At 42.6% G+C, this 56,230-nt stretch carries 54 protein-coding genes, 8 tRNA genes, 1 rRNA gene, 1 pseudogene and 1 other annotated feature; of the genes and pseudogenes, 49 read left to right on the plus strand and 15 right to left on the minus strand.

The window, feature by feature from the left end:
• Positions 1-104 (plus strand): 23S ribosomal RNA (locus ACYQ5K_RS10650); the annotation flags it as partial.
• An 88-nt stretch (positions 105-192) separates the two neighbouring features.
• Positions 193-264, plus strand: a tRNA-Asn gene (locus ACYQ5K_RS10655).
• Between the two features lie 109 nt (positions 265-373).
• Here the strand turns inward: ACYQ5K_RS10655 and ACYQ5K_RS10660 are convergent.
• On the minus strand, positions 374-1,156 hold the full coding sequence (locus ACYQ5K_RS10660; protein ID WP_173689173.1) for an aminotransferase class I/II-fold pyridoxal phosphate-dependent enzyme: 783 nt from the start codon (positions 1,154-1,156) through the stop codon (positions 374-376).
• A 12-nt stretch (positions 1,157-1,168) separates the two neighbouring features.
• On the opposite strand from ACYQ5K_RS10660, the pseudogene ACYQ5K_RS10665 reads away from it, so the two are divergent.
• From ACYQ5K_RS10665 to ACYQ5K_RS10675, 3 genes and pseudogenes are all read left to right on the plus strand, one after another.
• Positions 1,169-1,552 (plus strand): annotated as a pseudogene (locus ACYQ5K_RS10665) (beta/alpha barrel domain-containing protein); the annotation flags it as partial.
• Entirely contained in the window at positions 1,552-2,124 is a 573-nt protein-coding gene (gene pdxT / locus ACYQ5K_RS10670; RefSeq protein WP_195231503.1) for a pyridoxal 5'-phosphate synthase glutaminase subunit PdxT, read from the plus strand. The pseudogene ACYQ5K_RS10665 and the gene pdxT, both read left to right, overlap by 1 nt.
• A gap of 114 nt (positions 2,125-2,238) precedes the next feature.
• Positions 2,239-3,123: a DMT family transporter gene (locus tag ACYQ5K_RS10675; RefSeq protein ID WP_459777549.1), complete on the plus strand. Its 885-nt coding sequence runs from the start codon at positions 2,239-2,241 to the stop codon at positions 3,121-3,123.
• 77 nt (positions 3,124-3,200) lie between these two features.
• Here ACYQ5K_RS10675 and ACYQ5K_RS10680 read toward each other — a convergent pair whose 3' ends face one another.
• The 3 genes from ACYQ5K_RS10680 to ACYQ5K_RS10690 form a co-directional block, all read right to left on the minus strand.
• A complete protein-coding gene (locus ACYQ5K_RS10680) occupies positions 3,201-3,344 on the minus strand; it encodes a hypothetical protein (RefSeq protein ID WP_173689167.1) in 144 nt (47 codons plus the stop codon).
• A gap of 164 nt (positions 3,345-3,508) precedes the next feature.
• Positions 3,509-4,213 (minus strand): response regulator, encoded by a 705-nt coding sequence (locus ACYQ5K_RS10685; protein ID WP_459777550.1) that lies wholly within the window; start codon positions 4,211-4,213, stop codon positions 3,509-3,511.
• On the minus strand, positions 4,198-5,286 hold the full coding sequence (locus ACYQ5K_RS10690; RefSeq protein WP_459777551.1) for a sensor histidine kinase: 1,089 nt from the start codon (positions 5,284-5,286) through the stop codon (positions 4,198-4,200). The genes ACYQ5K_RS10685 and ACYQ5K_RS10690 overlap by 16 nt, the downstream gene beginning before the upstream one ends.
• A gap of 195 nt (positions 5,287-5,481) precedes the next feature.
• Here ACYQ5K_RS10690 and ACYQ5K_RS10695 point away from each other — a divergent pair, with 195 nt between their 5' ends.
• The 12 genes from ACYQ5K_RS10695 to ACYQ5K_RS10750 all read left to right on the plus strand — a co-directional run bounded on the left by ACYQ5K_RS10695 (position 5,482) and on the right by ACYQ5K_RS10750 (position 16,661).
• A complete protein-coding gene (locus ACYQ5K_RS10695) occupies positions 5,482-5,940 on the plus strand; it encodes an RrF2 family transcriptional regulator (protein WP_195231507.1) in 459 nt (152 codons plus the stop codon).
• Positions 5,931-6,239, plus strand: a complete 309-nt coding sequence (gene trxA, locus ACYQ5K_RS10700; protein ID WP_195231508.1) for a thioredoxin — start codon at positions 5,931-5,933, stop codon at positions 6,237-6,239. The genes ACYQ5K_RS10695 and trxA overlap by 10 nt, the downstream gene beginning before the upstream one ends.
• 294 nt (positions 6,240-6,533) lie before the next feature.
• Positions 6,534-7,658, plus strand: coding sequence for a sugar ABC transporter substrate-binding protein (locus ACYQ5K_RS10705; RefSeq protein ID WP_195231509.1), 1,125 nt, complete (start codon positions 6,534-6,536; stop codon positions 7,656-7,658).
• Positions 7,659-7,752: 94 nt separating this feature from the next.
• Positions 7,753-9,279 (plus strand): sugar ABC transporter ATP-binding protein, encoded by a 1,527-nt coding sequence (locus ACYQ5K_RS10710; RefSeq protein ID WP_195251159.1) that lies wholly within the window; start codon positions 7,753-7,755, stop codon positions 9,277-9,279.
• Positions 9,263-10,216 carry an ABC transporter permease gene (locus ACYQ5K_RS10715; RefSeq protein WP_243259275.1) on the plus strand — a complete coding sequence of 318 codons (954 nt, stop codon included), beginning with the start codon at positions 9,263-9,265 and terminating at the stop codon, positions 10,214-10,216. The genes ACYQ5K_RS10710 and ACYQ5K_RS10715 overlap by 17 nt, the downstream gene beginning before the upstream one ends.
• An 11-nt stretch (positions 10,217-10,227) precedes the next feature.
• Positions 10,228-11,187, plus strand: a complete 960-nt coding sequence (locus tag ACYQ5K_RS10720; protein ID WP_195231510.1) for an ABC transporter permease — start codon at positions 10,228-10,230, stop codon at positions 11,185-11,187.
• Between the two features lie 83 nt (positions 11,188-11,270).
• Positions 11,271-12,275: an N-acyl homoserine lactonase family protein gene (locus ACYQ5K_RS10725; protein WP_195231512.1), complete on the plus strand. Its 1,005-nt coding sequence runs from the start codon at positions 11,271-11,273 to the stop codon at positions 12,273-12,275.
• An 84-nt stretch (positions 12,276-12,359) separates the two neighbouring features.
• The gene (locus ACYQ5K_RS10730; protein WP_195231514.1) at positions 12,360-13,613 is read left to right on the plus strand and encodes a Tm-1-like ATP-binding domain-containing protein; all 1,254 of its coding nucleotides are present in this window, start codon (positions 12,360-12,362) and stop codon (positions 13,611-13,613) included.
• A 20-nt stretch (positions 13,614-13,633) separates the two neighbouring features.
• Positions 13,634-14,239, plus strand: a complete 606-nt coding sequence (locus ACYQ5K_RS10735) for a class II aldolase/adducin family protein (protein ID WP_195231516.1) — start codon at positions 13,634-13,636, stop codon at positions 14,237-14,239.
• A gap of 23 nt (positions 14,240-14,262) precedes the next feature.
• Positions 14,263-14,988: a GntR family transcriptional regulator gene (locus ACYQ5K_RS10740; RefSeq protein ID WP_195231518.1), complete on the plus strand. Its 726-nt coding sequence runs from the start codon at positions 14,263-14,265 to the stop codon at positions 14,986-14,988.
• Positions 14,989-15,064: 76 nt separating this feature from the next.
• Positions 15,065-16,342 (plus strand): RuBisCO large subunit C-terminal-like domain-containing protein, encoded by a 1,278-nt coding sequence (locus ACYQ5K_RS10745; protein WP_195231520.1) that lies wholly within the window; start codon positions 15,065-15,067, stop codon positions 16,340-16,342.
• A gap of 94 nt (positions 16,343-16,436) precedes the next feature.
• Positions 16,437-16,661: an HPr family phosphocarrier protein gene (locus tag ACYQ5K_RS10750; RefSeq protein WP_117559445.1), complete on the plus strand. Its 225-nt coding sequence runs from the start codon at positions 16,437-16,439 to the stop codon at positions 16,659-16,661.
• Positions 16,662-16,771: 110 nt separating this feature from the next.
• Here ACYQ5K_RS10750 and ACYQ5K_RS10755 read toward each other — a convergent pair.
• The 6 genes from ACYQ5K_RS10755 to ACYQ5K_RS10780 form a co-directional block, all read right to left on the minus strand.
• A tRNA-Leu gene (locus ACYQ5K_RS10755) sits at positions 16,772-16,857 on the minus strand.
• 26 nt (positions 16,858-16,883) lie between these two features.
• Positions 16,884-16,956: transfer RNA gene (locus ACYQ5K_RS10760), tRNA-Val, on the minus strand.
• A gap of 22 nt (positions 16,957-16,978) precedes the next feature.
• A tRNA-Asp gene (locus ACYQ5K_RS10765) sits at positions 16,979-17,052 on the minus strand.
• A gap of 20 nt (positions 17,053-17,072) precedes the next feature.
• Positions 17,073-17,146, minus strand: a tRNA-Ile gene (locus tag ACYQ5K_RS10770).
• Between the two features lie 28 nt (positions 17,147-17,174).
• Positions 17,175-17,247: transfer RNA gene (locus ACYQ5K_RS10775), tRNA-Thr, on the minus strand.
• 35 nt (positions 17,248-17,282) lie between these two features.
• Positions 17,283-17,354 (minus strand) — tRNA-Glu (locus ACYQ5K_RS10780).
• Positions 17,355-17,490: 136 nt separating this feature from the next.
• Between ACYQ5K_RS10780 and ACYQ5K_RS10785 the strand changes: the two genes are divergently transcribed.
• From ACYQ5K_RS10785 to ACYQ5K_RS10810, 6 genes are all read left to right on the plus strand, one after another.
• The gene (locus ACYQ5K_RS10785; RefSeq protein WP_173689162.1) at positions 17,491-17,739 is read left to right on the plus strand and encodes a hypothetical protein; all 249 of its coding nucleotides are present in this window, start codon (positions 17,491-17,493) and stop codon (positions 17,737-17,739) included.
• Positions 17,740-17,926: 187 nt separating this feature from the next.
• On the plus strand, positions 17,927-18,268 hold the full coding sequence (locus ACYQ5K_RS10790) for a PadR family transcriptional regulator (RefSeq protein ID WP_173689161.1): 342 nt from the start codon (positions 17,927-17,929) through the stop codon (positions 18,266-18,268).
• Positions 18,255-19,601, plus strand: coding sequence for an FtsW/RodA/SpoVE family cell cycle protein (locus ACYQ5K_RS10795; RefSeq protein WP_173689160.1), 1,347 nt, complete (start codon positions 18,255-18,257; stop codon positions 19,599-19,601). The genes ACYQ5K_RS10790 and ACYQ5K_RS10795 overlap by 14 nt, the downstream gene beginning before the upstream one ends.
• Before the next feature lie 27 nt (positions 19,602-19,628).
• Positions 19,629-19,802, plus strand: coding sequence for a chorismate--pyruvate lyase (locus tag ACYQ5K_RS10800; protein ID WP_173689159.1), 174 nt, complete (start codon positions 19,629-19,631; stop codon positions 19,800-19,802).
• Positions 19,803-19,961: 159 nt separating this feature from the next.
• A complete protein-coding gene (locus ACYQ5K_RS10805; protein ID WP_173689158.1) occupies positions 19,962-20,918 on the plus strand; it encodes a glycosyltransferase family 2 protein in 957 nt (318 codons plus the stop codon).
• A complete protein-coding gene (locus ACYQ5K_RS10810) occupies positions 20,905-23,487 on the plus strand; it encodes a YfhO family protein (RefSeq protein WP_173689157.1) in 2,583 nt (860 codons plus the stop codon). Before ACYQ5K_RS10805 ends, ACYQ5K_RS10810 begins: the two co-directional genes overlap by 14 nt.
• A 112-nt stretch (positions 23,488-23,599) precedes the next feature.
• Here the strand turns inward: ACYQ5K_RS10810 and ACYQ5K_RS10815 are convergent, their stop codons facing one another.
• A complete protein-coding gene (locus tag ACYQ5K_RS10815) occupies positions 23,600-24,694 on the minus strand; it encodes a DUF4352 domain-containing protein (protein WP_173689156.1) in 1,095 nt (364 codons plus the stop codon).
• A 329-nt stretch (positions 24,695-25,023) separates the two neighbouring features.
• Between ACYQ5K_RS10815 and ACYQ5K_RS10820 the strand changes: the two genes are divergently transcribed.
• The 5 genes from ACYQ5K_RS10820 to ACYQ5K_RS10840 all read left to right on the plus strand — a co-directional run bounded on the left by ACYQ5K_RS10820 (position 25,024) and on the right by ACYQ5K_RS10840 (position 28,933).
• Positions 25,024-26,049 (plus strand): alpha-hydroxy-acid oxidizing protein, encoded by a 1,026-nt coding sequence (locus tag ACYQ5K_RS10820; RefSeq protein ID WP_173689155.1) that lies wholly within the window; start codon positions 25,024-25,026, stop codon positions 26,047-26,049.
• Positions 26,050-26,075: 26 nt separating this feature from the next.
• The gene (locus ACYQ5K_RS10825; RefSeq protein ID WP_173689154.1) at positions 26,076-27,107 is read left to right on the plus strand and encodes a 3-deoxy-7-phosphoheptulonate synthase; all 1,032 of its coding nucleotides are present in this window, start codon (positions 26,076-26,078) and stop codon (positions 27,105-27,107) included.
• A 252-nt stretch (positions 27,108-27,359) separates the two neighbouring features.
• Positions 27,360-27,959: a DUF3793 family protein gene (locus ACYQ5K_RS10830; protein ID WP_173689153.1), complete on the plus strand. Its 600-nt coding sequence runs from the start codon at positions 27,360-27,362 to the stop codon at positions 27,957-27,959.
• A gap of 53 nt (positions 27,960-28,012) precedes the next feature.
• Positions 28,013-28,444, plus strand: coding sequence for a flavodoxin (locus ACYQ5K_RS10835; protein ID WP_173689152.1), 432 nt, complete (start codon positions 28,013-28,015; stop codon positions 28,442-28,444).
• A gap of 198 nt (positions 28,445-28,642) precedes the next feature.
• Positions 28,643-28,933 carry a DUF2325 domain-containing protein gene (locus ACYQ5K_RS10840; protein ID WP_173689151.1) on the plus strand — a complete coding sequence of 97 codons (291 nt, stop codon included), beginning with the start codon at positions 28,643-28,645 and terminating at the stop codon, positions 28,931-28,933.
• 452 nt (positions 28,934-29,385) lie between these two features.
• Here the strand turns inward: ACYQ5K_RS10840 and ACYQ5K_RS10845 are convergent.
• Positions 29,386-29,459, minus strand: a tRNA-Arg gene (locus tag ACYQ5K_RS10845).
• Positions 29,460-29,619: 160 nt separating this feature from the next.
• A complete protein-coding gene (locus tag ACYQ5K_RS10850) occupies positions 29,620-30,120 on the minus strand; it encodes a DNA-deoxyinosine glycosylase (protein WP_173689150.1) in 501 nt (166 codons plus the stop codon).
• A 462-nt stretch (positions 30,121-30,582) separates the two neighbouring features.
• Here ACYQ5K_RS10850 and ACYQ5K_RS10855 point away from each other — a divergent pair, with 462 nt between their 5' ends.
• On the plus strand, positions 30,583-32,118 hold the full coding sequence (locus ACYQ5K_RS10855; protein WP_459777552.1) for a hypothetical protein: 1,536 nt from the start codon (positions 30,583-30,585) through the stop codon (positions 32,116-32,118).
• A 243-nt stretch (positions 32,119-32,361) separates the two neighbouring features.
• On the opposite strand, the gene ACYQ5K_RS10860 is transcribed toward ACYQ5K_RS10855, so the two are convergent.
• The gene (locus tag ACYQ5K_RS10860; RefSeq protein ID WP_178025736.1) at positions 32,362-33,582 is read right to left on the minus strand and encodes a 6-phosphofructokinase; all 1,221 of its coding nucleotides are present in this window, start codon (positions 33,580-33,582) and stop codon (positions 32,362-32,364) included.
• A 143-nt stretch (positions 33,583-33,725) separates the two neighbouring features.
• Between ACYQ5K_RS10860 and ACYQ5K_RS10865 the strand changes: the two genes are divergently transcribed.
• The 12 genes from ACYQ5K_RS10865 (at position 33,726) to ACYQ5K_RS10920 (ending at position 48,539) form a co-directional block, all read left to right on the plus strand.
• Positions 33,726-34,742, plus strand: coding sequence for a glycosyltransferase family 2 protein (locus ACYQ5K_RS10865; RefSeq protein ID WP_173689147.1), 1,017 nt, complete (start codon positions 33,726-33,728; stop codon positions 34,740-34,742).
• Positions 34,743-34,804: 62 nt separating this feature from the next.
• Positions 34,805-35,049: a binding site (T-box leader), on the plus strand.
• Between the two features lie 165 nt (positions 35,050-35,214).
• On the plus strand, positions 35,215-36,249 hold the full coding sequence (locus ACYQ5K_RS10870; RefSeq protein WP_173689146.1) for a bile acid:sodium symporter family protein: 1,035 nt from the start codon (positions 35,215-35,217) through the stop codon (positions 36,247-36,249).
• Positions 36,250-36,316: 67 nt separating this feature from the next.
• Positions 36,317-38,074, plus strand: coding sequence for a S8 family peptidase (locus ACYQ5K_RS10875; RefSeq protein WP_178025737.1), 1,758 nt, complete (start codon positions 36,317-36,319; stop codon positions 38,072-38,074).
• 223 nt (positions 38,075-38,297) lie between these two features.
• Complete coding sequence (rsmH, locus tag ACYQ5K_RS10880) at positions 38,298-39,407, plus strand: 16S rRNA (cytosine(1402)-N(4))-methyltransferase RsmH (protein ID WP_178025738.1); 1,110 nt, start codon at positions 38,298-38,300, stop codon at positions 39,405-39,407.
• Between the two features lie 207 nt (positions 39,408-39,614).
• Positions 39,615-40,490, plus strand: coding sequence for a YitT family protein (locus ACYQ5K_RS10885; RefSeq protein ID WP_178025739.1), 876 nt, complete (start codon positions 39,615-39,617; stop codon positions 40,488-40,490).
• Positions 40,491-40,503: 13 nt separating this feature from the next.
• Complete coding sequence (locus ACYQ5K_RS10890; protein WP_173689143.1) at positions 40,504-41,175, plus strand: response regulator transcription factor; 672 nt, start codon at positions 40,504-40,506, stop codon at positions 41,173-41,175.
• Positions 41,172-42,194, plus strand: coding sequence for a sensor histidine kinase (locus tag ACYQ5K_RS10895; protein WP_173689142.1), 1,023 nt, complete (start codon positions 41,172-41,174; stop codon positions 42,192-42,194). Before ACYQ5K_RS10890 ends, ACYQ5K_RS10895 begins: the two co-directional genes overlap by 4 nt.
• Before the next feature lie 304 nt (positions 42,195-42,498).
• Positions 42,499-43,266 carry an ABC transporter ATP-binding protein gene (locus ACYQ5K_RS10900; RefSeq protein ID WP_173689141.1) on the plus strand — a complete coding sequence of 256 codons (768 nt, stop codon included), beginning with the start codon at positions 42,499-42,501 and terminating at the stop codon, positions 43,264-43,266.
• Positions 43,259-45,223, plus strand: coding sequence for an ABC transporter permease (locus ACYQ5K_RS10905; protein WP_178025740.1), 1,965 nt, complete (start codon positions 43,259-43,261; stop codon positions 45,221-45,223). The genes ACYQ5K_RS10900 and ACYQ5K_RS10905 overlap by 8 nt, the downstream gene beginning before the upstream one ends.
• A 219-nt stretch (positions 45,224-45,442) precedes the next feature.
• The gene (locus ACYQ5K_RS10910) at positions 45,443-45,994 is read left to right on the plus strand and encodes a nucleotidyl transferase family protein (protein ID WP_173689139.1); all 552 of its coding nucleotides are present in this window, start codon (positions 45,443-45,445) and stop codon (positions 45,992-45,994) included.
• 13 nt (positions 45,995-46,007) lie between these two features.
• Positions 46,008-47,384, plus strand: a complete 1,377-nt coding sequence (locus ACYQ5K_RS10915; protein ID WP_243259135.1) for a 5-bromo-4-chloroindolyl phosphate hydrolysis family protein — start codon at positions 46,008-46,010, stop codon at positions 47,382-47,384.
• 21 nt (positions 47,385-47,405) lie between these two features.
• Positions 47,406-48,539, plus strand: coding sequence for a toxic anion resistance protein (locus tag ACYQ5K_RS10920; RefSeq protein WP_459777553.1), 1,134 nt, complete (start codon positions 47,406-47,408; stop codon positions 48,537-48,539).
• A gap of 288 nt (positions 48,540-48,827) precedes the next feature.
• Here ACYQ5K_RS10920 and arcC read toward each other — a convergent pair whose 3' ends face one another.
• The gene (gene arcC, locus ACYQ5K_RS10925) at positions 48,828-49,757 is read right to left on the minus strand and encodes a carbamate kinase (protein WP_459777554.1); all 930 of its coding nucleotides are present in this window, start codon (positions 49,755-49,757) and stop codon (positions 48,828-48,830) included.
• Between the two features lie 278 nt (positions 49,758-50,035).
• Here arcC and ACYQ5K_RS10930 point away from each other — a divergent pair, with 278 nt between their 5' ends.
• From ACYQ5K_RS10930 to ACYQ5K_RS10965, 8 genes are all read left to right on the plus strand, one after another.
• Entirely contained in the window at positions 50,036-50,293 is a 258-nt protein-coding gene (locus ACYQ5K_RS10930) for a PRC-barrel domain-containing protein (RefSeq protein ID WP_459777560.1), read from the plus strand.
• A 161-nt stretch (positions 50,294-50,454) separates the two neighbouring features.
• Positions 50,455-51,150 (plus strand): NUDIX domain-containing protein, encoded by a 696-nt coding sequence (locus ACYQ5K_RS10935; protein WP_459777555.1) that lies wholly within the window; start codon positions 50,455-50,457, stop codon positions 51,148-51,150.
• Between the two features lie 118 nt (positions 51,151-51,268).
• The gene (nrdR, locus tag ACYQ5K_RS10940) at positions 51,269-51,718 is read left to right on the plus strand and encodes a transcriptional regulator NrdR (protein WP_173689135.1); all 450 of its coding nucleotides are present in this window, start codon (positions 51,269-51,271) and stop codon (positions 51,716-51,718) included.
• Positions 51,719-51,732: 14 nt separating this feature from the next.
• Positions 51,733-52,932, plus strand: a complete 1,200-nt coding sequence (coaBC, locus tag ACYQ5K_RS10945) for a bifunctional phosphopantothenoylcysteine decarboxylase/phosphopantothenate--cysteine ligase CoaBC (protein ID WP_173689134.1) — start codon at positions 51,733-51,735, stop codon at positions 52,930-52,932.
• Positions 52,933-52,987: 55 nt separating this feature from the next.
• Positions 52,988-53,653, plus strand: coding sequence for an ECF transporter S component (locus ACYQ5K_RS10950; RefSeq protein ID WP_459777556.1), 666 nt, complete (start codon positions 52,988-52,990; stop codon positions 53,651-53,653).
• Positions 53,654-53,656: 3 nt separating this feature from the next.
• A complete protein-coding gene (locus ACYQ5K_RS10955) occupies positions 53,657-54,421 on the plus strand; it encodes a type III pantothenate kinase (RefSeq protein ID WP_459777557.1) in 765 nt (254 codons plus the stop codon).
• A 54-nt stretch (positions 54,422-54,475) separates the two neighbouring features.
• Positions 54,476-55,285 (plus strand): tRNA pseudouridine(38-40) synthase TruA, encoded by an 810-nt coding sequence (gene truA, locus ACYQ5K_RS10960; RefSeq protein ID WP_459777558.1) that lies wholly within the window; start codon positions 54,476-54,478, stop codon positions 55,283-55,285.
• Positions 55,282-56,034 carry an exodeoxyribonuclease III gene (locus ACYQ5K_RS10965; RefSeq protein WP_459777559.1) on the plus strand — a complete coding sequence of 251 codons (753 nt, stop codon included), beginning with the start codon at positions 55,282-55,284 and terminating at the stop codon, positions 56,032-56,034. The genes truA and ACYQ5K_RS10965 overlap by 4 nt, the downstream gene beginning before the upstream one ends.
• Positions 56,035-56,230 lie beyond the last annotated feature (196 nt).

Here is a 56,230-nt window from a genome sequence, read left to right on the forward strand (position 1 = left end):
GTAAGTTGTAAGACCCCTTGAAGACGACAAGGTAGATAGGGCAGAGGTGGAAGTGCAGTAATGCATGGAGCTGACTGTTACTAATCGGTCGAGGGCATAACCAAGAAGGTAGGACAGGGTAAGAGAAAATGGATGGAGTAAAGATTTAAGTTTGTATGTGGTTTTGAAGGTACATGAAAGTATCTTTAATATTCCTCGATAGCTCAGCGGTAGAGCATTCGGCTGTTAACCGAAGGGTCGTTGGTTCGAACCCAACTCGGGGAGTTAAAAACTGTAAGCAAGTGCTTACAGTTTTTTATTTGCGAAAAATAAGTAATCTCATGAATTCAATCCCTCTGTAAACTTAACGTTCTACAGAGGGATTTTGATTTCATTATTTAACAATCTGATATAGAGATTCAGCAATCTGATCAAGATTATTCAGGTTGATAGAAGAGTAATTCATTACATAAGTATTTAGAACAGAAGAGTCAGTAAAACCATTATAGTAGGCGGATAGAGGTGCAAGTTTAATTCCTTTGGAGCGCGCTGCCAGCAGAAGCTGTTCTTCGGTCTTAGGTGTATTGATATGCATTAGAAAATGGACACCGGACTCCTCTTCTGTGATTGTAATATATTTGTCCAGAGGACTGTTTTTAAAAGTAGATAAAATAGAATCCCGTTTTGTCTGATAGTAGTTTCGGAGACGGTTTATGTGTTTTTCAAAACTTCCATTCGCCATGAATTTAGCCAGAGCATATTGTTCAAAATTTGAAACCGTGCAGGAATAAAAGGAAAGAGTTTCATAATATTTTTCTGCAAGTGTCTCAGGAAGGATCATATAACTGATTCGGACAGTCGAAGACAGTGTTTTTGTAAAGGTATTGATATAAATAATGTGGCCGGAAACATCAATACTTTGCAGCGTAGGAACAGGTTTTCCAGATAAACGAAGTTCACTGTCATAATCGTCTTCTATAATATACCGGTCTGGTTTCCGGGCAGCCCATCCGAGTAGTTCATATCGTCTGCTGATCGGCATTACAATTCCGGTGGGAAAGTGATGGGACGGTGAGATATGAATGACAGAGATATTCTGATTTTCCAGTGAAGATACAGAAATGCCTTCTTTATCAATATCAATATAGTGGTATGGAACATGAAAGCTTTCATAGATTTTCGCCGTTTAATGATGAACAGCGAGATTGCAAAGATTACAAGTATGAGGGAAGATGAACTTTTTGAGGCGGCCAAACAGCTTCAGGTTCCATATGAACTGGTAGCATATGTACATGAAAAGGGAAAACTTCCGGTGGTAAATTTTGCGGCAGGAGGTGTAGCTACACCGGCAGATGCAGCACTTATGATGCAGCTTGGAGCAGAAGGTGTATTTGTTGGATCTGGTATTTTCAAGTCTGGAAATCCGGAAAAAAGAGCATCTGCAATTGTACAGGCGGTGACAAATTATACAGATGCAAAACTGATCGCAGAGCTTTCAAAAGACCTCGGAGAAGCCATGGTAGGAATTAACGAGCAGGAAATTGAACTTTTGATGGCAGAAAGAGGAAAATAATGAAAATAGGCGTATTGGCATTGCAGGGAGCTTTTATTGAGCATGAAAAAATGCTTGAAAAACTGGGAGCTGACTGTGTAGAGCTTAGAAAGGCAGAAAATCTGGAACAGGATTTTGACGGACTGGTTCTTCCAGGAGGAGAAAGTACGGTTCAGGGAAAACTTTTAAGAGAACTTGGAATGTATGAGATTCTGAAAGAAAAAATTGAAAATGGGATGCCGGTACTGGCAACCTGTGCGGGAATGATTCTTCTGGCTGAAAACCTGGAAAATGATGAACTAAAGCATTTTGGAACTTTACCGGTTTGCGTAAAGAGAAACGCATATGGAAGGCAGCTTGGAAGTTTTCATACGGAAGCTGAGGTAAAAGGAATTGGAATTGTACCAATGACATTTATCCGGGCACCGTATGTAGAGTCTGCTGAAAAGAATGTGGAAGTTCTTGCGGTTGTTGAAGGAAAAACGGTTGGTGTAAGATATGGCAATCAGCTTGCATTTGCGTTTCATCCGGAACTGGATGAAGATATCAGAATCCATCAAAAATTTTTAGATATAGTAAAAGATTCAGTCTGATTTAGACTGGACAGTCCTGCATATTTGTATTATAGTAAAAACAGTATTTCGAGGGTGATTGCGCAACAATGCTTGTTGCGTTATCATCCTTTTTGGATATAAGGAGGCAGGATAATGAAAAAACTTGCATCAGGAATGGTAATTCTGGCAGGGATACTTTGGGGAAGCATGGGGATTTTTGTACGCAAGTTTGAAAAATGTGGATTAGAATCCCTGGATATTGTTGCTGTAAGGGCAATTGCCACGACATGTATATTGTTTTTCTTTTTGCTATTTTATAACAGAAGCTTATTAAAGATAAAGTTCAAAGATTTGTGGTGTTTTCTGGGAACTGGATTATTAAGTATTGTATTTTTTAATTATTGTTATTTCAGAGCGATTACGATGACTTCACTATCTGTTGCAGCGGTACTTCTTTATACGGCACCGGCTTTTGTTATGGTTCTTTCATATTTTTTATTTCACGAAAAATTTACAGGAAGAAAATCAATTGCATTGGTACTTACTTTTGTCGGTTGTGTGTTTGTTACTGGAATTATTGGAAGTTCACAGGCACTTAGTGGAAAAGGAATTTTAATAGGTATTGGTGCTGGATTTGGATATGCATTATATTCAATTTTTGGTCGCTTTGCATTAGAAAAAGGATATGATAGTTTTACAATTTCGTTCTATACCTTTTTTGTTGCGGCAATCGGTGTGATTCCTTTATGCAATTTTGAAAAAGTACTCAAAGTAAGCTGCGCAAGCATAAAAATGATGGGATGGTCATTATTATTTGGTTTCTTAAGTACAGTGCTTGCATTTTGCCTGTATACTGCCGGCCTTAAAAATATGGATAATGGAAAAGCTTCTATTTTGGCATCAGTTGAGCCGGTTGCAGCTACCCTGATTGGTGTAATATTATATAAAGAAACTTTATCAGCAGGAGAAATATTCGGGGTTGTTCTTGTGATGGTAGCAATTGTAATGTGTAATCTTACAAATAAAGAAAAAAAATAATAGAACAAAGATGACGAATGCCGGAACACGAATTGCTCCGGCATTCTTATTTGGAATTAGGATGTTAAACGAAACAGCTACTTCATGATCGGGATACCTTTGGCAACCCGGCGATAGATCTTCCATACAATTGTGAATGGAAGACTGATACAAATATAAAGTGTAGAAAAAAGACCTGCAAAGCCTCCAATTATAACCAAAAGTAACATTCCAATATTCATGTCTCTCTCACTCCAGTTCTTTGTATTTCTTTTGACAAAGATATTTTATGAAAAAATTTATGGTTTGAAAAGAGATTGAAAGCTTTCTTAGCAGAACTTTAACGACATACTCTGATCATGAGAGTGCAATATAATCTCTCGTGCTTATGCCATGCGGAACCGGACTAATGCTCTTCACTCATACGGTATCCGACACCAACTTCAGTAAAAATATATTTAGGATCTGCCGGATTTGTTTCTATTTTACGGCGTATGTTTGTCATATTTACGCGGAGAATCCGGTTATTATCGTCGGCATAAGGTCCCCATACATTATTGATAATCGAAGAGTAGGTCATAACTTTTCCGCAGTTTTGTGCAAGAAATACCAGGATCTTATACTCGATAGGAGTGAGGTGAACAATTTCTCCACAAACGGTAAGAGTACGTTTTTCAAAATCGAGTACCAGGTCGCCGCATTTGTAAGGGCGGAAGAGCTGATCGGATGAAGTATTCATCCGGTTGCTGTGTCTGAGTGAGGTACGGATACGGGCAAGGAGTTCTGCGGAGCCGAATGGTTTTGTGATATAGTCATCAGCTCCGAGATCAAGTGCTTTTACCTTTTCACGCTCATTTGTGCGGGCGGAGATGACGATGATCGGGCAGTCAGACCACTCACGAACCTGCCGGATGATCGTCTGCCCATCCATATCCGGGAGCCCGAGATCAAGAAGAATGAGATCAGGACAGAGGGAATTTATCAGCTGAAGTCCCTCGGTACCGGTTGCGGCAGTTGTTACTTTATAATTGTGTCCGTACAAAAGCTTTGTTACAAATGCAAGGATATTTCGTTCATCTTCGATAAAAAGAATGTTTACTTTTGGCTGCATGGAATGTTTTCCTCCTCATCTTTTGGTAATGTAAACAGAAATAAAGCACCATTGGTGTGATTTTTGGCTTCGATATAACCACTGTGTGCGTCAATGATCGTCTTGCAGATTGATAAGCCGATCCCCATACCCTTGTGGGAGTCGACAGAACCGGTATTGTGGCAGATGCCACTGAAAATATCCGGAATATCGTCCGGGTTCAGACCGTGTCCGAAATCTTTGACGCAGAAGGCTACGTGGTCCGGATGATCTGTGACGGTAAGCTCCGGAGCATGGCTGCTTCCTGAATGGATCAATGCATTTTCAAGAAGGTTGATCAGCACTTGTTCGATCAGAATTGCGTCCATTGGAATCATCAGAAAATCATCCGGAACATGGACGACAATGCTTGCTGAAGGAAATCTTTTTTTCAGACGCTGTACCGCTTCTGAGACGACTTCTTCTACGATTTCCGGTGTTTTATTGACCTGGTGTGTAACGGTATCATTGATTCTTGTTACACTGAGAAGATTTTCAACCATATTGAGGAGCCAGCTGGAGTCATTTTCAATATTTTCAAGAAGCTCTTTTTTTTCTGCATCTGATAAGATGGAACCATCAGAAAGAAGAGAGGAAGTGGTTCCAATAATGCTGGTCAGTGGTGTACGCAGATCATGGGAAACTGCACGGAGCAGGTTGGCACGAAGGGCTTCCTGACGTGCGATCTGTACTTGTTTTTCCTGCTTTGCAAGAATTTCTGTCTGTTTCTTCAGACGGGAGGTGGTTGCTGTGGTGAGCAGTGTAATGATCAACATTCCGATAAATGTGACCGGATAGCCGCTCAATGTGAAATTCAGTCGGAAAAACGGATAGGTAAAGAAGAAATTGATACAGATTACGGAGAAAACAGAAGAAAAGAGGCCGTACAGGTATCCGTTCGTATATCGTGCAATCAAGATCTGGGCAATAATATAAAGTAATGCGATGTTTGCAGTATTTTCAGAAACGAATGAGAAAAAAAGAAAGGCAAGTGCGGTCGCGATGCCAAGTAGTGTGAGTGTGAAAAGTGTATTGTTATGTAATAATTTATTCATAGCAGATAATCCTCATAAATAAACAAAATTTTCACAAAAAAACTATCATATTTCCTCGCAAATGTCAACATGGATAAAAAATCATAACAAAATCCAGGCAAAGAGGTTGACATGAAAAACTGTATATGATATTGTTACAGTATAAAATGTAATTAAAAAATTACAGTTTAACATATAAGAAATGAGGGGAGAAGCGTGACAAGCGAATTTGCAATAGCAGTTCATGCACTTGTATTTCTGGATCGCAACAATGCTACTATTGCAAGTGAAGAACTCGCAGATAATGTATGTACAAATCCTGTATGCATACGCAGAGTGATGGGAAAACTAAAAAAAGCCGGTCTGATCGAGACAAGAGAAGGCATGGGAGGCGGTTACCGGATCGCAAAAGCAAATTCGGAGATTACGCTGAGGCAGATCAGTGACGCATTGGAGAATACGCTTGTAAAAGCATCCTGGCGTTCAGGAAACCCGGATAAAAAGTGTTTGGTTGCAAGTGGGATGTCTGCAGTTATGGATGAACTTGTAACAGGGATGAACAGGAGCTGCAATGATTATCTGGAAAGAATCACGATCCAGAAAGTAGAGGAACGGCTTACTGCCCTTAAAGAAGAAAAAGATAATGAAACAGGAGGATGTCTATCATGTCAGTAATCAATTTAACAACAGAGAATTTTGAAGAAGAAGTATTAAATGCAAAAGAACCAGTACTGGTAGATTTCTGGGCAACATGGTGTGGACCATGCCAGACAATGGGACCGGTCGTTGACGAGCTCGCACAGGAGCTTACAGATGTAAAGGTAGGTAAGGTGAATGTGGATGAGCAGATGGCGCTTGCCAGAGAATATAAGGTAATGTCAATTCCGGCATTTCTTGTATTCAAAGATGGAAAGGTCGCAGAGAGAACTTTAGGAGTTCAGGAAAAGAGTGAGCTGGAACAGCTGATTCGGTAAGCAGAATATAGAATAAGTTATCTAAGGATGTGCCCAGGCACATCCTTTTTGTATTTCAGAGGATAATTTCGTTGGTACTAAAAAAAGAGTAGCATTTCTTATTGATAAAAAATTAGCAGTTGTGATAATCCACAGGAATAAAAAATGAAAATTGTGTATAATACACAAAAATATAGAAAAGAAAATAAAAATACTATTCGATATTGACATAGTAGTGTTGCGGTGCTATATTAAATACAACAAGATTGTATCCAATATCCGATATCCAATCGGAGAAAACAAAGGAGGAAGAAAATGAAGAAGAGAACATTAGTAGCAATGTTAGTGTCGGCAGCAATGGCATGTACACTGTTTGTAGGATGTAGTACTCCTACAAAAGAAACACCGTCAGACAGTGGATCCAAGACTGAATCGAGTGATTCTAAGTCATCATCCTCGTCTGAACGTGCAAGTGCAACTGTAGTGGATGCAGACAAGCTTCCAATTAAGGGAATTGGAGCAGAGGTTTCAACTGATGTAAAGGCGGACAAGGAATACAAGATCGGATACATTGCCAAGAACACAACCAATCCTTATATGATAGCACAGGCTGAAGGCGTTAAAAAAGCCGGTGAAGATATGGGATTCAAAGCTGTAACACAGGCACCGTCTACTGCGGACAGTGTAGAAGAGCAGGTTAAGATTATGGAAGATATGATCCAGCAGGATATGGATGTTATCATCGTTCACTGTGCCGATTCAAATGGAATTATGCCAGGTGTAAGAAAAGCAGAAGAAGCCGGTATCAGCGTTATCACAATCGGAACTCCTGCATCAGAAGACACATTCCTCAGAACAGGTGTTGATTACAAAGAAACAGGTAAGACAATCGCAACTGAGATGGCAGAAACTCTTGATGGAAAAGGAAATGTGATTATTCTTGAGGGTCCTCCGGGGGCAGCAAATGCAATCGAAAGACTGGAAGGTATTAAAGAAGCATTTGCAGAATATCCGGATATCAAGATTGTAGCTTCTCAGACAGCAAACTTCAAGAGAACAGAAGGTATGTCAGTAACAGAAAACCTGATCCAGAAATACACAGATGTACAGGGTGTTATCGGATGTAATGATGAAAGTGCATTAGGTGCAGTTCAGGCATTAAAAGCAGCTGGTATGAATGATGTTCTTGTGGCTGGATTTGATGGAAGTGTTGATGCTACAAATGCAGTAGAATCAGGAGAAATGTTTGCTACATATAATACAGACCCTTACGGATCTGGATATATCGCATGTGCATATGCAGTAAAATATCTGAATGATGGAACAGAGCCGGAAGGCAAATTCATCCCATTCCCGACAGCAGCAAACGATCCGCTGATTACAAGTGAATCAGTAGCTAATTACAAAGAAAACATTGCTTGGTGGAAGGTTATTCAGTAAATAGCAGATTAAAAGTATTTCACCCATTCTCCCCTGGCAATTATGTCAGGGGAGAATATGATAAAAGGTTCGGAAAAAACGATGAGGTGAAAAAATGGGAAAGACAATATTAACAGCAAAGCATATTACAAAGCTTTTTCCGGGAATGAAAGCACTGGATAATGTCGATTTTGATCTTCGAGAAGGTGAAGTTCATATTCTCGTAGGTGAAAATGGTGCAGGAAAAAGTACACTTGCAAAAGTAATTTTGGGGGCATATAAGGCAGAAGAAGGAGAAATTACTTTTGACAATGAAGTTGTAAAATTTAATGGAACAAAGGATGCACTGGCAAAAGGAATCGTTGCGGTATACCAGGAATTTACATTGGTTCCGTATATTACTGTAGCACAGAATATTTTCCTGAACAGAGAATATAAGAACAAATTTGGTCTGATCGACCATAAAAGAATGGAAAAGGAAGCAGCAGAATTGCTGAAATCCTTAAATTGTGAGTATATCAACGTAAAAAGTTATGTAAAGAATTTAAGCGTAGCAGAACAGCAGATGGTAGAAATTGCCAAAGCTCTTTCGTTTAAACCAAGGATCATGGTTTTTGATGAGCCGACAGCAACACTTTCAGAACGAGAAGTAGATTCTTTGTTTGCACAGATCCACAGACTGAAGGCTGAGGGAATTGGAATTATTTATGTTTCCCACAGAATGCAGGAATTCCCGCTGATCGGTGACAGAATTACAATTCTCCGTGACGGAGTAAAGATCAGCACCGTAGGAATCAATGACTGTACAAATGAAGAACTGGTAAATATGATGGTTGGTCGTGACGTATCTCAGGTATATGTACGATCAGAAAACAAACATACAGGAATCGCACTTCGTACAGAAAATCTTTGCGATTACCGCGACAAGGTAAAGAATGTAAACCTGGAAGTAAGACGAGGAGAAATCGTTGGCATCGCAGGTCTGGTTGGTGCAGGACGTACCGAGACAGCAGAACTGCTTTATGGAATCCAGCCAATCAAATCAGGAAAGGTTTACATCAAAGGGGATGAGGTACATCCGAAATCGCCAATCCAGGCAACGAAGCTTGGCATCGGTCTGGTAAGCGAAGACCGAAAGAAACAGGGACTTGCCCTAGATGAATCAATTGCCCTTAATACGGTAGCTGTAAGTTTGAAGAAAATTTTCCCAAGATTTTTTATTTCAAATAAAAAAATCAAAGAAATTGCTCTTGATTATAAGAAACAGTTGAGAATTGCAACAACCAGCGTAAACAAAGCCTGTAAATATCTTTCCGGTGGTAACCAGCAGAAAGTAGTTCTTGCAAAATGGCTGAGTTTTGACCCGGACATTCTCATTTTTGATGAACCAACCCGTGGTATTGATGTTGCAGCAAAGATGGAAATTTATGGACTTATGGATAAGCTTGCAGTACAGGGAAAAGCAATTATCATGATTTCATCGGAACTTCCTGAAGTTATCGGTATGAGTGATCGTATCTATATCATGCATGAAGGTAAGATCGTTGACGAAGTAAAACGCGGAACAGAAGAGTTCAATTCCGAAGCAATCGGTGCAAGAATGATGCTTGGAGCAGGAGGTGCGGATGATGGAGAAAGCTAGTGTAAAGCAGAGATTAAAAAATATCCCGCCAGTCGCGTATATGCTGATTGTTATTATCACAGTATTCAGCTTCATGGATCCACATTATTTTTCGTTTTCAAACTTCCGAAATGTGTTGATCCAGTCTACACCGCTTATGATTCTGGCATTTGGACAGACCTGTATCGTACTGACACAGGGAACTGATCTTTCACTTGGAGCACAAGTCAGTTTTGTAACAGTATTTACAGTATTTCTGGCACAGAGAGGAATCATCCTTGAAGTTGCAATGATCATTGCGGTGTTATGTACGGTTCTGATCGGTGTGATCAACGGAACGATTGTTGCGAAAGGAAATATTCCTCCGTTTATCGCAACTTACGGTATGCAGAACATTGTAAATAGTATTTCCTTACTGCTTACAGCAGGATCTTCTATTTACTTTTCAAGCTTTACTTATCGAATTGTAACAGAGACAACAATTTTGATGATTCCACTTATGGTATGGGTGGCAGTTGTTGTATTCATCATCGTATGGATTGTACTGAAAAAGACTAAATTCGGTACCAATATCCATGGACTTGGTGGAAACAAAGAAGCACTGGTACTCGCAGGTATCAGCCCGGTAAAATACCTGATCAAGACTTATGCATTTGCAGGGTTTATCGCAGGAATTGCCGGAATCATCACTCTCTGCCGAGTTGAATCCGGTCAGCCGATCGTAGCTACCGGATGGGAATTCCAGGCAGTAGCAGCAACTCTGTTAGGTGGAAGTTCATTAAGAGAAGGAAAAGGCGGTGTCACAGGTACAATCTTTGGTGTACTGCTGATTCAGATTATCAAGAACGGACTTAACGTAATCGGCGTTCAGTCAATTATGCAGAATGCAATTATCGGTTCAATTGTCCTGGCAGCAATTATTATCGATGCGGTTGTCCGTATTCGCGCAAAAGAATAGGAGGACATGGCATGAAGGCAAAGAAAATATTTGAAGAGATTAAAAGTTCAAAAGTTTTTTATAGTCTGGTTGGTTTGATCGTGTTGATTATTCTGTCGGCAATTATAGCACCGAACTTCAGAACAATAGATAATCTGATCACTATTTTCAGACAGGCAAGTGTACTTCTGGTATTAAGTGCAGGACTTACAGCAGTACTTCTTACCGGAGGAATGGATCTTTCGGTAGGTGCGACAGCAGGATTTATTGGATGTATCTGTGCAAGACTTCTGAAAGCAGGTGTTTCTATTCCGGTGGCATTTCTGATCGGTATTCTAATCGGAATGGTAGTTGGATGTATCAACGGATTACTTGCAGGAATCTTACCGAGTTTCATTGCTACATACGGAACCAACTGGGTTATGAGCGGTCTTGCAGTAATTGTAATGCAGGGAGCAGTTATTTATGACCTGCCAAAAGGATTTACACAGATTAGTGTTGGATACACGGGACCGATCCCGAATCTGATTATTATAGCAACGATCGTCGTCATTATAATATATGTACTTCTTCAAAGGACTACATATGGAAGACAGGTATATTCTTATGGATCTAACCCGGTAGCTGCAAAATATGCAGCGATTCCGGTTAAGAAGATTATGATATCCGCATTTATGATGTGCAGTATGTGTGCAGGTGTTGCAGGAATGTTGATCACAGCAAGACTGAATGCGGCAGATGCTGCAATGGGTGACAGTTATGGATTACAAACAGTAGCTGCGGTTGTAATCGGTGGAACATCTATGTTGGGAGGCGAAGGTGGTGTTCTTGGAACAGTGATTGGATCTCTGATCTTGACAATCATTGTAAACGTAATGAACCTGAAAGGAATTTCATCTTTCGCACAGGGACTTGTAGTAGGTATCGTAATCATCGCAATGGTATTATTCGATACTTATACAAAGAGAAGACAGGAAAGAAATGCAGCTTAACACGTATTTATGAATTAAAATTGGTGGCAATTTTAAGATAACGAACTAAAAGGCTTAACTAAGAGAAAGAGAGGATTTTAATTATGGCATTAACAATCAGACCACTTAATTCCGGATATATTCCGACAAAACCACTGGAGTACTGGTATCATTTTTCATGTAAAAAATATGTAGAGAAACTTGGTATTTCTAATGAGTTAGATCAGCTTCCGGATTTTACATTTCTGATTGAAGGCGGCGATCAGTTAATCCTTGTAGATACAGGAATGTCATGGACAGAGCATGCAGACAAATATCATCATGGACCATCTCTTCAGAGACAGGGAATCGACGACATCGAATCAAGACTTGCACAGGTTGGATACAAACCATCTGATGTAGATATTGTATTATTTACACATTTACATTGGGATCATGTATTTTATCTTGAAAAATTTACAAAAGCACGTTTCATCTGCAACGAAGCTGAATGGAACTATGCACACAATCCGATTCCGCTTCACTACAAATCATACTGCCGTCCGATTATTGCAAAAGATGGTGATGTAACATGTGGAGATGAATTCATTGCTCCTTACGATCAGGAAGGTGTAAAGGAAAGATTTGAAACAGTAAAAGGTGAAGTTGAAATTGTTCCAGGCGTAAGTGTATATGAATCCTTTGGACATTGCCCAGGACATATGACAATCGTTGTTGAAACAGAAGACGGACCATACTTCTGTGTTGGTGATTCGGTATTCGTAATGGGTAACGTAGATGCACCACAGGAAATGCAGGATGAACTGCATTATGACATCTGTCCTCCGGGACGTTATGTAGATATCGTAGCTGCATGGCAGACAATCCGTGATACCATTCGAAGATGTAAAGAAGCAGGTGTAGATCCGCACAAACATCTTCTGCTTGCTCATGATACAATCTTATCAGCAGCAGTTGAAAAATATGAAAGCTCACATGACAATAAACTTCCGGTAATCGGTGCAAAGGATACTGACTTTGTATATGAAGAATACAGAAAAGCAATTATTGATAAAGATGCTAAAAAAGCTGCTACAGGAGCAGAGAAAAAATATTTTAGCTTCAGCTAGTGAGTAGATCCGATATTGTGAAGGTTATTTGATAATCTTCACAATATCTGTATTTGCCAGATTCTTTCATAAAGGAGAAACAAAATGAAGACAATTGCAATCATAGGGAGCTGTGATACCAAATACAGAGAAATCTGTTATATGCGTGAACTGATTGAAGCGCAAGGTGTAAAAGCACTTGTTATTGATGTGGCAACAGGGCCAGATCCGTCAAAGGGATACGACATTTCAAGAGAAGAAGTAGCTGAGTCGGCTGGTGTATCATGGCAGGATATGGAGCCAAAGTCAAAGGGCGAAAAGATTAGTTTTATGACAGAGGCAGTAGCCGGATATGTGGAAAAAATCTATCAGGAGAGAAAGATTGATGGAATCGTTTCTGCAGGCGGACTCCAGAATACCGTCATGGCAACGGCAGCGATGCAAAGACTTCCGATTGGCGTTCCGAAGGTTATGGCGACAACCGTTGCATCCGGAAGAAAAACTTTTGAGAGTATCGTAGCAGATAAGGATATTGTTACAATCCCATCAATCTGTGATTTTACCGGGCTGAATCTTGTGACCCGTCAGATTATTGCAAATGCGTGTGCGGCCTGTGTAGGTATGGTGAAAAATGCCGGGAAACCACTGGAAAAAGGTAAGAAAATCGTGGTAGGTGTTACCTTGATGGGCATTACAAATGTGGGGGCTTGTGCAGCAGTTGACGAGTTGGAGCGTCTTGGAATCGAGGCGATTGGTTTCCATACTACAGGAGTTGGCGGAGCGATTATGGAGAAGATGGCAGAGGATGGTCTGATCAATGGGATTCTGGATCTTACAACACATGAGATTACACAGGAATATTTCAAAGGTGGATTCTCCTATGGGGAAGATGCAAAGTACCGCCTGGTAAAAGGTGTACAGAAGAAGGTTCCGCTGGTTATCAGTGTTGGGGGACTTGACTTTATCGACTTTTGTGTTGGTGAATTTCCGGAACGCATGGATGAGAGAGTCTATATGATGCATAATGCAAATACTGCACATATTAAGCTCCTTCCAGATGAAGCTGAGATTACAACACAGAGATTTGTGGACCGTGTAAATAAAATTGATTATCCGGTAAAATTGCTGATCCCTACAGACGGAATGAGGCATAATACCAGAAAAGGTGAAGAATTATATTACCCTGAAGTAGATGAGATTATTTTTAGAAAGATTAAAAATATCACCAATCCAAATGTTGAGATTATAACGATTCCTGGAAATCTGGATACAAAAGAGTGGGGAATCCAGGCAGCACATCATATGATCGATGAACTGAAGGAAAGAGGAATAATTGGTGAAGAAGTAAGCTATAAGTAGATGCGAGGAGGAATGGATTTATGGATGAACAGGTCAGAAAAATATCAGAGGAACTTGTCATTGCCTGCAAAAGAGCTTATACTAGAGGTATACAGACTGGAAGCGGTGGAAATGTAAGTGCGAGAGTTCCTGGAAAAGATTTAATGATCGTAAAAGCAAGTGGAAGTTCTTTTATTGACAGCACACCGGAAGGGTTTGTTATCACAGATTTTGATGGAAATCTGGTCGAGGGGAAAGGAAAACCTACAAGAGAAGCTTTATTACATGGTTTGTTGTATAGAATATGTCCAAATGTGAATGCTGTAGTGCATACACATTCTCCATATTCCATTGCGTGGGCATCTACAGAGAAAGCTTTGCCGAGAACGACATGGCATTCCAAATTAAAGATGTGCGCAGATATTCCGACACTGAATGTGCCGGCTGCAATGGTTGGAAAAGAGTATTTTTCATTAGTAGAAGAAATATATAGTGAGTATCCAGAAGTGCCGGGATTTTTACTCGTTGATCATGGCTTAGTGGCAGTTGGAAAGGATGCTATCAATGCAGAGCATACAGCAGAACTGATTGAAGAGACAGCACAGATAGCAATTTTAAAGGCAACCGTTTCGAAGCTTGGCTTGTAAATATTACGATAGGTGAAAGCTATATGAAATCTGACAGGCGAATAACAATGAATGATTTGAACAGGGAGGTACTGCAACATAATAAGCTCCCTGATCTGGTGCTTGATAAGCTGATGGAATGGATTATGAGTGGGAAGTTATCCATGGGTGATAAGCTGAACACAGAAGAATTGGCAAGCCAGCTAGGTGTCAGCAGAATGCCGATAAGAGAGGCACTCAGCAATCTGGAGAAGAAAGGGCTTGCGGAGTCAATCCCGTATGCAGGAACAAGACTCATTACACTTACAAAAGAAGATGTAAGACAGATCTACATTGCTAGAACTGCTCTGGAACCGGTGGCAGCGAGATATGCATGTGAGAAGATCACAGAAGAAGAGATACAGAATCTGGAAAAGATTCAAGAAGAATATAAGAGGATCGTGTCGCAGGATTCAATTGATGCGATCGAGGTATACCAGCAGAACAGACTGTATCATTTCTCAATTTACAAAGCGAGTCAGTTAGACAGAGTGTGTTCAATGATTGAGTCCTTATGGGATAACTTATCATTTTTTAAACTGGTCTATGGTCAGAAATTACTTCTGAAAGAAGAATCCAGACGGAATATGATAGCGGAACATGATAGCTATCTGGAAGCATTGAAGAATCATGACAGTGAATTGATTTATCATTTATTGGGAAAGAACCTTAAGAAAAGAACGGAAGATATTCCGTATAGTTCCAGTGCTTATTTTCATGAGGAAGCATAGGAAGCAGATAGCAATTGTAATTAAAGTCCAGGTATCGGAAACGGTACCTGGACTTTTTTCAATGAAAGGGAAAAATATGGATTCAGTACTTTATGCATTATCGGAACATATTCATGGACAGAATTATGTAATTGCATCTTATTATATCAAACTGCCAAAAGAAGTGGACGTGATAAAAAAAGCATCGACACTGGCGGTTGGGCAGACGATCGGAACCTGGATTCCGATTCCGGGGATCACGGACGAGATCCGGGAAAAATATATGGGAAAGGTTGTTAATATTTTCGATATTCCGGCATTGGATCTGGCAACACAGATTGAAGAGGATGAGAGAAAGTATATTATCCAGATTGCATATCCGGCGGTAAATTTCGGGAATGATCTTCCACTTCTGATCACTTCCCTGCTTGGAAATGATGCTTCGACCTCTGCACAGGTAAAGCTTCTTGATATCGAATTCCCGGAAGAATTTACAAAGAAATTCGCAGGTCCACAGTTCGGCATCGATGGAATCCGGGAGTATACCAAAGTGAAGGAGAGACCATTTCTTCTGAATATGGTGAAGCCGTGTACAGGGCTGACTCCGGAAGAGGGTGCAAAGATATTCTACCAGACGGCACTTGGCGGCGTGGATTTTATTAAGGATGATGAGCTTTTGGGAAATCCGTCCTACAGTCATCCGGCAGACCGTGTAAAAGCATTTAGGAAAGCAGCGAAAGCCGCTTATGAGGAAAGCGGAAATCATGTAAAATATTTTGTGAATGTGACAAGCGGGACAGCAGAGATCATGGATAACGTGAAGGCTGTTGAGGATGCGGGAGCAGATGGAATTATGATCAATTTTGCTGCCATTGGATACAGTGCGCTGAAGCAGGTTGCCGAGAAGACAAAGCTTCCAATCTTAGGGCATGCAGCAGGTTCTGGAATGGTATATGAGGGAACTCTAAATGGAATGTCTTCCCCTCTGGCGGTTGGAAAACTGGCGCGTCTTGCGGGAGCGGATATTGTGATGGTCAATACACCGTATGGCGGTTATCCGTTATCTTACCAGAAATATATGCAGACGATAGAGCAGCTGGTACTGCCGTTCTATCATCTGAAAGCATCCATGCCTTCGATCGGCGGAGGTGTTCATCCAGGAATGGTGGAAAAATATATCCGGGAAGTCGGATGTGATATCGTTTTGGCAGCAGGCGGTGCAGTACAGGGACATCCGGGCGGAGCAACTGCGGGAGCAAAGGCAATGCGCCAGGCAATTGAGATTGTTATGAGTGGAGAAGACTTTGAGAGTGCGGCAAGGGAGAAAAAAGAGCTGAGCGAAGCACTTTCTTTGTGGAAATATCATGCGAATTAGGGTTTTTGCAGAAAATATATAGGATATTAGATATTGTATATTTTATCCAAAAATGATATACTAGGCATGAAATGAAGGAAGGCAGGTAAAGGGAATGATTAAATCAATTATGTTAAATACTTCTAATGACTTGAGAGATTTCATGCATCTGGCATGCTCATCACCGATGGATATCGGAGTACATACTGTAGATAACCAGATTGCAGATGGCAAATCTGTACTGGGACTTATGGCAATTGATTATAAGAAGCCGGTAAAAGTTATTTCAGAAGATGAGAAATTTATGAAACAGATTGAGAAATGGGCTGTTGAAGAATAAGAATGGATGAGCTGAAAGATGGGAGAGCAGGGGGATTTTGCTCTCCCGTTTCGTTGTAAAAAAATAAGAGAAACGCTGTAAATTCAACGTTTCTCCTACTTTTTACTTAATGCCGCAGACCGGAATCGAACCGGTACGGGTATCACTACCCACGGGATTTTAAGTCCCGGGCGTCTGCCAGTTCCGCCACTGCGGCATATCATTATGAAATTATAATGAAAATGGGACCAATAGGGCTCGAACCTATGACCCTCTGCTTGTAAGGCAGATGCTCTCCCAGCTGAGCTATGATCCCGAAAACTGAATAATCAGTTAAGCGACCCGAATGGGACTCGAACCCACGACCTCCGCCGTGACAGGGCGGCGCTCTAACCAACTGAGCCATCGGGCCATATGAAATTTTAAAAAAAGTGGACCTTCAGGGACTCGAACCCGGGACCGATCGGTTATGAGCCGATTGCTCTAACCAGCTGAGCTAAAGGTCCAAATTAAATGCGTCCCACTAAGGACAAAAGCCGATGATCGGACTCGAACCGATAACCTGCTGATTACAAATCAGCTGCTCTGCCAATTGAGCCACATCGGCATATTGCTGTGTATATACAATTGGCTTAAACCAAGTGACTCCGACGGGAATCGAACCCGTGTTACCGCCGTGAAAGGGCGATGTCTTAACCGCTTGACCACGGAGCCAAAATCAATTTTGTTGAACTGTGTTACAACAGTGACCGAAAATTATAATATCATAAGGCTATACTTTTTGCAAGTGTTTTTTTGAAAAAAGTTAAATATTTTTATTTTATTTATCAGAAGGTTTTGCAGAAATATTTTGACAGATAAAAAAGGCATGATACACCGGGGACATTTCTATTATATTAAAAAAGAATTTTTTTCAGGAAAGAGGAAAGGAGAAAAAGAATTACAGAATAAAAAAAGAGCCGATACAAAACTGTATCGGCAGAGTAGAGAGAAGATATATATAAAAGGTATAAGTCAAAGACGTATGCCTGATTTTTTAGGCGGACATCCTGATAACCTTACAGAGCTGATATCGTATAGGATTATCGGCGTCCCTTAACTTTATGCATTTAGTATAACGGGAAATTATGGAAAGAATGTGACGGGCGGATAAAGAAATCCTGAAATATCTTAAAAACTTATGAAGAAGAGATAAATTCCAGTGAAAGTATTGACGTATATAGATTGCCGATATATAATGACAAACAGATAATATATAGATGACCGATATAAGAAAGGAGAACGAGATGGCAGTTGATAAAAGCCTGATATCAGGGAGTACGACGCTTTTGATCTTAAGTCTGTTGGAAGAGAAGGATATGTATGGATATGAGATGATCGACACTCTGAAAGGAAAGTCGAACAATGTATTTGAACTGAAAGCGGGAACCTTATATCCGCTTCTGCATTCCATGGAAGAGAAAGGATGGCTTACCGTATATGAGCAGGAAGCCGGAGGCAAGATGAGGAAGTATTACCAGCTTACAAAAGAAGGAAAAAAGCAGTATAAAGTAAAAAAAGAAGAATGGAAAGAGTATTCAGAAGCTATTTTACAGGTGATCGGAGGTGTGTGCTTTGGAACGACGTGATTATCTGGAACTGCTGACAAGCCAGATCCGCTGTAAAAAGATGTGTCCGGTGATCGCACGTGAAGTGGAAGATCATATCGAAGACCAGAAACAGGCTTTTCTTGAAGAAGGAATGACAGAGGCGGAGGCAGAAAAATCTGCAGTACGTGAGATGGGCGATCCGGTTGAAGTCGGTGTGGAGATGGATCAGATCCACAGACCGAAGATGCCGTGGAAAGCAATTCTGGTGATCGCTCTGATGGAAATCCTGAGTGGAATTTTTGCGGCATTCTTTTTGCAACAAAATGAAAACTATGGATATGTTGCAGGGATCCGGCAGATATTCCGAATAGCGATAGCATTTCCGGTTATGATCATGGTGTGCTATATGGATTACAGCTGGATAGGAAAGCATGCAAGGCTTCTGACCGGTGGGTATCTGTTATTGCTGGTTCTGATGAGACATTTTTTCGCCCTTCAGGTCAATGGTGCGACAAGGTGGATTGGAGTAGGCGGCTTCATTGTAAGTCTTTCGCTGATGAGCTGGCTGTTTCTTCCATTGTATGGTGCAGTGTTGTATCAGTACCGGGGAGAAGGATATGGTGCTGTTCTTAAAGCCACAGTCTGGATGCTGCTTATCGCAGGGATCCTGATCACCTGTCCGGATCTTGTGATGGCAGGGACGGTTGGACTTTCCTGTATCTTTATGCTGATGCTTGCACTGGAAAAGGGATGGTATCAGGTTGCGGTTACAAAGGTGATGACCGGAATAGGTATCAGTGTTGTTGGAGTTCCGGTTGGCATACTGGCATATTTTTTTTTCTTTGGTGCGGAATATCAGAAAAGCCGTATCCTGGCGATGTTTACAGTGAATAAGTCAGAAATGATGGAAGGAACAACGCTTGGGGCAGTACGGGAGCTACTGTCGAAATGTATGGCAGTTGGACGCGCCACCGGAGTAGAGGACTTTTGGACTGGGGACCGTATCAGTTCCGCGGATTATATGATGCTTGGAATTGCGGGGTATTGTGGAATTCTTGTGATGGTTCTTTGTATTGCAATAATTGCCGGTTTGTTGTGCTGGTTTTTAAGAAGCACGCTGAAGCAGAAGAACCAGCTTGGTATGATGATGGGATTTGGCTGTGTGATGGTTCTGGCAATTCAGTTCCTACTGTCACTGATGGCGAACATTGGAGTATCCGGGTTCGGTCAGGGAGCCTGGTGTCTGTTCTTCGGATATGGACGAAGCGGTCAGATGGTTTCAGCAGTATTGATGGGAATTTTGCTGAGTATTTACCGGCATCAGAATGTAACTCCTGAGCTTGTAGTTGAAAAAAGAGCGACGGCGAGCTAAGATAGAAGAAAAAAGAGGAGGAACAAAATGCTGGTTTGTGATTATATTGTAGAGAGAATCGACGGAGACTATGCGATGCTGAAGCGGACCGATCTGCCGGAGGAAGAGGCAAAGATGGTAGCAAGAGCACTTCTTCCGGAAGAGATCCGGGAAGGAAGCCGCCTTCATTATGAATTACTTCAGTATACAATTGTTGAATAAAGGTATGGAAAATGGGTGTGCCCTGGGACTGGAAAGTGCCGGAGCACATTCTTTTTTTTAATGTAATTTTCTGTTTAGAAATTTTTCAGGAAATATTAAGGAAAATGAATGTGCATACTTAATAAAGGGAGTGTAAACTCTATTCCCGAGGTGAAGAATATGGATAAGATTTCGGTAGTCGTACCATGTTATAACGAAGAGGAAGCACTGCCTGTTTATTATAAAGAAATGTGCCGTGTAATGGACGAGATGAAGGATGTTGTATTTGAACTGATTTTTGTAGATGATGGTTCATCAGATGCGACGCTTGGTATCATGAAAGACCTGAATGAAAAGGACAGCAGATGCAGATATCTTTCATTTTCCAGAAACTTTGGAAAGGAAGCTGCGATCTATGCAGGACTGAAAGCATCGGAAGGCGATTATGTTGCACTTATGGATGTAGATCTTCAGGATCCACCGGCGCTATTACCTGAGATGTATGAGATCCTGCAGGAGGATGGATACGATAATGTAGCGACAAAAAGGGCCACAAGAACCGGAGAGCCACGTATCCGTTCTTTCCTGTCAGAAAGCTTTTACAAATTTGTAAATGCTATTTCAAAGACAGAGATTGTAGATGGAGCGAGAGATTACCGGCTGATGAAGCGGAAGATGGTGCAGGCAGTTCTGGAAATGAGCGAGTATAACCGTTTTTCAAAGGGTATCTTCGGCTGGGTTGGATTCCGTACAAAATGGCTGCAGTACGATAATGTTGAGCGTTCTGCTGGAAAAACCAAGTGGTCCATGTGGAAGCTGTTTAAGTATTCTGTGGAGGGAATTACCGGATTTTCAGTGGCACCGCTCTCATTGGCTTCGGTAGTGGGTGTACTGTTCTGCCTGCTTTCCTTTATTATGATCGCAGTGATCATAGTAAGGACGCTGGTCTGGGGAGATCCGGTATCTGGCTGGCCGTCACTTGCCTGTATTATTTTCATGGTCAGTGGAGTACAGCTTCTTTGTACCGGAATTGTAGGGGAGTATCTGTCAAAGACTTATCTTGAGACGAAGAAACGTCCGATTTTTATTTTAAAGGATTCCAGCGATGATAAGGAGCAGAAGCATGAAAGAGCGTAGAAAGGATCTGCTATGGGAAATGGCACTGGTCCTGCTTACGGTTACCGCCTGTCTGTACTCTACAGGCGTAGGAAATATTTTTGGGGCAAAGGTGGACTGGAGCAGTCAGCACAGTGTGTTCCCGGAATATTTCCGGCAGCAGTTTTATCGTACAGGGCAGTTTTTTCCTGAGTTTGCATTAAATATTGGCGGCGGTCAGAATATTTACAATTTTTCTTATTATGGATTGTTTAGTCCGGTCGTTCTGATCGGTTATCTTCTGCCAAATGTGAAGATGTCGGATTATATGATGGTGGCAAGTATTGTCTGTCTGGCAGCAGCGGTTATAATTTTGTACCGGTGGCTGAAAAGCCGGGAATTTACAGCTGCGGTAAGCGGGATGACAGCGCTGATGTTCCTTTTCGCAGGGCCTATGATCTATCAGTCGTCACATCAGATCATGTTTGTAAATTATATGCCATTTCTTTGTCTGACATTTTTAGGAATTGACCGGTATTTTGAACAGAAAAAATCCGGTTTGCTGATCGGCGGAACCTTCCTGATGATCATGACAAGCTTTTATTTCAGCATCGGTGGAATACTGGCGCTTGGTCTATATGGAATTTACCGGTATGCAAGGACGAAAGAGCGGGCAGAAGAGATGATTACGGTAAAAGGATTTTCAGGTGACGGACTGCGGTTTGCAGGAAGGATCCTGACGGCAATCATGTTTGCAGGAGTTCTTCTTGTGCCGACTGCGATGGCTCTTCTCGGGAGAAGCGGAAGCAGGGGAGAAAAAACAGATTTCTGGCAGCTTCTGACACCGCAGATCAATTTGGAAAAATTTCTGTATGGGGCATATGGACCGGGACTTAGCTGTCTGATGCTGATTATTTTGCTGACCGGACTTTTTTATAAAAAGGCTTATGAGAAGATACTGTCGCTTGGCTGTCTGGTGGTGCTGACAGTTCCGTTTTTTTCGTATCTGCTAAATGGTGCACTTTATGTCAGACCGAAGTCGCTGATCCCATTTTTGCCGCTTATGTGCTATCTTACGGCAAAATATCTGGAGAAGCTGAAAAATCAGAAAATAGGGAGAATCTGGATGCTTCTGCCATGTCTGGCGGTTGTTATATATATTTATCTGAAGAAGGATGATATGAAAAGCGAAGTCCTTTGGAAACTGCTTTTACTGGATGCGGTCATAACACTGCTGATCTGCGTGGCACAGGCGTATAGTGTATGGATTCGGAAGTATCTGACAGTAGCTGTTCTGGGACCGGTGATCCTGAGCCTTATTATTACCGGAAGCTATTCCTGGGAAAAGAGTGGAAATCTGGAGAGCAGGAAAGCATATGAGGAAGATACCAGCCGGGCCATCGGGAAAGCTGTGGACAAGGCAATTACATCAGATGGTGGATTCTACCGGGTCGAGCAGGTTGGAAATGAAGAGAAAAATGCGGAAAATCTGAATCGTGTGTGGAACAGTGAGCAATATATTACATCCCTGTATTCTTCTTCCTATAATGCTGATTACCAGAATTTCCGTAAAAATGATTTTCAGGTAGAGCAGCCGTACCGAAATTTCCTGATGCAGTCGGTTTCACAGAATCCGGTATTCAGGCAGCTGATGGGAGTGAAATATCTGATCTCCAGTCAGAATGTACCGGGATATGAGAAAAAGTGGATGACCGGGGGAGGGGATGTGTACTGTAATGAAAATGCAGCACCGATTGCCTGTGAAACGGATCAGACGATGTCGGAAGCGGAATATGACAGACTGGATTTTCCGTATAATCAGCTGGTATTTACCAGATATGCTGTGACAAAGGACGGAACTGTATCGGCAGAACAGGTGAAAGAAGCACTGGCTGAAGACGTAGAGAAATGTGATTTTCGGATTCCGGAAAAGAATAACGGGATTTCACTGGTTGTCCCGACTGAAAACGGATATCAGGTGAAAATGAAAAAGGCACAGGAGTTCGAAGTGGCTGTCCCGGAACAGGAAGAGAAAGATGGAGTTCTGTTTGTACAGTTTCGGATCGAGAATAAAAAACCGAAAAAGGATATCGAAATATCTCTGGAAGGAGAGCGAAATAAACTTTCGTCAATCCAGCATGTATATTATAACGGAAATACCGTATTTACCTATGCGGTAGGACTGGAAAAGGGGCAGAAATCGGTCCGTTTATCTCTTGGAAAAGGAGAGTATACGATGAAAGATATGAGTGCATATACCGGCGTGTTAAATGGAGGTACCGACCTTTATCAGAGTGTATTCAGGGTGGATAAAGAGCGGACGAAAGGGAATCTGATCCAGGGTAGAATCAAAAGTCAGAAGGATGGAATGTTTATTACTTCCATTCCGTTTGATAAAGGGTTTGAAGTGACGATAGATGGCGTAAAAGTGAAATGTGAAAAAGTGAATAAAGCGTTTCTGGGATTTCATCTGGCAGCAGGAAAACATAAAATCAGAATTTTGTATCATGCGCCTGGAGTGACAGCAGGAAAAATACTGACAGGTCTTGGAGTTCTGATTGTGATCGCAGGGGCAGTAAAAAAGAAAAAAATGCGCGGAGTGAATCTTTGAGATTCTGAAATAAAAAAGGATACAGTCTGGNNCCAGACTGTATCCTTTTTTGTTTAACAGGAAATTTCAAAGAAACTTTCTTTTTGCTATCCATGTATCTGCAGGTAGTGGTTTACTCCTGGCGCTTGATCTGAAAATGAACGGCATCATCAGACCAGATCTTATCGGTATACCGGATTTCGACGGTAGACCAGTTCAGCGGGACTTCCAGGGAAAGATATCCTTCCAGGGTTTCGCCGGGAGCGATCGTTCCATCGAGCTTTGGCTGGTCGCTTGTGGTTGCAAGCGCAGTAAATGCAGCTGCACTGTAGTCAAGTTTGGTATCGTCACAATAATTTTCAAAGCTTGCCATACTGCTGATAACCAGATCATCAGATGTCTGATTGACGATCGTCATATGGACAAACATAAATTCATTGCCTTCTGTCGGGACAGACCAGTCATCTCCTTCGGATTCTACGTAGCTGTCCATCGTGATCTCAATGCCATTGTATGTGGCGGTCTCGTTTTGCTTATAGATCTCTTTGGTGGCGTCAGCTGTCTTCTTCGGTGTCGAAGTGCCGGAAGGATTGGCAGAAGAAGTGTGCATTTTGGAAAAAAGGAATACAACCGCAATAATGATCAGGATGAGAACCAGGATGATAAACGGCAGACTTTTTTTGTGTTTCTTTTTCTTCTTTTTTGGGTTTGTTGCCTGCTCTGGTGAAGTTACATCATCAGCAGATGCATCGGACTTTGTGCCTGCGGTATCGTCTTTGGAAACCGGCGCTGGTTTGGCAGCAGGTTCATCTGTCTGAACGGAGCTGATAACTGGTTCTGGAACCGGAGCATGCTCCTGTCCGGAGGATTCATTTCCAGAAAAAGGTTTGTCTGTAGAAATTTCTTCAGTCTCTTTTTTTTCAGTGGTTTTCTTCTGAGCCTCTGCTTCCGGAACATTTTTACGCATGCTGCGCATGGCAGCTGCTGTGCTGTGGTAGATCTCCGGTCCGTTCAGGGGATCGTCGAAAAAAGCCTGCTGTCTGGCAGCCGGGCGCTTTTTTCCGGAAACAGATCCATGCTTATGAGCAGAAGATCTGGCACTTCGGGTATCTGTATCATCCGGAATCACAGCGGATGCCGGGAATCTTTTACGGCAGGTATCACAGAGATATTTGCCGGGATATTTTTTGCTGGGGCGGACTTTATGACCGCATACAGGGCATTTCATTCTAAGTTAAGTCTCCTTTATGATTCAAGTGTTCTGTTTTTTATTATAGGGGAAAATCCTGTCAAAAACAAGGAGGTATTCTTGTCGAACAGACAGAAAAGTGATATCATAGTTACTGTTTACTACCGTGTCAATCACTGCGCTGATTGGCACGGAGGATGCACGTTTTATCTTGAATGGCATCTTGCCAATCGCCAAAGGCGATTTAAAATGGCGAGATACGTTGCTGGTCACAGGTACTGTAACAGTAACATATCATATTGACTAAGTAACGTGGCAGAAAGTCGAAACTGCCAGATACAGGAAAACAAAAGAAAGCAGGGAATGATATGACATATCAGGAAATGATGGAAAACGCAAAATTATCTATGGGGCTTTACTGCAAAGCCTGTCCGGTCTGTGATGGAAGAGCATGTAAAAACCAGATACCGGGACCGGGCGCAAAAGGTGTTGGTGATACTGCGATCAGAAATTATAAAAAGTGGCAGGAGATCCGCGTGAACATGGATACGATCTGTGATGGCGGAGAGGCAGACACTTCTGTGAATTTATTTGGAAAAGAATTTAAGATGCCGTTCTTTGCAGGACCGGTTGGAGCCGTGAATCTGCACTATAGTGACAGGTATGATGATGTTTCTTATAATAATGTACTGGTATCAGCCTGTGCAGATGCCGGAATCGCCGCATTTACCGGAGATGGAGTGAACGCGAAGGTAATGGAGGCTGCAACGGAGGCAATCCGTGAAAATGGTGGATGCGGGATACCTACAGTAAAGCCTTGGAATCTGGATACTGTGCGGGAGAAGATGGAACTGGTGAAGAAGTCAGGAGCATTTGCGGTAGCGATGGATATTGATGCGGCAGGACTTCCGTTTCTGAAAAATATGAATCCGCCCGCAGGAAGCAAGAATGTACAGGAGCTTTCCGAGATTGTGAAGATGGCTGGAAGACCATTTATCGTTAAAGGCGTGATGACAGCGAAAGGCGCGAGGAAAGCAAAAGAAGCAGGTGCCGATGCGATCATCGTATCTAATCACGGAGGAAGAGTGCTGGATCAGTGTCCGGCAACTGCAGAAGTGCTGGAAGAAATTGTAAAAGAAGTGAACGGTTCTATGAAGATCCTGGTTGACGGAGGAATTCGTTCCGGTACAGACATTTTCAAGGCACTTGCACTTGGTGCTGACGGTGTGCTGATCTGCCGGCCATTCGTTGTAGCGGTCTATGGAGGCGGAGAAGAAGGCGTGAAGCTTTACATTGATAAGCTGGGAGCAGAACTCAAAGATGCCATGCAGATGTGCGGTGCACATTCTGTTTCAGAAATTACAAGAGATATGGTAAGATATTATCAGGACTAGAAAAATACCTGCAGGAGGATAATACAATGGGAATGAGAGTGAACGCAGAGCTGCCATTACCGGCAGACCTGAAAAACGAATATCCGTTATCGGATAAAATAAAAGCTATCAAGGCGAAGAGGGATGAGGAGATCCGTGATATTTTTACAGGGAAATCAGACAAATTCGTGGTGATCATCGGACCATGTTCGGCGGACAATGAAGATTCGGTATGTGAGTACGTGAACAGACTTGCAAAGTTAAATGACAGAGTATCAGATAAGCTGATGATCATTCCAAGAATCTACACGAACAAGCCGCGTACAACCGGAGAGGGATACAAGGGAATGCTGCATCAGCCGGATCCGGAGCAGGCACCGGATCTGCTTGCCGGAATCATTGCAATCCGTAAAATGCATATCAGAGCCATGCAGGAGACTTATCTGACAGCAGCAGATGAGATGCTTTATCCGGAGAACAGAAGCTATCTGGATGATATTCTTTCTTATGAAGCGATTGGTGCGCGTTCGGTTGAGAACCAGCAGCACCGTCTGACTGCGAGCGGAATGGATATCCCGATTGGGATGAAGAATCCGACAAGTGGAGATTTATCGGTAATGCTCAATTCTGTTGTCGCGGCACAGGGACCACACCGCTTCATTTATCGTGGACAGGATGTGACGACAGGTGGGAATGATCTGGCACATGTGATCCTGCGCGGCGGCGTGGATAAATATGGAACAACGATTCCAAACTACCATTATGAGGATTGTAAGAGGCTTCTGGATATGTATGAGCAGAAGAATCTGAAGAATCCGGCAGCGATCATTGATGCCAATCATTCCAATTCTAACAAGCAGTACAAAGAACAGCTCAGAATCGTAAGTGAGGTACTGCACACAAGAAATTATGATCCAAAGCTGAAAAAACTGATCAAAGGTGTAATGGTAGAAAGCTACCTGGTAGAAGGAAGACAGGATATCGGCGGAAATATGGTATATGGTAAATCGATTACGGATCCGTGTATTGGATGGGAAGATACAGTGAGACTGATCGATAAGATTGCGGAAGACTGTTAATTGTAAAAATACAGTGTATCAAGGTTGAAAAACTTTGATACACTTTTTTTTGGCAGAAATGATTGCAAAAGTACAGTATGATATATTTTCAGGGCAGATAGAATGTAGGGTGTAAAAACATGAATTGTATGTTGATGAGAAAACTTCTCAAAAATTTCTATAGACAAAATCCCACTAATATAGTAGACTATAGGTAGTTAGAAAAAGCTAACTAAAATAAATTAAAGCAAACCAATGCAAGAGGAAAACAACATGAACTGGATGCAGAAAGATGCACAGACATCAGCTCAGATGGAAATTGCATGGCAGTGCGCTCCGGTATTGACCGGTGTAAAGCCATCCAATATTCTGACCTTGAAAAATGTAAGTGAAAAGGAAGTTGCGGAAAGTCTGAAAGAGATGGGAATTTCATACAGCATGCTTTGCGACAGCGGAGCCCGAAAAGTATGGCTGATCTACAGAGAAGAAGAGATTCTTGAAATTCTTGGAAAAAAAGAATACAGCGAATTTCTTGATACACTTGGATATCAGGGATTTGAGCTTCCAGAGATGCTTCAGATCATGAATCTGAGATTTGAAGGATATCAGCATGGAAGTGCAGAATTTCCACATGAACTTGGAATTTTCCTCGGATATCCACTTGCAGATGTGAAAGGGTTTATTGAACACAACGGAAAAGATTTCCTGTATCAGGGATACTGGAAAGTGTATGAGAACGTGGAGGAACGCAAGAAAATGTTTTCTATCTACAACGTTGTAAAAGAGGAATTTATCAGGGAAATGCAGGCAGGGAAGGATCTGTGGCATGCAGCAAGAAGTGTGAGGCAGCCATTTGACATACAGCCTGCATAAATGAAGAAAACCTGGTAGATGATAGAAAGAAAAAAGAAAGGAAGAATTTAAAAATGAGTGATATTTGTGTAGCATACTGGAGCGGAACAGGAAATACAGAAGCAATGGCACAGGCAATTGGAGCAGGAATTACAGCAGCAGGGAAAAGTGCTGATGTAGTACCGATGGAGACCATTTCACCTGCTGTCTTAAAAGATCAGGCTGTCTGGGTGCTTGGATGCCCTGCAATGGGAGCAGAAGAACTGGAAGACGGAACGGTAGAACCATTCGTATCTGAGCTGGAAGGATTTGCTTCAGGAAAGAAGGTTGCCCTGTTTGGATCCTATGACTGGGGCGATGGCGAATGGATGCGTACATGGGCTGAAAGAATGGAACAGGCTGGCGCACAGATCGTCGGCGGAGAAGGACTTATCTGCCACGGAACACCGGGAGCAGATGCAATAGATGAGTGTGAGTCACTCGGCAGGGAGGTGGCTGGCTTATAAGAAATACAAACACCTTTTAAATAAAACAGAAAACCGAAAAAGCTAAATAATCAAATAAAATTATAATCAAATCAAAAACAAATAAAAATCAAAAATTAAAAGCTAAATAATCATCAAAAAAGAGCCGCTCCGTTTCTGCGGGGCGGCATACAAAAAAATCACAATCGTTATTAGAATGAATTAAGGAGATGGATAAGAATGAGCGTTGTAATTGTAGGAGGTCATGACAGAATGGTCTGTCAGTATAAAAAAATATGCAAACAGTTTAAATGTAAAGCTAAAGTATTTACGCATATGTCTGCCGATCTGAATAAGCAGCTTGGACAGCCTGACCTGTTTGTACTTTTTACAAATACAGTATCGCACAAGATGGTAAAAACCGCGCTTGATGAGGCAAAAAGAAGCAATGCGAAGGTGGTTCGCTGCCATACAAGCAGTGGTGCGGCTCTGACAGAAATTTTAACACAGGAAGCGGGAGCAGCAGTTTAAAGCATGAATTTATTTACCGGGATCATGATCCCTTTTATTGGAACAACGCTGGGAGTAGCGCTTGGATAGAATGCAGAGTGGAAAAGTGAAAAGAAATGAATGTGTCCTGGCATGAAAATTGCCTGGGCATTTTTTATTTTTTCATAGGAAATTCCAAAGGAACTTCCTATGAAATAAAAGGCACTGCGTGCCGGAGATGCGCACTCGCACGAAGATGAAGAATGTCGCAAGCGGTCTACGCTCCGCTTCGGTCGTTGCTTAACGAGCGCCGCTGGCGCTCAGCAACGCGCTCGGCGCGAGAATGTGCCAAGCTGGGCATAAACTATGAGAAACACGCTCCGCGAGTTTTTCAAGTTATCGCGGCAGTCGCCAAGGTTTCGTGCAAGCACGGACTTTGACTCGTTGCTTGCGTAAATAAAAAAGAGGTCTTTCTCACAAAAGACCTCGTACAGCGTGCGTTAGAGGATTCGAACCCCCGACCTTTTGGTCCGTAGCCAAACGCTCTATCCAGCTGAGCTAAACGCACATTTATATTGTGTGCTGAACTGTGTTGCTCAACAACAAAATTGAGTATACATCAGGAAAGATAATATGTCAAGTGCTAAAATGAAAAAAGTTAAAAAACTTTTGAGCTCATTTTTGAAACTCATTTTTGAACGGAGCGATTAAGACCGGTTTGCTGGCTCTTATTCAAGATAAGAACAGATCTGATTCCATTTGGTAAGCAGGCGTTCCTTTGACCAGGCTGCATTTGCCGGACTTGTGGACGGCAGACAGATTGCTTTTTGCTGAGTCTGTGGAAAACAGTATTTTTTATATAAGCGGTCTGCAGTGCTACCGTTGGTGAAAATCTGCCGGATGGATGCCGTCTGAAGAATCTCTGTAAGGTCATTGGGAACGACATTGCGGATACTGCTGTCACTGGAGCCTTCGATATCACAGGAGGCGATCACATCCCAGATGGCAATGTGGTGTGCAAGGAGCAGTGATTTTTTCTCTTCTATGCCGGCAGGAAGTGGTTCATCTGTAAGTGTGGCAATAAGATCCCAGAAACGGTTTCTTGGATGCCCGTAGAAAAACTGACTTTCCCGTGATTTTACAGAAGGGAAGCTCCCAAGGATCAGAATGCGGGAGTCTGTGTTAAATACAGGATGGATTTCGTGAAGTACATGTGAAGCTTCAGTCATAGGTATGCCTTCTTTCATAAATATATTCAATAAAAGGATAAGCGATACGGGAGTGAAAAGCAAGTGGGAAAAAGTACAGTCCGGGTTGCTGGTCACAGGTACTGTGAACAGTAACCAGTCCGGCAGAATGCACAAGACCGGGAATCCCTGTGACTGTCGGGGGAGTATAGAAAATGAAAAGATCAGTGACTGATTTTGGAACAAAAAGTTTGTGAATTATTGAAAAAAGTTCTGCTTGTAAAGTGGCGGATGTCAGTGTATAGTGAAGTCACTCTAATTCGATTCTAATTTTATTTCACGGGAAATCGCATCCGGTATAATAAAATACTCTGCGAAGATACGCCGGGTGACATTCTCTATTTTGAAACAGATCACAAGAAAAGTTATGATATCAGACACATGATTCGATGTAGCATTTTCAGGACAAGTTAATATGAATGAACAGACACAGGGAGGAACAGGATGGAAGAAAGAAAAGACTATGCGGTACTCCGTTTTGTGGATCAGAATGGCTGGAGTTATATGGTAAATGACTATGCAAAGGGCTGTTCTTTGATGGAGTATATCAAACAGGGGATCCGGGTGGAAAAAGAAACAGTATTTAACTGGATCAGACAGCTTTCAAAACAGCTGGAACAGTATTATCGTTGTGGAAATGAGGATGCGGCGTATGGATATGTGAACCCATATGCAGTAATCATAACCGGAGACGGAATGCTTTGCCTTCTGGATATCAATGAACCGGAAAACGAGGAACTTTTAAAGCAGATGAAGAAGAAAAAGCTTCGTATGCTTTTTGTAAGGAAAGAAAGGGTTCTTTCGCAGAAGACAGAGCGGTCAGATGATTTGTATGGTCTGGCAAAGATAATGGAATTTACAGCAGAAAAATGTCTGGAGCCAAAGGCATTTACACGGAAAGAAGAGCGAGTCTGGAAAAGAATGCTTGGAAAGTGTTATAGCAGTGGGAAAAATGCCATAAAAGTATTGAAAAATATGCAAAAAGAAATTGGTTTTCTGGAAAAGGAAATGGAAAGACCGAGGGATAAGGTTTCGGCAAAAAAGATTTTGCTTGCGATTCTGGCGGTTTGTATCATGAGTGCAGCAATCATCGGAGGGACAGTGAAAAAGCCGGAAACAAAAGCGATTGCAGCGGATCAGGATCAGCCAGAGGCGGGAGCTCAGGAAGGAGCAACAGAGGTTGTGGAACAAAAGGGGGACAGTCCTTATCTGGAAATGGGACTTATTTATTATGTAGCGTGGGAAGATTATGTGAACAGCCTGGATAGTCTCGATAAGGAAATGCAGGAGACAGAGTTTTCCGATGCATACCGGGTGGTCATAGCGAGTCTGGAAGAAGGGAGTATACAGCAGCAGGAGGATGGATTAAACGCAGAAGATGCAGTAAAAAATATATTAGATGAATTGGAGAAACGTGCAGAAAAAATACAGATGAAAGCGTATTTGTACCAATACCCGCTATTGAAGGTAAGTGTTCTGGAAGAGAGTGAAAAATGGAACAGGCTGACAAAGAGAATTGGTGAGGAGATGATTAGAAGACAGACGTGGTACCGGTGGGATACAAATGGAGAAAAGGAGTGTGAGGTTAGAAAATATCTTGCAGAAAGCTATTTTAAACTTGGTGAGAATTTAAAAGCGGCTGAACAATATGAACAGATCAGAAAATTAGAATCGAATGAAGAAGAATTAGAAGAGATTTATGAAAAGTTGCAGTTAATTTATGAAGAAGTGCAGGAATATGAAAAAGTGTGGGAGATCAGCAGGGAGGCGATTGAAGTATTACCGGATTCAGAAAGGTTGTGGATGAACTATCTGGAGCGTTATTGTGAAAATCCGGAAATGGAAAGAGAATTATGTGCAGAAGCAGTAAAAAAGGCCATCCAGGCAGTTCCTGAGCTTGCAGAATCAGAAGCATTTAAACAGCTTCAGGGAAAATATAAAATTGTGATCGATGGAGAAAATATCCGGGTTGGAGAATAAAATGCTGAAAGGAGCTTTTGAAAAAGTCCCATAAAAGGGAGGATGCCGGGTGACTTAAAAGCCCCCGGCATGTATTATGAAAAAGTTATTCTATTATTAACTTCTGCACGTCTTATTAAATAATTTGTTTGAAATCTTTTATGTTCTTCATTTGATGATTCTAGTATATAAAACACTTGTGAAGAAAGAGTGTTTAACAAATGAAGGTTTTTTGAAAGATAAATGAACAAATTGTGAACAAGACTATTTGCGGAATGCGAAGTATGGAAGCCCATCTTTCATAGGTACTTCTACACTTCCCTGGATCAGTGGGCGGGCATAAGCGATGAATTCATCTCCGATGTCGGAACCGTCTTTTGTGATCCATTCTTCAGGAACAGCTTTTTCTTTATTGCAGATTTCGTTCACGTCTGCAGTTCCGAATTCAAGGATGTATGGGTCATCACTCTTACGGATAAAGTTGATCATCTTTCCTGTTTCACCGTCTAAAGCGGCACTTACAGCAAAACGGCCGGAAGCAGCGGCTTCGTCCAGATCTGTGGCAGATAAACAGGAGGAAGAGCATCTCTGGCAGACATTGAGCTCCACAGAGCGTACTTTGATACCAAGTTTTTCTTTTACAAGATTTTCAAGATACTTTCCGGAGCCGGTCAGCATTTTATGACCGAAGGTATCTGTGCCGACATCACTTGCAAGCTCGCAGACAAAGGTTCCGTTACCATCATTGATTCCTTCGGAAATGCAGACAACGAGATTAGAAGTTTTAGTAAGCTTTTCTTTTACCTTTTCGATAAATGCATCCGGGGAGAAAGCAACCTCCGGAAGATAAATAAGAACCGGATTATCGTCTTCAAATTTGCGGGCAAGAACGCTTGCGGCGGTCAGCCATCCGGCATGGCGTCCCATGATCTCGACGATGGTGACAGATGGTTTATTATCATAGACAGAGGCATCAATTGCAATTTCGCGTACTGTAGAAGCAACATATTTGGCAGCACTTCCGTAGCCAGGGGTATGATCGGTCAGAACCAGATCGTTGTCGATGGTTTTCGGAACTCCGATGATGCGGATATCACTTCCGACTGTTGCTGCGTAGCGGGATAATTTACTTACGGTATCCATAGAATCATTTCCGCCAATATAGAAGAAATAGCTGATTTCTTTTTCGGTAAATTTCTGGAAAAGTTCAGGATAAACCGGATCAGAAAGATCTTCCGGTAATTTATAACGGCAGGAACCAAGATAAGAACCCGGTGTGGTGCGGATACGTTCCAGTTCGCCATTTTCTTTTAAAGATGCCATGTTCATTGTGTGATCGGCAAGAAAACCTTCGATACCGTTGACCATACCGATGACATTATCAATCTCCGGATTTGCCAGACCTTCTGAGACAACACCATAGAGACTTCCGTTGATTACAGCAGTAGGACCACCTGATTGTCCGACCAGTAAATTGTGATTCATAGTTGAAATCCTCCTCTTTATTCATAGTAATCATATAGCTTTAACTATAGCCGAAAAATGTGAAATTTACAATATCAGTTGGAAAACAAAAAGAAATAGGCTATACTAGGAACGTGAGCTTTAAATTGAGAAGGAGAATACACATGAAATATATATCGTTTGCGATTCCGTGTTATAACTCGGCAGCTTATATGGACCGGGCAGTGGAATCTATTTTAAAAGGTGGAGAAGATATAGAGATCATTATAGTTAATGACGGATCAAAGGATGATACTTCAAAGATTGCGCATGAATATGAAGAAAAGTATCCGACGATCATCCATGCAGTTGATAAAGAAAATGGTGGACACGGAGATGCGGTCAATGTAGGTCTTGACCACGCAGAGGGAAAATATTTTAAAGTTGTGGACAGTGATGACTGGGTAGATGAAGAAGCACTGTACAAGATTCTGGATGTTCTGAAAAAGTTTGAAGAGGAAGAAAAGCAGGTGGATATGCTGCTTGCCAACTATGTATACGAAAAAGAAGGAATGGAGCACAAGAAAGTGATTGAGTACAAGAATGTGCTTCCACAGGAAGAGATTTTTGGCTGGAATGATGTGAAGCATTTCCATCTGGGACAGTATATTCTGATGCATTCTGTTATTTACCGGACAGATTTCCTGAAATTATGTCAGCTCAGGCTGCCGAAGCATACGTTTTATGTGGACAATATTTATGTTTACTATCCACTCCCGCATGTGCGTAAGATGTATTACATGGATGTGGATTTTTATCGTTATTACATTGGAAGAGAAGATCAGTCTGTCAATGAAAAGGTGATGATCAGTCGTGTGGATCAGCAGATCTTTGTCACAAAGAGCATGATTGATATGTATGATATGCGTAAGATTTCTAATAAAAAACTGCGGGCCTATATGACTAATTATCTTGCAATTATGATGACGGTGTCTTCAATTCTTCTGATTCGTTCCAAAAATGCAGAGAATCTGGAAAAGAAACGGGAGCTGTGGCAGTATCTGAAGAAGAATCACTACGGAACTTATTGGAAGATCCGTTACGGAATCCTTGGACAGACCATGAATCTTCCGGGCAGATCAGGAAGAAAGATTTCGTCTCTGGCGTACATTGTGGCGAGAAGAATTGTCGGATTTAATTAAAATTCGTTCTTGACATTTCCGAAGAGAAGACTATAATAACGATTAAAGAAAATATGGTTCACCAAAATTCGTTGATGAGAACAAAGTCGTATCCGTCATTATTTTCAGAGAGCCTGTGGATGGTGTGAACAGGTAATAACCGGGTAAGGATATCCTCTCTAAGAAGCGGGTCCAAAGCAGAAAAGTATCTGCAAGTAGACTTCGCCGGGATCCACCGTTATATGGATAGCATATGTTGGTATGTGAAGTGCCGCAGATTATTTTCTGTGGAATTAGGGTGGTAACGCGGATTTTATTCGTCCCTTTTCAGATTGATTCTGGAAAGGGACTTTTTTGTTTCATAGGAAGTTCCTATGAAACAAAAGGCACATTCCTTTTTATTGTTGTGTATACAAAAAATCCTGTGAGTTTTGTTATCGGAAGATTAGAAGAACAGTTTTGCGTGGACGAAAAGAAAAAGGAGGAAACTGTAATGAAAGCATTACAAAAAGCAAGCAAATTTTTATCAGACTATACATCAGTGGTGGTAATCGCTATTGCAGTAGTCACATTCTTTGTACCGGCAATGATGGGATGGGTAAATAACCCATTGTTCGTTGATCCGGTATCCAACAAGTTCACCTGTCAGTCGATTATCATCGGAATCATCATGTTCAGCATGGGACTGACACTGACAACCGAAGATTTTAAGATTCTGGCACAGAGACCTTTTGATATCTGTATCGGTGCAATCGCACAGTATCTGATCATGCCATTTCTTGCATTTGCACTGACGAAAGTACTTCAGCTTCCGGATGGAATTGCACTTGGTCTGATCCTTGTAGGCTGTTGTCCGGGTGGTGTATCCTCCAATATCATGTCTTATCTGTGTGGCGGAGATGTGGCATTTTCCGTAGGAATGACTACGGTATCCACAATCATTTCACCGGTTATGACACCGCTTATGGTTTCACTTCTTGCAAGCGGAACACATATTACGATCAAAGGACTTCCGATGTTTGTATCTATTGTTGAGACCGTTATTGTTCCGGTAGCTTTCGGATTTTTACTGAATTATCTGTTTGGAAAGAAAAAGACATTTACAGAGCTTCAGAAAGTAATGCCTGGAGTTGCAGTACTTGGACTTGCATGTGTAGTTGGCGGAGTTGTTTCTTCGCAGGGAGACAAATTCTTTGAATCAGGAGTTGTAATTTTTGTGGCAGTATTTCTTCATAATGGACTTGGATATCTGCTGGGATACGGCGCAGGAAGACTGACTGGTATGAATACTGCAAAGAAGAGAACGATCTCCATCGAAGTTGGGATGCAGAACGCCGGACTTGCTACCAACCTTGCAACCACAACGGCACAGTTTGCGGTGGCACCGGAATCTGCAATTATCTGTGCTGTATCCTGTACATGGCATTCTATCTCAGGAACACTTCTTGCAGGATTATTTGCAGCATATGATAAGAGAAAAGCAGGAAAGCGTGCGAATAAAAAGCAGGCTGCAGAAAATGTAGCATAAAATACAGAAATAATTTCGGAATGATCGTCATAAAATATCAGGAATAACTTACAGGGCGTAAGAAGATATGGAAGATCAGAAACTGGAAAATCTTTTAAATCTGGCACTTGGAGCGACGGATGAAGAAAGAGAAAAATCATTGAATCTGGATGTCGGGTATCATCCGATTGACAGGGAATGGGAATTGATTATTAAATATTCGGGCAATCTGGACCAGGTAAGAGATCTGGCGAGTCAGGTGGTTGAGCTTCAGAATGAGTACGCAATCATTCGGATCAGTCAATCCGGAATTGATATACTTTCAGATATTCCGGAGGTAGAATATATAGAAAAACCGAAACGTTTATTTTTTCAAATAGCAAATGGAAAGCGGGTATCCTGTATCAATGAGGTACAGGATATCCGCTTTCTTAATCTGCGTGGACAGGGTGTACTTGTGGCGATTATTGATTCAGGGATTGATTATGCGAATGAAGATTTCCGAAATGAGGATGGAACGACAAGGATAAAGGTGCTGTGGGATCAGTCGCTAATACCGGATGCGGATGAGGAAAAGAATCCACCAAAAGGCTATCGGATGGGAGTGGAATTTACCCAGGAGCAGATTAACAGGGCACTTGAGACTGCTTCGACAGAGGAAAGGAGAAGAATGGTGCCAAGTCAGGATATATCCGGACATGGGACTGCCGTTGCAGGGATTGTTGCCGGAAATGGGCGAGGAAGCGGAAAGCTATATGCCGGTGTGGCGCCAGACAGTGAATTAATCGTAGTAAAAATGGGTTCACCTATGCCAGATGGATTCCCGCGAACGACAGAGCTGATGCAGGCATTGGATTATGTGGTGAGGAAATCGCTGGAGGTGCGGATGCCGGTGGCGATTAATCTGAGTTTTGGAAATACCTATGGCTCTCATGACGGAAGAAGTCTGTTGGAGCGGTATATCGATGATCTGTCGAATTTCTGGAAGAGTGTGATCTGTGTGGGAACGGGAAATGAGGCAGCAAGTGCAGGACATACGTCCGGGGTGATGCAGGAAAGGAAGGAAGAAAGAATACAGCTTGCAGTGCAGTCGGAAGAACCAACGCTGAATATTCAGATCTGGAAAGCGTATACGGACGAAGTGGAAATTTCATTCGTATCTCCGGCAGGGACGCAGATTGGACCGATTCAGTCTGTTCTCGGTCCGCAGAGATTTCGGATTGGAGATACGGAGATTTTATTATATTATGGAAAGCCGAGCCCGTATAATGTGGCACAGGAAATTTATATCGATATGATTCCGGTGACGGATTATATTACGTCGGGAGTCTGGCAGATTATCCTGAATCCGACAAGGGTTGTGGAAGGACAGTATGATCTGTGGCTGCCAAGTGAGAATGTACTAAACCGGGGGACGGGATTTCTGTATCCGGATGAAGAAGTGACCTTAACGATCCCTTCGACTGCGGAAAAAGTGATATCGGTTGGAGCGTATGATGCGCTTACTTTTTCCTATGCACCTTTTTCAGGAAGGGGATATACCTGGCAGGATGAAAGGACGAAGCCGGATCTTGTGGCGCCGGGAGTGAATGTCAGGACGGCAGCAGTTGGCGGAGGGATGACTACGGTGAGTGGAACTTCTTTTGCGACGCCTTTTGTAACCGGAGCGTCGGCACTTTTGATGGAGTGGGGGATTGTGAGAGGGAATGATCCGTTTTTGTATGGGGAAAAGGTGAAGGCGTATCTCCGGCGCGGGGCGAGAGAGCTGCCGGGATTTGAGAAGTATCCGAATCGGGAGGTGGGGTATGGGGCAATTTGCGTAGTACAAAGTATTCCGCAGGAGTGAAAAACAAATAGGGGAGGTAGTTATAGATTATATTTTGTATATACTATGGTGCTGGAATATAAGAAAAAGTTTAGAGAGTGATTTGAAAAATGCAAAATTATTATAACTACTATTAAAGGTGGGATGATATAATAAATACAGTGAATTTTGATAAATATTCACAAGAAAACGCAGAATATGATTTGAAAAACCGAAAATAAATCAACAGGTAAGGAGACAATGTATGTCAGAACAGGAAAAGAACACTGAACAAGGCGTTCACAAGCGCCGCGCAAGATACAAAGGAAAATATCCACGAAAATTTGAAGAAAAATACAAAGAATTACAGCCGGAGAAATATCAGGACATGATTGCCCATGTCATTCAGAAAGGAAATACACCTGCCGGAATGCACATTTCGATCATGGTGCAGGAAATTCTTGATTTCCTGAAGATCCAACCGGGAGAGGTAGGATTTGATGCAACGCTTGGCTATGGCGGACATACAAAAGCGATGCTGAAATGTCTGGAAGGAAAGGGGCACATTTATGCGACTGATGTGGATCCGGAAGAATCTGCAAAGACAAAAAAACGTCTGGAAGAACAGGGATTTGGTGAGGATATTTTAACAATCCGTCTTCAGAACTTCTGTACTATCGATGAGATCGCAAAAGAAGTTGGGGGATTTGATTTTATTCTGGCTGATCTGGGTGTGTCTTCCATGCAGATTGACAACCCGAAGAGAGGATTTTCTTTCAAAGTGGACGGACCTCTGGATTTGCGACTGAATCAGGAAAAAGGGATCAGTGCAGCCGAGAGACTGGATACAATTTCAAGAGAAGAACTTGCCGGGATGTTATATGAAAATTCGGATGAGCCGTATTGTGAAGAACTGGCAAAGGCAATCACCGAAGAAATCCGGAAAGGACACCGGATTGATACTACGACAAAGCTGCGTCAGGTGATCGAACAGACCTTGTCTTTCCTTCCGGAAAATAAGGAGAAAAAAGATATCATCAGGAAGACCTGTCAGAGGACTTTCCAGGCACTCCGAATTGACGTGAATCATGAATTTGAAGTACTCTATGAATTTATGGAGAAGCTGCCAGGGGCTTTGAAACCGGGGGGAAGAGTAGCGATCCTGACGTTCCATTCAGGAGAAGACAAACTGGTGAAGAAAGCTTTAAAAGCAGGATATCGCGAGGGAGTTTATTCCGAATATGCCAAAGATGTAGTCCGACCTTCGGCAGAAGAGTGTGCACAGAATGGGCGTGCAAGATCTACGAAGATGCGCTGGGCTGTGAAGGCAGAGCATTCTGATTGTGGCGCTGGCAGCGGCATTTGTGATCATTAATCTGGTAGTGAGAAAAATATTCGGTATTCTGGAAAAGCAGAGATGAACTTGAAGATCAGAAACGACAGAAAGAACTGAAAGCAGCAAAAAAAGGGGCAAAAAAGAATTTGTACTTTAGTCTACAAATTCAGATGCCGGCATGATATACTGTATGGAAAAGTTATGAAATATCTGGTATCAAAATGAAAGTAGGAGGAAAGAAAGAGTATGAACAATTTTTTGCCACAGAAGAGGGGAATGCAGGTTGTCTGGATCATAGTGGGCTGTCTGATCTACGCAGTCGGTCTGAACGTATTTATTATCCCTATGAATTTATACAGCGGGGGAGCAGTCGGTCTTGCACAGCTGTTAAGTTATGGAGCAGGACAGATCGGGATTAGGGAAATCGCAGGTCTGAACCTGTATGGTATCATTTATTTACTGCTCAACATTCCGATTTTATTTATTGCATGGTTTAAAATCGGAAAGACTTTTTTTATAAATACAATCCTTGGAACGGTAGGAATCAGTTTATTTACTTCAATCGTACCATCGCCGGCGACAGCAGTGATCGATGATCCGGTCATTGGAATCATCATCGGTGGTGTTGTAACCGGAGCCGGAATCGGAATCATGCTGACGGCAAAAGGAAGCGGCGGTGGAATCGAGGTTATCGGTATCTGGATGGCGAAAAAATATGCGGGAATGTCCGTTGGAAAATTGGGAACCATCTTCAATCTGGTACTGTATGCCATTTATCTTTTAGTTTTTGATATCTCAACGGTGATTTATTCGGTCGTCTACCTGTTCTTCTACACAGTAACTCTGGACAGGATGCATTTCCAGAACATCAATGTGAGAATGCTGATTTTCACGAAGAAGAAGGGAATCGCAGAGGCGATCATGAAAGAAACCGGACGTGGTGTTACGCAATGGAATGGTGAAGGTGCATTTACGAGTGAAGACAATTATGTTCTGGTAACGATCGTGAATAAATTTGAAGTAGAAGATATCCTGAACATGGTGTATTTACTGGATCCGGAAGCATTTACTACGGTAGATGAAGGAGTTAAGGTGTACGGAAACTTCCAGAAGAGAGTTTAAGAGGCAGGAATAAATGTATAAAATACTGATCGTTGAAGACGATAACACGATCGCAGAGTTACTGGCATCGCATTTGAAAAAGTGGAATTATAAGACAGTATGTGTACGCGATTTCAAAAATGTAATGGAAGAATTTAAAAAGGCAGGTCCACAGCTTGTGATCCTGGACATCGGGCTTCCGTTTTACAATGGATTCTACTGGTGCCAGGAGATCCGGAAGCTGTCCAATGTGCCGATCATTTTCCTGTCATCGATGAACGACAACATGAATATCGTGATGGCAATGAACATGGGCGGAGATGAGTTTATCGAGAAGCCGTTTGATCTGAATGTAGTGACAGCAAAGGTGCAGGCAGTACTGAGAAGAGCATACGCACTGCAGGGAACAGCAAATATCATTGAGCATGGAGAAATGCTGTTGAATCTGGGAGATGCGTCGCTTACAATAGCCGGGCAGAAGATTGAACTCACCAAGAATGAGTTCAAGATTTGCCAGATGTTTTTTGAAAGCGCAGGAAAATTTGTGACCAGAGATGCGATTATGACCAGACTTTGGGAAAGTGACGAATTCATCGATGATAATACACTTACAGTAAATGTGGCGAGACTTCGGAAAAAGCTGGAGGAAGCCGGAATGCATGATGTGATCCGGACAAAGAAAGGAATCGGGTACATGCTGGTATGACAGAGATTTTAAGGGTATTTTGGAAAGAAAAAAGACCGGAGAGAATTGCGGTTCTGGTTTCGGGCATCCTCTTTGCAGTCATCTTCTGGATCTATGAAATTCCGGTGGAAATTGCAGGATATGCGTTCCTTCTGGTGATTCTGTGGAATGTGATCTGGTTTACACTTGTTTTCATACGATATGTAAAAAGACAAAGAGTACTGGAAGAAAATCAGGAAAAAATCCGGACAGAGGCAGAAGGATTTCCGGAGGCAGAAAGCCGGGAAAGCGAAATGTACCAGGAACTGATCCGGCAGCTTTATGAAGAGAAAAAAGAGCTGGAATCCTCTGTGCAGATTGAAAAACAGGAGCTGTCCGATTATTACAGCATGTGGGTTCATCAGATCAAGACTCCAATTGCAGCACTCGGCGTCCTGATCCAGAGCGGAGAGGAACTGGAAGAAGTACAGGAAAGCCCGAAAGCACAGGAACTTACCCGAAGCATGAAAATGGAAGTATTCCGGATTGAACAATACGTGGATATGGTACTCACCTATCTCAGAATGGGGTCCGCAACCTCCGATTACGCCTTCCGGATCTGCAGCCTGGAAGAAATCATTCGCCAGGCAGTCCGCAAATATTCCCAGATGTTCATCATGACCAGAACAAGACTTCACCTTGAAATCCAGGATCAGAAGATTCTGACCGACGAAAAATGGCTGACCTTCGTCATTGAACAAATCCTCTCCAATGCAGTTAAATACGCAAGAGGCGGAGAAATATCAATTTACACAGAAAATCAGACACTGGTAATCGCTGACAATGGAATCGGAATCGCCGAAGAAGACCTCCCAAGAATCTTCGAAAAAGGATTCACTGGTTACAACGGAAGAGCAAATAAAAAGTCTACCGGAATTGGTTTATATCTGTGCAAAACAATTATGGATCGCTTACATCATACGATTCGGATTGAATCCGATCTTGAAAGAGGAACAAAAGTATATTTAAACTTTGACCGTGAATCCAGACGAATAGAGTAATGGAGTTTATTGGTACAAAAACGAAAAAACTTCCAACAATAGAACCGAACTATGATTTACTTTTTGGTTAAGGATTTAGTGATTAAAATATGCTCATCCATTTGAACCACACAGCCACCAGAAACAAATAAANNTTTATTTGTTTCTGGTGGCGTTCCTTTCACCCAAATGAGTCTTTTCAACCCCAATCCTTACAAAAATGTAAGAAACCCCACCAAAATTGTCATTTACTTCGATGGAAGGAAACGCCCGGCTTTTTTATAATGGATTTATCAAATAAAAAAGAAGGGCAGGTCAAAAAAACATGGCATTACTTGACGTAAAGAACGTAAAAAAGATATACACAACCCGTTTCGGAGGAAATCAGGTAGAGGCGCTGCATAACGTCAGCTTTTCCGTAGAAGCAGGCGAATATGTAGCAATTATGGGAGAAAGCGGAAGTGGTAAAACTACACTTCTGAATATCCTGGCTGCACTTGATAAGCCGACCGGTGGAAAGGTCTACTTAAAAGGGAATGATCTCGGCAAGATCCGGGAAAAAGAGATGGCAGCTTTCCGGCGGCAGAATCTGGGATTTGTCTTCCAGGACTTCAATCTTCTGGATACACTGACGTTGAAGGACAACATTTTTCTTCCACTGGTGCTGTCCGGTAAGAAATACACGGAAATGGAGAGCCGGATCATGTCAATCGCAGAGCAACTGGGGATCAGTAAGCTTCTGAACAAATATCCATATGAAGTATCCGGCGGGCAGAAGCAGAGAGCAGCCATTGCACGTGCTCTGATCACACAACCGCAGCTGATCCTTGCCGATGAACCGAGCGGTGCGCTGGATTCCAGATCGACGGATGAGCTTCTGGGACTTTTTAATGCGATCAACGATAACGGGCAGACGATTGTCATGGTAACGCACAGTGTCAAAGCAGCGAGCACGGCAAAGAGAGTCCTCTTCATCAAGGATGGGGAAGTTTTTCATCAGCTTTACCGTGGCAATCTGACCAGTGACGAGATGTACCAGAAGATTACCGATACCTTGACGGTTCTCACTACAGGAGGTGAGCACCGTGAATAGATCGATTTACACAAAGCTTGCCATTTCCAATCTGAAAAATAACCGGAAGACATACATTCCATATGTGCTGACAGCTGTCCTGACGGTGATGATGTATTATATGATGGCAAATCTGGCGGCAAATTCTCCGATGGACCAGGAGGCATTAAAGATTATTTTAAGTCTGAGTGTTCATGTGATTGAAATATTTGCACTGATCTTTCTGTTTTACACCAACAGTTTTCTGATCAAAAGAAGGAAAAGAGAAATCGGAGTGTATCACATTCTCGGAATGGGGAAACCGCAGCTTGCGAAAATGCTGGTGATCGAGACGGTTGTAGCCGGTGCGGTCAGTATTCTGGGTGGAATCTTTTTCGGAACTGCGCTTGCAAAGCTGATGTATGCACTTTTGAAAAGAATGATTCATTATGACGATAAACTGGCATTTCGGATGTCATGGGAGATTGCAGGAAATACCGTTCTCTTTTTCACACTGATCTTTGCATTGACTCTGATCTATAATCTTTTGCAGATCCGGCTTGCCAATCCAATCGAGCTTCTGCATGCGGGGAGTCAGGGCGAGCGGGAGCCGCAAACCAAATGGATTCTGACTGTGGCTGGCATCATTTTCCTTGGAATCGGTTATTACATTGCGATTACGACAAAAGAACCACTTAAGGCGCTTCAACTTTTCTTTGTCGCAGTAGTCTGTGTCATTATCGGAACCTACGCGCTTTTTACAGCAGGAAGTATTGCTTTTTTAAAGCTGCTTCGGAAAAACAAAAATTTCTATTATAAAACAAAGCATTTTACATCCGTATCCGGCATGCTTTACCGGATGAAGCAGAATGCAGTCGGGCTGGCAAATATCTGTATTCTCAGTACCATGGTTCTGGTGATCATTTCGTCTACCGTATCTTTGTACATCGGAAAGGAGGATGTCTTAAGAACAAGGTATCCGCAGGAAGTGTATATTACAAATTCAGTATCTGATGATGCGGAAAATCAGAAGCTGCACGATATGGCGGAAAAGATCTGCCGGGATAATCAGGTAGAGATCACAGATGAGAAGAGCTGGCATATGGCAGAGCTTGTGAAGATAAAAAACGGAGAAGAATATACCTCTGCGATGATAAAGGATTATTCGTCATCCGATGTGGTGTTTTTTGATGTGATTGGGTTGGCAGATTATAATCAGCTGACCGGCGAAAGGTTGGAGCTTGGGGATAAGGAAGCCATTCTTTTTACGAATGGGGAAAATTACGGCAAGGATACCATCCAGATTGATGATGAAAACTGGACGATCAAAAAAGAGCTGGACAAGGCACCTTTTGGAAAGAAGAGTGATTCTAATACAGAAAATGTATATTATATGATTGTCAGTGATGAAAAAGAGTTTATGGAAAACTATCTGAAAAAATATCAGCTCGAGGCAGAGGACAAACCGGTAAAATGGAGGGAGTCATTCAATTTAAGAGGCAGCGAAGAACAGAAGCTGAAAGCTGTCAAAGAGCTGAAAACACAGGCAGAAAGTGAATTTGAACATACTGGTGTACAGGGAAGATATCTTGAAAAAGAGACTTTCTTTGGTCTGTATGGCGGTGTATTTTTTATTGGAATGTATCTGGGAAGCCTGTTCCTGATGGCAACGGTGCTGATCATTTATTATAAACAGATTTCCGAAGGCTTTGATGACAGAGAACGCTATCAGATCATGCAGAAGGTAGGGATGAGCAAACGCGAGGTCAAAAGCTCGATCCGCAGCCAGATCCTGATGGTATTCTTCCTGCCGCTTGTGATGGCGATCATCCATATTGCAGTTGCATTTCCGGTGATCACAAAGCTTTTAGCCATATTTTATCTGAAAAATACAAAGCTGTTCTTCGGATGCACTGCCGGTACAGTGGGAATCTTTGCCGTCTTTTATGTGATCGTATTTGTGATAACAGCAAAAGAATATTATAAAATCGTTGAATAGAAGAAAAAGACAAAAAAGGTGACGAAAGTCATCTTTTTGTCGTATACAGAGGTATTTCTTGCTAAGAACGACCGTTCTGTAGTAGAATACAGATAGACTAATTGAAAAGAGGATTGCGAGAGTGCAAAGCACGTAGCAATCTGGTATCAAAGGGGTCAAAATATCTTTTGCCCCAACATCATTGAAAAGATAAAATTACAGAAAGCAAGGGACGTATAAATGATAGAAAAAGGGCTGGTATATGGAAGATTTCAGATTCTGCATCTCAAACATGTGGAATACATTCTGGCGGCAAAGATGCGCTGCAAAAGGCTTTATATAGGAATCACCATGTCGGATGATCTGCACGTATCAGGGGGTGAGGAAGACAATTACCGGGTAAGACGGAGCGCTAATCCTCTGACTTATATTGAGCGTTATGAGATGCTTCGTGATACGTTGCTCAGTTTCGGAGTGCCGAGAGAAGAGTTTGAGATCATCCCGTTTCCGATTGACAGAGTGGAATATCTGGGGCAGTATCTGCCGGAGGGTGCGGTCTGCTTTATGAGTATCTGTGATGAATGGACTGCGAACAATGAGAAGCGTTTTGAGAAGCTTGGAATTCCGGTGGAAGTCCTCTGGAGAAGAACCAAAGAGGAAAAAGGGGTATCAGGTTCCCAGATCCGGCAGAGGATCCTGGCAGATGAAAAGTGGGATGATCTGGTGCCAAAGACCGTTTATGATTATGTTCTCTCGCACGGAATTGACGACAGGATCAAGTTTTCAAAATAAAGGAGAAGCTGAAATGCAGGATTGGGAAAGATTTGGAGAAGAGATCAGACGAACTGTGCAGGATGCTGTAGACTCACAGGATTACCGGAGGCTGAACCAGACGATCACGGATACGATCAACCGGGCAGTGAACGGTGCGGTAAATGGCGCGGAACAGGGCATGCGTTCTTTTGGAAATGCGTTTGATCAGGCAACGAGAAATATGGGAAGAGGTCCGGGAGGACCGCGTGGAAGATATGGACAGATGGGCGGATCTGACAGATGGGGAAGAACGCCTGGAGGAGGTGTACCTCCGTTCGGAACTTACAGGTGGAGCGGACCGGATGGAAATGGAAGAGCGTGGAATCCGGATATGCAGGACTATAAGGCGGAATCACAGGGAAGCAGCCGGTATGGATACAGCAATGCACAGCAGTCACCTGTCTTGTATGGATCGACGACGGGAACAAAGGCAGGCGGAATTGTCATGATCGCAGCAGGCGGAAGCATGGCACTGATATTCCTGATTCTGTTCCTTGCATCTTGTATTGCTTCTTTGCCGGAAAGTCCGGGGGCTTTATGGATCATGCGTGCGGTATTTGGGCTACTTACGGCAGCAAGTGGCATGATCACAGGCTGGGGCATTAAGCTTCTGAAACAGGTTGGAAGATTCAAGAACTACAGCCGCAGGATCGCAGGCAGAGAGTACTGCAATATTTCAGAAATCGGAAGCAATTCCGGAAAATCCATAAAATTTGTGACAAAGGATCTGGAAAGAATGATTTCCAAAGGCTGGTTCCGTCAGGGGCATATGGATGGTGAGAAGAAATGCCTGATCCTGTCAAACCGTGCTTATGAAGAATATTTACAGATCGAAACTCGCAGACAGCAGTCGAAAGCGGAAGAGCCGGTAAAGAAAGAAGAGAAGACACAGGAAAATACAAAAGAGAAAGATGCAAAGAATGAAAAGCTGACACCGGAGGTGCAGAAGATCATTGACCAGGGGGATGCTTTTATCAGAAAGATCCACGAGTGTAATGAAGCCATTCCGGGAGAAGAGATTTCTGCAAAGATCAGCCGGATGGAGATGCTGGTAGACCGGATCTTTGACCGGGTGGAAGAAAATCCACAGTCAGTTTCGGATATCCGTAAGCTGATGGAATATTATCTTCCGACGACGATCAAGCTTCTGGAAGCATATGAACAGCTTGACAGACAGCCGGTTGATGGAGAAAATATCCAGACTGCAAAGCGTGAGATTGAGGCAACGCTCGATACTTTAAATACGGCGTTTGAGAAACTTCTGGATGACCTGTTTCAAGATACCATGTGGGATGTCTCATCGGATATTTCCGTATTGAATACCATGCTTGCACAGGAAGGTCTGAAAGAGGACGGAATAAAAAAATAAAGTCGCAGGAGGAAGAAGAGTATGAACGATTTTGAAGAATTTAATGTGACACCGGAGCTGACGCTGGATCCGTTTCAGGAAGAAAAAAAAGAGACTCCGCAGATTTATCAGGAGGCAGAACCGGAAACACCGGAGATCGTCCTGACACCGGAAGAAAAGAATATGGTCAGTGCATTTGCAGAAAAAATTGATCTCGCCAATTCGAACATGATTCTTCAGTACGGAGCCGGAACCCAGAAGAAGATCGCAGATTTTTCAGAAAAAGCACTGGAAAATGTAAAGACAAAAGATCTTGGAGAGGTTGGCACACTGTTAAGTGATGTGGTGACAGAACTGAAAGGATTTGATGAGGAAGAGGAAAAAGGATTCCTCGGAATCTTCAAAAAAGGCGGAAACAAGATCCAGGCAATGAAAGCCAAATATGCAAAAGCAGAAACCAATGTAAACAATATTGTCAAAGCACTGGAATCTCACGAAGTGCAGCTTATGAAAGACATTGCGCTTCTGGACAAGATGTATGAAGTGAACATGACATATTATAAAGAATTGTCCATGTATGTGCTTGCCGGAAAGCAGAAGCTTGTCGAGACAAGAAACGGTGAGCTTCAGGAACTGAAGAATAAAGCGATGGCAAGCGGACTTGCCGAGGATGCACAGGCAGCAAAAGATCTGGATTCCAGATGTGAACGTTTCGAGAAAAAACTGCATGATCTGGAACTGACCAAGACAATCGCCATGCAGACCGCACCACAGATCCGTCTGGTGCAGGGAAACGACACAATGATGGCAGAAAAAATCCAGTCTACACTCGTCAATACGATCCCGCTCTGGAAAAGCCAGATGGTACTCGCCCTTGGTGTGGAACATTCCGCACAGGCAGCAGCAGCTCAGAGAGAAGTCAACGATATGACCAATGAACTCCTGCGCAAGAACGCAGAAAAGCTGAAGATTGCTACAGTAGAGACTGCCAAAGAATCCGAGCGTGGAATCGTAGATATTGAAACCTTAAAAGCAACCAATGAATCGCTGATCGCAACCTTCGATGAAGTCATGCAGATCCAACAGGAAGGCCGCCAGAAACGTCAGCAGGCAGAGGTGGAAATGCAGCGCATCGAAGCTGAACTGAAAGCGAAGCTGTTACAGGTTCAGGGGTAAGCATTTGGTGAGGAACTTTTTAAAAGTTTGCCAGCGCACAGACATAAAGGACTCCGTTTTCTGTGATTAGAAACGGTGCTAGAGTCCGTTAGAAAAAAGGCACCAGTAATTCGGATCTGGTTTCGTGCTACAAGCACGAAAGCCAGAGGGCTGCTGAGTGGAATAATCATCAGGATTATTCCGCGAATCAGCCCGGTATCCAAATTACTGGCGCCTTTTTTCTCTACGGACTCTTCAACATTTCTACCCACAGAAAACGGAGTCCTTTATGTCGTCCCTTTTGTACATTTATTCAATAACAGTTCCGGTTTTACCCTTCAGAGCATCTTTCAGAGTATCAAAAGAAGTAATCAGAGCACTTCTTCCCTCTTTCTTTTCTACGAATCCTACGGATGCCTGGAATTTTGGAAGCATATTGTAGATTCCGAAGTGTCCTTCATTCATGTACTGCTTAGCCTGTTCTACGGAGATAGTATCGAGTTCTTCTTCATCTTCTTTTCCGTGGTTTAAGCATACCTTTTCCACACTGGTGAGGATGATGAGCTCATCTGCATCGATCTGCTCGGCGAGCTTGCCGGCAGTAAGATCTTTTTCGATGACTCCGCTGGCACCTTTAAGATGATTGTTCTGCTGGAGTACCGGGATTCCGCCACCACCGCAGGCGATTACAATATGTCCTGCATCGGTAAGGGTGCGGATGGAATCAACTTCTACGATATCAACCGGGTTTGGAGAAGCAACGACACGGCGGAAGCCCTGACCAGGAACTTCTACTACATAATTGCCCTTTTTACGTTCAACGGCAGCGTCTTCTGCGCTCATGATACGTCCGACAACCTTGGTTGGTGTGTAGAATGCTTCGTCATATGGATCAACAGTTACCTGTGTGATAACAGTACATACGCTGCGGTAGATGCCGCGTCCGATCAGTTCTTCGCGAATCGCGTTCTGCAGGTCATATCCGATGTAACCCTGTGACATAGCAGAGCAGACTGACATCGGAGAAGCGGTATAATCCGGATGATTGGTGCTGAATTCGTTCATAGCAGTATGGATCATACCAACCTGAGGTCCATTACTGTGTGTGATTACTACCTGGTATCCTTCTTCAACAAGATCTGCAATGGAAACTGCAGTTTTTTTAACGGCAACCTTCTGCTCCGGAAGTGTGGTTCCGAGTGCGCGGTGTCCTAATGCAACAACAACTTTTTTCTTCATATTACATCCCTCTGTTTCTCAGAATTTGAATTGTCTGCGTATGAAAAACATATAACGCAGACAACAGCGATAAAAAATATATAAAAATTATAGTATTTTTTTATGGAAATTGCAATCATTAGTTGGCAAAAATGCACAGTATAAAAAGGAATTACTGGTGGGCAGAAGCTAAATGGCACAAGGACGGGGATTTTCACAAAACATGCTGACAACAAGGGAAGATGTTCATATAATATAATAAGAAGTCCGGTGGATGGTGCAGTATGAAAGAGGAACGGATTCGATTTTGCGGATTAAAAGAGCGGGAGGTCATTAATATGTGTGACTGCAAGAGGCTTGGTTTTGTTGCCGATCTGCTAGTCAATATCTGTTCAGGGTGTGTGGAAGCATTGATCGTACCGGGACCGGGAAGAATCTGTGGATTTCTTGGGTATGATGCGGAGTATATTATTCCGTTTGAGTGTATTCGCAGGATTGGAGAGGATATTATTCTTGTGGAAATTAAAGAGGACAAATGTCTGAAGCCGTGTAAATAAGAAGATGTTGGGGTCAAAAGGTATTTTGCCCCCTTTGATACCAGATTGCTACGTGCTTTGCACTCTCGCACTCCTTATAAGAATAGTAAAAGAGGAAGAAGAGTACAGACTGCTCAGTGAAATAAATGAGAACAAGTAAAAAGACAAAGGAGAGAAGAAAAATGACAGCATTTTTTAAAGAAATCGAGCCATTCCGGGGAAACGGAAACGAAAATGAAAAGGGACAGACACTGGAAGAATTTCTGGAGGAGTATGATCCTTATAAATATAAGAATCCTTGTGTGACAACAGATGCAGTTATATTTTCCTGCAAAAGAAAGGAAGCGGACGGAGAATGGAAAGTCCTGATGGTTAAAAGACGGAATCATCCGAGCATTGGCTGGTGGGCGCTTCCGGGTGGGTTTATTGAACTTCATGAGAATCTGGAAGATACGGCAAGAAGAGAACTGACCGAGGAGACCGGCATGGCGGATCTTCCGATGGAGCAATTTGCAGTCTATGGAAATGTGGACCGTGATCCAAGAGCACGGATCATCACGTCAGCGTATCTTTCGGTTGTAAATGAAGGGCAGGTAAAGGTGCGGGCCGGCGATGATGCGGCGGATGCAAGATGGATGCAGCTTCATTGCCGGACAGAATCGGTGAAGGAGGACGGAGAATGGACAGAAACCATTTATCGCCTGACATTGGAAAATAAGGACACAGATCTTACAATTTCAGCAGCTGTTGAGAAGAGAGAAAGAAGCGGTCTGGTAAGAGAAACCTATTATAAGGTAAAAGAATCGGACCGGATCGCCTGTGACCATGCGGCACTGATCGTACAGGCATGGAAGCTGGTGGAGAGCCGGCTTATATAGCTTATTGATAAAGTGTGAATTTGTTGACAACCTTGTATACAGGATTTATACTATAGACATTAAAAATGTGCGTGATTCGGCAGTAGAATCAATCAAGAACCAGGCAGGAGGAAAAAAGATGAAGTGCCCATATTGTGGTAACATTGATACAAGAGTCATCGACTCAAGACCGGCAGATGACGGAACGACGATCAGAAGGAGAAGATCCTGTGATGCGTGCAACAAGCGTTTTACAACCTATGAGAAGGTGGAGACCATACCGTTGATCGTGATCAAGAAGGATAACAACCGGGAGCAGTATGACCGTACTAAACTGGAAGGCGGAGTACTCCGGGCATGCTATAAACGTCCGGTATCAGCAGCAGATATTCAGGCAACGATCGACTCGATTGAGACAGCGATTTTCAGCCGGGAAGAGAAAGAAATTCCGAGTAGCCAGATCGGTGAGATTGTTATGGAAAGCCTGAAAAAGCTGGATCCGGTTGCTTATGTACGTTTTGCATCGGTATACAGGGAATTTAAAGACGTGAATACATTCATGGATGAACTGAAGAAAATATTAGAATAAAAGGGGAAAGACAAATGGAACGGAAAAAGACAGTATTGCTCTGCGTGACCGGCGGTATTGCGGCGTACAAGATTGCAACACTGGCAAGTATGCTGGTAAAGACAGGATACGATGTAAAAGTTGTGATGACACAGAATGCAACGAATTTTATCAATCCGCTGGTATTTGAGACGCTGACACAGCATAAGTGCCTGATCGATACATTTGACCGCAATTTTGAGTACAGTGTGGAACATGTGACACTGGCAAAATGGGCAGATATTGTGATGATCGCACCGGCTACAGCGAATGTGATCGGTAAGCTGGCACACGGGATTGCAGATGATATGCTGACTACGACTGTGATGGCATGTGCCGAATGTAAGAAGATCCTTGCACCGGCGATGAACACAAGAATGTATGAGAATCCGGTCGTACAGGATAATTTAAAACTTCTGGAGCATTATGGATATGAAGTGATCCAGCCGGCAAGTGGACATCTGGCATGCGGAGATAACGGAGCCGGGAAGATGCCGGAAGCGGAGACTTTGTATGAATATATTTACCGGGATACTGCTTATGAGAAAGATCTGACCGGAAAGAGAATTCTTGTCACAGCAGGGCCGACAAGAGAAGCAATCGACCCGGTGCGCTACATTACAAATCACTCATCCGGTAAGATGGGATATGCCATTGCACGCGTTGCTGCGGCAAGAGGAGCGGATGTTACGCTTGTCACCGGACCGACAGAGATAAAAAAGCCGATGTTTGTGAAGATCGTTCCGGTCACGACCGCAAAGGAAATGTTCGAGGCGGTAAAGGAAGAAGCGGAAGATGCAGACATTGTGTGTAAGGCAGCAGCGGTTGCAGATTACCGGCCAAAGCATATTGCGGATGAAAAGGTGAAAAAGTCAGACAGTGAGATGAGTCTGGAGCTGGAAAAGACGGACGATATTCTGAAATATCTCGGGGAGCACAGAAAAGACGGACAGTTTCTGTGTGGATTTTCAATGGAAACCGAGAATATGGTTGAAAATTCCAGAAAGAAGCTTGAAAAGAAGAATCTGGATATGATCGCGGCAAATAATCTTAAAGTTGCCGGAGCAGGATTTCAGGGCGATACAAATCAGATGACACTGATCACGAAGGAAGATGAGACTGCACTTCCACTGATCAGCAAGGAAGAGACAGCAGCTTGTATTCTGGACAAGATTCTGGAGTGCATGAATAAATAAAAAGCCAAAATGTATTGTATCTCGTAAAGAGAATAGTAACAGGAGGAAAAGAAAAATGAATCAAAGCAATGAACGTACTACATCCATGTCCAAAACAAAGGGACTCGTACAGATGGCAATCTTTGCAGCACTTATTGTAGTGCTGGCATTCACCCCGTTTATCGGATATATCCCATTGGGATTTACCAGAGCGACGATCATCCATATCCCGGTGATCATGGGATCTCTGATGCTTGGACCGAAGAAGGGCGCAGCGCTTGGAGGTGTATTTGGTCTTACAAGTTTTATCAATAATACGATAAATCCGACATTGACATCATTCGTATTTACCCCATTTTACAGTCTGGGTGAATACAGTGGAGGGATCGGAAGTCTGATCATCTGTTTTGTGCCGCGTATTCTGATCGGTGTAGTACCGTTTTATGTTTACCGTCTGATCAGGAAGCTTTCCAAGCACAACGGAGTATCGTCTGTTGGACTGGTTGCGGCAGGACTTTCCGGAGCACTGACCAATACGCTTCTTGTCATGAATCTTATTTTTGTATTTTTCAGGAATGACTATGCGGCAGCCAATGGTGTTACCGTAAAAGCGGTATATGGATTTATTCTGAGCATTATCGGAATCAATGGGGTTCCGGAGGCGATCGTAGCGGCGGTGATCACGCTGGTACTTGGGAAAACACTGATGAAAAAAGGGGTACAGGAAAGATTAGGAGTGTAAAAAATGATACTTGCGATTGATATAGGAAATACAAATATTGTACTTGGATGCGTGGATGATAACAAAACCTATTTTATCGAAAGACTTTCCACGATCAAGACAAAGATGGAACTGGAATATGCTATTGATATCAAGATGGTTCTGGATATTCACGGGATCAAACCGGAGAAACTGGAAGGAGCGATCATCAGCTCGGTAGTTCCGCAGATTACATATGTCGTAAAAGAAGCAGCCGAAAAGATTTTGAAAAAGGAGACACTGGTCATTGGACCGGGCGTGAAAAACGGACTGAACATTCTGATGGACAATCCGGCCCAGCTTGGAAGTGATCTGGTGGCAAATGCGGTTGCCGGAATTGCGGAATATAAAGCACCGATGATGATCTTCGATCTGGGAACAGCGACAACTGTCAGTGTGATCGATGAGAAGAAAAATTATATTGGTGGAATGATCTATCCGGGTGTGAATATTTCACTGAATGCGCTGACAGAAAATGCATCCCAGCTTCAGGGAATCGGACTGGAGACGCCAAAACGCATTGTTGGAAAGAATACGATCGAATGTATGAAGAGCGGTGTCCTCTATTCCAGTGCGGCAGCAATCGATGGAATTATTGACCGGATTGAGGAAGCGGTCGGACAGCCTATGACGGCAATCGCAACGGGCGGACTTTCCCAAAAGATTGTTCCGTACTGTAAGAGAGAGGTCGTACTGGATGATGATCTGCTTTTGAAAGGACTGCGGATTATTTACCGGAAAAACAGATAACAGAAAGGTGACAGGGACGAGGACTTATAAAGTTTTCGCCCCTTTTATAAAAGGATGAATACTTACCGGATAACAGTTGCCTATGATGGAACGGCGTATCGTGGATGGCAGAGACAGGAGAATACGGAACTCACTGTACAGGGAATTCTGGAACGGCAGATTTCAGAAATTACAGGGAAAAAGACGGTGGTCAGCGGTTCCGGAAGAACAGATAGTGGTGTACATGCGTTAGGGCAGGAGTGCAGTCTGTATCTGGAACAGGAAATTGATATGGACAGTTTTAAGAAGCAGTTAAATGTACTTCTCCCGGAAGATATCAGAGTGCTGGATATCAGCAGAGAAAAAAGGGATTTTCATGCAAGAAAGAGTGCGGTCGGGAAATGCTATGAGTATCGGATCGATCTGCGTGACAAGATGGAAGTATTTCATCGGAAATACCGGTTCCATTTTCCACATCCGGTCGATATCGGTGCGATGGAAAAAGCAGCAGAGTATCTGGTGGGAACCCATGATTTTTCCGCCTTTACAGATTTGAAAGAGGACAAAGATACGGTACGGACGATTTATGCGGTCGGGATCGTGTATGAAAAGGATACACTTACGTTATCGTGGATCGGAGATGGATTTTTATATCATATGGTCCGGATACTTACCGGAACACTTCTGGATGTGGGAACAGGAAAGATAAAAGCGGAAGAGATACCGGAGATTCTGAAAGCAAAAGACCGGAAGAAATCTGGTTTTCCGGCACCGGCGAAGGGACTGTTTTTAGGCCGTGTTTTTTATACAGAAGCGGAGCTTGAAAAAGCGGTACAGAAGATCCGCAAAAAAAAAAACCAAAGAAATGGAGAAAAGAGAAGATGAAGTTTATTTCATGGAATGTAAATGGAATCCGTGCATGTGTGCAGAAAGGATTTATGGATTTTTTTAAAGAGGCAGATGCGGATATTTTCTGTCTGCAGGAGACAAAGATGCAGGAAGGGCAGCTTGTACTTGATCTGCCGGGATATCATCAGTACTGGAACTCGGCTGTGAAAAAAGGATACTCAGGGACTGCAATTTTTACAAAGGAAGAGCCGTTATCAGTTACTTACGGACTTGGGATAGAAGAACATGATCAGGAAGGGCGCGTGATCACACTGGAATTTGAGGATTTTTATTTTATTACCGTGTATACACCGAATTCCCAGAGCGAACTGGCAAGACTTGACTATCGTATGACCTGGGAAGATGCATTTCTTGCTTATCTTAAGAAGCTGGAAGAGACAAAACCGGTGATCTTCTGCGGAGATTTGAATGTGGCACACAAAGAAATTGATCTGAAGAATCCAAAGACCAACCGGAAGAATGCCGGATTTACAGATGAAGAGCGCGCAAAATTCTCAGCACTTCTGGATGCGGGATTCATTGATACTTACCGCTATTTCTACCCGGATAAAGAAGGGATCTACTCCTGGTGGTCCTATCGGTTTAAGGCAAGAGAAAAGAATGCAGGTTGGCGTATCGATTACTTCTGTACATCAAAAGCACTGGAAAGCAGGCTGGAAGATGCGAAGATTCTGACGGATGTATTTGGGTCTGACCACTGTCCGGTGGAACTGGATTTGAAGTAGGGATGAGATCGACAGGCTGCGACATCAAATTGTAAAAAAATAAACTGATCAGATTCACTTTTGTGCAATGGAATCTGATCAGTTTATTTTTTTGCAATTTTTCGCTCGGAGCTATCGGAGGATCCTGTTTGAGGGAATATATAAAATTCTGGCTGCATATAAATATACATGGGTATTTATTGCTTTTTGGATGATG

This window comes from Allocoprococcus similis, assembly GCF_054660775.1.

Bases quoted from the DNA above. Each gene is read 5' to 3' on its own strand.
- ACYQ5K_RS10800 (WP_173689159.1), top strand. From the start codon at position 19,629: ATGCTGGTTTGTGATTATATTGTAGAGAGAATCGACGGAGACTATGCG.
- coaBC (WP_173689134.1), top strand. From the start codon at position 51,733: ATGGAACGGAAAAAGACAGTATTGCTCTGCGTGACCGGCGGTATTGCG.
- ACYQ5K_RS10725 (WP_195231512.1), top strand. From the start codon at position 11,271: ATGGCATTAACAATCAGACCACTTAATTCCGGATATATTCCGACAAAA.
- ACYQ5K_RS10675 (WP_459777549.1), top strand. From the start codon at position 2,239: ATGAAAAAACTTGCATCAGGAATGGTAATTCTGGCAGGGATACTTTGG.
- ACYQ5K_RS10705 (WP_195231509.1), top strand. From the start codon at position 6,534: ATGAAGAAGAGAACATTAGTAGCAATGTTAGTGTCGGCAGCAATGGCA.
- ACYQ5K_RS10750 (WP_117559445.1), top strand. From the start codon at position 16,437: ATGATTAAATCAATTATGTTAAATACTTCTAATGACTTGAGAGATTTC.
- ACYQ5K_RS10965 (WP_459777559.1), top strand. From the start codon at position 55,282: ATGAAGTTTATTTCATGGAATGTAAATGGAATCCGTGCATGTGTGCAG.
- ACYQ5K_RS10810 (WP_173689157.1), top strand. From the start codon at position 20,905: ATGAAAGAGCGTAGAAAGGATCTGCTATGGGAAATGGCACTGGTCCTG.
- ACYQ5K_RS10935 (WP_459777555.1), top strand. From the start codon at position 50,455: ATGACAGCATTTTTTAAAGAAATCGAGCCATTCCGGGGAAACGGAAAC.
- ACYQ5K_RS10900 (WP_173689141.1), top strand. From the start codon at position 42,499: ATGGCATTACTTGACGTAAAGAACGTAAAAAAGATATACACAACCCGT.
- ACYQ5K_RS10730 (WP_195231514.1), top strand. From the start codon at position 12,360: ATGAAGACAATTGCAATCATAGGGAGCTGTGATACCAAATACAGAGAA.
- ACYQ5K_RS10680 (WP_173689167.1), bottom strand. From the start codon at position 3,344: ATGAATATTGGAATGTTACTTTTGGTTATAATTGGAGGCTTTGCAGGT.
- ACYQ5K_RS10890 (WP_173689143.1), top strand. From the start codon at position 40,504: ATGTATAAAATACTGATCGTTGAAGACGATAACACGATCGCAGAGTTA.
- pdxT (WP_195231503.1), top strand. From the start codon at position 1,552: ATGAAAATAGGCGTATTGGCATTGCAGGGAGCTTTTATTGAGCATGAA.
- rsmH (WP_178025738.1), top strand. From the start codon at position 38,298: ATGTCAGAACAGGAAAAGAACACTGAACAAGGCGTTCACAAGCGCCGC.
- arcC (WP_459777554.1), bottom strand. From the start codon at position 49,757: ATGAAGAAAAAAGTTGTTGTTGCATTAGGACACCGCGCACTCGGAACC.
- truA (WP_459777558.1), top strand. From the start codon at position 54,476: ATGAATACTTACCGGATAACAGTTGCCTATGATGGAACGGCGTATCGT.
- ACYQ5K_RS10825 (WP_173689154.1), top strand. From the start codon at position 26,076: ATGGGAATGAGAGTGAACGCAGAGCTGCCATTACCGGCAGACCTGAAA.
- ACYQ5K_RS10690 (WP_459777551.1), bottom strand. From the start codon at position 5,286: ATGAATAAATTATTACATAACAATACACTTTTCACACTCACACTACTT.
- ACYQ5K_RS10955 (WP_459777557.1), top strand. From the start codon at position 53,657: ATGATACTTGCGATTGATATAGGAAATACAAATATTGTACTTGGATGC.
- ACYQ5K_RS10910 (WP_173689139.1), top strand. From the start codon at position 45,443: ATGATAGAAAAAGGGCTGGTATATGGAAGATTTCAGATTCTGCATCTC.
- ACYQ5K_RS10885 (WP_178025739.1), top strand. From the start codon at position 39,615: ATGAACAATTTTTTGCCACAGAAGAGGGGAATGCAGGTTGTCTGGATC.
- ACYQ5K_RS10950 (WP_459777556.1), top strand. From the start codon at position 52,988: ATGAATCAAAGCAATGAACGTACTACATCCATGTCCAAAACAAAGGGA.
- ACYQ5K_RS10710 (WP_195251159.1), top strand. From the start codon at position 7,753: ATGGGAAAGACAATATTAACAGCAAAGCATATTACAAAGCTTTTTCCG.
- trxA (WP_195231508.1), top strand. From the start codon at position 5,931: ATGTCAGTAATCAATTTAACAACAGAGAATTTTGAAGAAGAAGTATTA.
- ACYQ5K_RS10855 (WP_459777552.1), top strand. From the start codon at position 30,583: ATGGAAGAAAGAAAAGACTATGCGGTACTCCGTTTTGTGGATCAGAAT.
- ACYQ5K_RS10865 (WP_173689147.1), top strand. From the start codon at position 33,726: ATGAAATATATATCGTTTGCGATTCCGTGTTATAACTCGGCAGCTTAT.
- ACYQ5K_RS10915 (WP_243259135.1), top strand. From the start codon at position 46,008: ATGCAGGATTGGGAAAGATTTGGAGAAGAGATCAGACGAACTGTGCAG.
- ACYQ5K_RS10735 (WP_195231516.1), top strand. From the start codon at position 13,634: ATGGATGAACAGGTCAGAAAAATATCAGAGGAACTTGTCATTGCCTGC.
- ACYQ5K_RS10860 (WP_178025736.1), bottom strand. From the start codon at position 33,582: ATGAATCACAATTTACTGGTCGGACAATCAGGTGGTCCTACTGCTGTA.
- ACYQ5K_RS10875 (WP_178025737.1), top strand. From the start codon at position 36,317: ATGGAAGATCAGAAACTGGAAAATCTTTTAAATCTGGCACTTGGAGCG.
- ACYQ5K_RS10840 (WP_173689151.1), top strand. From the start codon at position 28,643: ATGAGCGTTGTAATTGTAGGAGGTCATGACAGAATGGTCTGTCAGTAT.
- ACYQ5K_RS10715 (WP_243259275.1), top strand. From the start codon at position 9,263: ATGATGGAGAAAGCTAGTGTAAAGCAGAGATTAAAAAATATCCCGCCA.
- ACYQ5K_RS10790 (WP_173689161.1), top strand. From the start codon at position 17,927: ATGGCAGTTGATAAAAGCCTGATATCAGGGAGTACGACGCTTTTGATC.
- ACYQ5K_RS10895 (WP_173689142.1), top strand. From the start codon at position 41,172: ATGACAGAGATTTTAAGGGTATTTTGGAAAGAAAAAAGACCGGAGAGA.
- ACYQ5K_RS10815 (WP_173689156.1), bottom strand. From the start codon at position 24,694: ATGAAATGCCCTGTATGCGGTCATAAAGTCCGCCCCAGCAAAAAATAT.
- ACYQ5K_RS10870 (WP_173689146.1), top strand. From the start codon at position 35,215: ATGAAAGCATTACAAAAAGCAAGCAAATTTTTATCAGACTATACATCA.
- ACYQ5K_RS10720 (WP_195231510.1), top strand. From the start codon at position 10,228: ATGAAGGCAAAGAAAATATTTGAAGAGATTAAAAGTTCAAAAGTTTTT.
- ACYQ5K_RS10745 (WP_195231520.1), top strand. From the start codon at position 15,065: ATGGATTCAGTACTTTATGCATTATCGGAACATATTCATGGACAGAAT.
- ACYQ5K_RS10820 (WP_173689155.1), top strand. From the start codon at position 25,024: ATGACATATCAGGAAATGATGGAAAACGCAAAATTATCTATGGGGCTT.
- ACYQ5K_RS10805 (WP_173689158.1), top strand. From the start codon at position 19,962: ATGGATAAGATTTCGGTAGTCGTACCATGTTATAACGAAGAGGAAGCA.
- ACYQ5K_RS10850 (WP_173689150.1), bottom strand. From the start codon at position 30,120: ATGACTGAAGCTTCACATGTACTTCACGAAATCCATCCTGTATTTAAC.
- nrdR (WP_173689135.1), top strand. From the start codon at position 51,269: ATGAAGTGCCCATATTGTGGTAACATTGATACAAGAGTCATCGACTCA.
- ACYQ5K_RS10920 (WP_459777553.1), top strand. From the start codon at position 47,406: ATGAACGATTTTGAAGAATTTAATGTGACACCGGAGCTGACGCTGGAT.
- ACYQ5K_RS10740 (WP_195231518.1), top strand. From the start codon at position 14,263: ATGAAATCTGACAGGCGAATAACAATGAATGATTTGAACAGGGAGGTA.
- ACYQ5K_RS10835 (WP_173689152.1), top strand. From the start codon at position 28,013: ATGAGTGATATTTGTGTAGCATACTGGAGCGGAACAGGAAATACAGAA.
- ACYQ5K_RS10685 (WP_459777550.1), bottom strand. From the start codon at position 4,213: ATGCAGCCAAAAGTAAACATTCTTTTTATCGAAGATGAACGAAATATC.
- ACYQ5K_RS10830 (WP_173689153.1), top strand. From the start codon at position 27,360: ATGAACTGGATGCAGAAAGATGCACAGACATCAGCTCAGATGGAAATT.